45 protein-coding genes and 1 pseudogene are annotated in these 55,223 nt (G+C 46.1%); 22 read left to right on the top strand and 24 right to left on the bottom strand.

Annotation, left to right across the window (positions count from 1 at the left end; genetic code table 11):
- Positions 1-69 precede the first annotated feature (69 nt).
- From QUA04_RS11860 to groES, 3 genes are all read right to left on the bottom strand, one after another.
- Positions 70-471, bottom strand: coding sequence for a type II toxin-antitoxin system VapC family toxin (locus QUA04_RS11860; protein WP_333257090.1), 402 nt, complete (start codon positions 469-471; stop codon positions 70-72).
- A 552-nt stretch (positions 472-1,023) separates the two neighbouring features.
- The gene (groL, locus tag QUA04_RS11855; protein ID WP_333046934.1) at positions 1,024-2,664 is read right to left on the bottom strand and encodes a chaperonin GroEL; all 1,641 of its coding nucleotides are present in this window, start codon (positions 2,662-2,664) and stop codon (positions 1,024-1,026) included.
- A gap of 138 nt (positions 2,665-2,802) precedes the next feature.
- A complete protein-coding gene (groES, locus tag QUA04_RS11850) occupies positions 2,803-3,114 on the bottom strand; it encodes a co-chaperone GroES (RefSeq protein WP_006633072.1) in 312 nt (103 codons plus the stop codon).
- A 258-nt stretch (positions 3,115-3,372) separates the two neighbouring features.
- Here groES and QUA04_RS11845 point away from each other — a divergent pair, with 258 nt between their 5' ends.
- From QUA04_RS11845 to QUA04_RS11815, 7 genes are all read left to right on the top strand, one after another.
- Positions 3,373-3,798 (top strand): ferredoxin, encoded by a 426-nt coding sequence (locus QUA04_RS11845; protein WP_333061726.1) that lies wholly within the window; start codon positions 3,373-3,375, stop codon positions 3,796-3,798.
- A 649-nt stretch (positions 3,799-4,447) separates the two neighbouring features.
- Positions 4,448-5,098: a response regulator transcription factor gene (locus QUA04_RS11840; RefSeq protein ID WP_333038438.1), complete on the top strand. Its 651-nt coding sequence runs from the start codon at positions 4,448-4,450 to the stop codon at positions 5,096-5,098.
- A 336-nt stretch (positions 5,099-5,434) separates the two neighbouring features.
- The gene (locus QUA04_RS11835) at positions 5,435-5,956 is read left to right on the top strand and encodes a LabA-like NYN domain-containing protein (RefSeq protein WP_006633075.1); all 522 of its coding nucleotides are present in this window, start codon (positions 5,435-5,437) and stop codon (positions 5,954-5,956) included.
- Positions 5,957-6,137: 181 nt separating this feature from the next.
- Positions 6,138-7,778: a 2-isopropylmalate synthase gene (locus QUA04_RS11830; RefSeq protein WP_333257087.1), complete on the top strand. Its 1,641-nt coding sequence runs from the start codon at positions 6,138-6,140 to the stop codon at positions 7,776-7,778.
- A 143-nt stretch (positions 7,779-7,921) separates the two neighbouring features.
- Complete coding sequence (locus QUA04_RS11825; RefSeq protein WP_333257084.1) at positions 7,922-8,722, top strand: class I SAM-dependent methyltransferase; 801 nt, start codon at positions 7,922-7,924, stop codon at positions 8,720-8,722.
- Between the two features lie 46 nt (positions 8,723-8,768).
- Complete coding sequence (locus QUA04_RS11820) at positions 8,769-9,074, top strand: antitoxin family protein (protein ID WP_333257082.1); 306 nt, start codon at positions 8,769-8,771, stop codon at positions 9,072-9,074.
- On the top strand, positions 9,068-9,535 hold the full coding sequence (locus QUA04_RS11815) for a type II toxin-antitoxin system VapC family toxin (protein ID WP_333257080.1): 468 nt from the start codon (positions 9,068-9,070) through the stop codon (positions 9,533-9,535). Before QUA04_RS11820 ends, QUA04_RS11815 begins: the two co-directional genes overlap by 7 nt.
- 89 nt (positions 9,536-9,624) lie before the next feature.
- Here QUA04_RS11815 and hisC read toward each other — a convergent pair whose 3' ends face one another.
- The 4 genes from hisC to QUA04_RS11795 form a co-directional block, all read right to left on the bottom strand.
- Positions 9,625-10,671 (bottom strand): histidinol-phosphate transaminase, encoded by a 1,047-nt coding sequence (gene hisC, locus QUA04_RS11810; RefSeq protein WP_333257078.1) that lies wholly within the window; start codon positions 10,669-10,671, stop codon positions 9,625-9,627.
- Positions 10,672-10,744: 73 nt separating this feature from the next.
- Positions 10,745-11,458, bottom strand: coding sequence for a glycerophosphodiester phosphodiesterase family protein (locus QUA04_RS11805; protein WP_333257075.1), 714 nt, complete (start codon positions 11,456-11,458; stop codon positions 10,745-10,747).
- Positions 11,455-12,309 carry an alpha/beta hydrolase gene (locus QUA04_RS11800; protein WP_333257073.1) on the bottom strand — a complete coding sequence of 285 codons (855 nt, stop codon included), beginning with the start codon at positions 12,307-12,309 and terminating at the stop codon, positions 11,455-11,457. The genes QUA04_RS11805 and QUA04_RS11800 overlap by 4 nt, the downstream gene beginning before the upstream one ends.
- 188 nt (positions 12,310-12,497) lie before the next feature.
- Positions 12,498-13,781: an esterase-like activity of phytase family protein gene (locus QUA04_RS11795; protein WP_333257070.1), complete on the bottom strand. Its 1,284-nt coding sequence runs from the start codon at positions 13,779-13,781 to the stop codon at positions 12,498-12,500.
- A gap of 21 nt (positions 13,782-13,802) precedes the next feature.
- Between QUA04_RS11795 and QUA04_RS11790 the strand changes: the two genes are divergently transcribed.
- A complete protein-coding gene (locus QUA04_RS11790) occupies positions 13,803-15,137 on the top strand; it encodes a tetratricopeptide repeat protein (protein WP_333257066.1) in 1,335 nt (444 codons plus the stop codon).
- Between the two features lie 70 nt (positions 15,138-15,207).
- Here QUA04_RS11790 and QUA04_RS11785 read toward each other — a convergent pair whose 3' ends face one another.
- Positions 15,208-15,750: a GNAT family N-acetyltransferase gene (locus QUA04_RS11785; RefSeq protein WP_333257064.1), complete on the bottom strand. Its 543-nt coding sequence runs from the start codon at positions 15,748-15,750 to the stop codon at positions 15,208-15,210.
- A 46-nt stretch (positions 15,751-15,796) separates the two neighbouring features.
- Positions 15,797-16,329, bottom strand: a pseudogene (locus QUA04_RS11780) (GNAT family N-acetyltransferase).
- Between the two features lie 209 nt (positions 16,330-16,538).
- Here QUA04_RS11780 and QUA04_RS11775 point away from each other — a divergent pair.
- Complete coding sequence (locus QUA04_RS11775; RefSeq protein WP_333257061.1) at positions 16,539-18,590, top strand: ABC transporter ATP-binding protein; 2,052 nt, start codon at positions 16,539-16,541, stop codon at positions 18,588-18,590.
- Positions 18,591-18,765: 175 nt separating this feature from the next.
- Here the strand turns inward: QUA04_RS11775 and QUA04_RS11770 are convergent, their stop codons facing one another.
- The 5 genes from QUA04_RS11770 to QUA04_RS11750 form a co-directional block, all read right to left on the bottom strand.
- Positions 18,766-18,984, bottom strand: a complete 219-nt coding sequence (locus tag QUA04_RS11770; RefSeq protein ID WP_172184703.1) for a hypothetical protein — start codon at positions 18,982-18,984, stop codon at positions 18,766-18,768.
- 144 nt (positions 18,985-19,128) lie between these two features.
- On the bottom strand, positions 19,129-20,346 hold the full coding sequence (locus tag QUA04_RS11765) for a DNA double-strand break repair nuclease NurA (RefSeq protein WP_333257058.1): 1,218 nt from the start codon (positions 20,344-20,346) through the stop codon (positions 19,129-19,131).
- Positions 20,347-20,754: 408 nt separating this feature from the next.
- Complete coding sequence (locus QUA04_RS11760) at positions 20,755-21,549, bottom strand: HAD family hydrolase (RefSeq protein WP_333257055.1); 795 nt, start codon at positions 21,547-21,549, stop codon at positions 20,755-20,757.
- 210 nt (positions 21,550-21,759) lie between these two features.
- On the bottom strand, positions 21,760-22,494 hold the full coding sequence (locus tag QUA04_RS11755) for a DUF928 domain-containing protein (protein WP_333257053.1): 735 nt from the start codon (positions 22,492-22,494) through the stop codon (positions 21,760-21,762).
- A 141-nt stretch (positions 22,495-22,635) separates the two neighbouring features.
- The gene (locus tag QUA04_RS11750) at positions 22,636-23,376 is read right to left on the bottom strand and encodes a DUF928 domain-containing protein (RefSeq protein WP_333257049.1); all 741 of its coding nucleotides are present in this window, start codon (positions 23,374-23,376) and stop codon (positions 22,636-22,638) included.
- An 847-nt stretch (positions 23,377-24,223) separates the two neighbouring features.
- Here QUA04_RS11750 and QUA04_RS11745 point away from each other — a divergent pair.
- From QUA04_RS11745 to malQ, 4 genes are all read left to right on the top strand, one after another.
- The gene (locus QUA04_RS11745; RefSeq protein ID WP_333257046.1) at positions 24,224-26,011 is read left to right on the top strand and encodes a CHASE2 domain-containing protein; all 1,788 of its coding nucleotides are present in this window, start codon (positions 24,224-24,226) and stop codon (positions 26,009-26,011) included.
- Positions 26,012-26,085: 74 nt separating this feature from the next.
- On the top strand, positions 26,086-26,844 hold the full coding sequence (locus QUA04_RS11740) for a MinD/ParA family protein (protein WP_333257043.1): 759 nt from the start codon (positions 26,086-26,088) through the stop codon (positions 26,842-26,844).
- Between the two features lie 175 nt (positions 26,845-27,019).
- Entirely contained in the window at positions 27,020-27,145 is a 126-nt protein-coding gene (locus QUA04_RS11735) for a photosystem II protein Y (RefSeq protein ID WP_333179230.1), read from the top strand.
- Positions 27,146-27,608: 463 nt separating this feature from the next.
- Complete coding sequence (gene malQ, locus QUA04_RS11730; RefSeq protein ID WP_333257038.1) at positions 27,609-29,117, top strand: 4-alpha-glucanotransferase; 1,509 nt, start codon at positions 27,609-27,611, stop codon at positions 29,115-29,117.
- Positions 29,118-29,254: 137 nt separating this feature from the next.
- Here the strand turns inward: malQ and QUA04_RS11725 are convergent, their stop codons facing one another.
- Both QUA04_RS11725 and QUA04_RS11720 read right to left on the bottom strand, forming a co-directional pair.
- On the bottom strand, positions 29,255-30,136 hold the full coding sequence (locus QUA04_RS11725) for a RodZ domain-containing protein (RefSeq protein WP_333257036.1): 882 nt from the start codon (positions 30,134-30,136) through the stop codon (positions 29,255-29,257).
- Positions 30,133-30,927: a pseudouridine synthase gene (locus QUA04_RS11720; RefSeq protein WP_333257093.1), complete on the bottom strand. Its 795-nt coding sequence runs from the start codon at positions 30,925-30,927 to the stop codon at positions 30,133-30,135. The genes QUA04_RS11725 and QUA04_RS11720 overlap by 4 nt, the downstream gene beginning before the upstream one ends.
- Before the next feature lie 143 nt (positions 30,928-31,070).
- On the opposite strand from QUA04_RS11720, the gene QUA04_RS11715 reads away from it, so the two are divergent.
- Both QUA04_RS11715 and QUA04_RS11710 read left to right on the top strand, forming a co-directional pair.
- Entirely contained in the window at positions 31,071-31,196 is a 126-nt protein-coding gene (locus QUA04_RS11715; RefSeq protein WP_333257033.1) for a hypothetical protein, read from the top strand.
- A gap of 345 nt (positions 31,197-31,541) precedes the next feature.
- Entirely contained in the window at positions 31,542-32,333 is a 792-nt protein-coding gene (locus tag QUA04_RS11710; protein WP_333257030.1) for a DUF2993 domain-containing protein, read from the top strand.
- 206 nt (positions 32,334-32,539) lie between these two features.
- Here QUA04_RS11710 and QUA04_RS11705 read toward each other — a convergent pair whose 3' ends face one another.
- From QUA04_RS11705 to QUA04_RS11695, 3 genes are all read right to left on the bottom strand, one after another.
- The gene (locus tag QUA04_RS11705) at positions 32,540-33,457 is read right to left on the bottom strand and encodes a phosphatidate cytidylyltransferase (protein WP_333257027.1); all 918 of its coding nucleotides are present in this window, start codon (positions 33,455-33,457) and stop codon (positions 32,540-32,542) included.
- 466 nt (positions 33,458-33,923) lie between these two features.
- Positions 33,924-34,517, bottom strand: coding sequence for a precorrin-6Y C5,15-methyltransferase subunit CbiT (gene cbiT / locus QUA04_RS11700; RefSeq protein ID WP_333257024.1), 594 nt, complete (start codon positions 34,515-34,517; stop codon positions 33,924-33,926).
- Positions 34,518-34,619: 102 nt separating this feature from the next.
- Positions 34,620-36,182: an aminotransferase class I/II-fold pyridoxal phosphate-dependent enzyme gene (locus QUA04_RS11695; RefSeq protein ID WP_333257020.1), complete on the bottom strand. Its 1,563-nt coding sequence runs from the start codon at positions 36,180-36,182 to the stop codon at positions 34,620-34,622.
- 358 nt (positions 36,183-36,540) lie between these two features.
- Here QUA04_RS11695 and QUA04_RS11690 point away from each other — a divergent pair, with 358 nt between their 5' ends.
- The 3 genes from QUA04_RS11690 to QUA04_RS11680 all read left to right on the top strand — a co-directional run bounded on the left by QUA04_RS11690 (position 36,541) and on the right by QUA04_RS11680 (position 38,435).
- Positions 36,541-36,789: a gamma-aminobutyric acid A receptor, epsilon-like protein gene (locus QUA04_RS11690; protein ID WP_332960348.1), complete on the top strand. Its 249-nt coding sequence runs from the start codon at positions 36,541-36,543 to the stop codon at positions 36,787-36,789.
- A 167-nt stretch (positions 36,790-36,956) separates the two neighbouring features.
- A complete protein-coding gene (ychF, locus tag QUA04_RS11685; protein ID WP_333257017.1) occupies positions 36,957-38,048 on the top strand; it encodes a redox-regulated ATPase YchF in 1,092 nt (363 codons plus the stop codon).
- Positions 38,049-38,069: 21 nt separating this feature from the next.
- Positions 38,070-38,435: a phage holin family protein gene (locus tag QUA04_RS11680; RefSeq protein WP_333257014.1), complete on the top strand. Its 366-nt coding sequence runs from the start codon at positions 38,070-38,072 to the stop codon at positions 38,433-38,435.
- A 215-nt stretch (positions 38,436-38,650) separates the two neighbouring features.
- Here the strand turns inward: QUA04_RS11680 and QUA04_RS11675 are convergent, their stop codons facing one another.
- Both QUA04_RS11675 and QUA04_RS11670 read right to left on the bottom strand, forming a co-directional pair.
- Positions 38,651-39,103: a DUF3531 family protein gene (locus tag QUA04_RS11675; RefSeq protein ID WP_190737061.1), complete on the bottom strand. Its 453-nt coding sequence runs from the start codon at positions 39,101-39,103 to the stop codon at positions 38,651-38,653.
- A 127-nt stretch (positions 39,104-39,230) separates the two neighbouring features.
- Complete coding sequence (locus QUA04_RS11670) at positions 39,231-40,247, bottom strand: Sll0314/Alr1548 family TPR repeat-containing protein (protein WP_333257011.1); 1,017 nt, start codon at positions 40,245-40,247, stop codon at positions 39,231-39,233.
- Positions 40,248-40,618: 371 nt separating this feature from the next.
- On the opposite strand from QUA04_RS11670, the gene QUA04_RS11665 reads away from it, so the two are divergent.
- Entirely contained in the window at positions 40,619-41,284 is a 666-nt protein-coding gene (locus QUA04_RS11665) for an energy-coupling factor ABC transporter ATP-binding protein (RefSeq protein ID WP_333046972.1), read from the top strand.
- 101 nt (positions 41,285-41,385) lie between these two features.
- Positions 41,386-42,132 (top strand): 16S rRNA (guanine(527)-N(7))-methyltransferase RsmG, encoded by a 747-nt coding sequence (rsmG, locus tag QUA04_RS11660; protein ID WP_333257008.1) that lies wholly within the window; start codon positions 41,386-41,388, stop codon positions 42,130-42,132.
- A gap of 313 nt (positions 42,133-42,445) precedes the next feature.
- On the opposite strand, the gene QUA04_RS11655 is transcribed toward rsmG, so the two are convergent.
- From QUA04_RS11655 to rpiA, 3 genes are all read right to left on the bottom strand, one after another.
- Positions 42,446-43,201 (bottom strand): superoxide dismutase, encoded by a 756-nt coding sequence (locus tag QUA04_RS11655; RefSeq protein WP_333257005.1) that lies wholly within the window; start codon positions 43,199-43,201, stop codon positions 42,446-42,448.
- A 240-nt stretch (positions 43,202-43,441) separates the two neighbouring features.
- Positions 43,442-44,623, bottom strand: a complete 1,182-nt coding sequence (locus QUA04_RS11650; protein WP_333257003.1) for an aldo/keto reductase — start codon at positions 44,621-44,623, stop codon at positions 43,442-43,444.
- 269 nt (positions 44,624-44,892) lie between these two features.
- Positions 44,893-45,609, bottom strand: a complete 717-nt coding sequence (gene rpiA / locus QUA04_RS11645) for a ribose-5-phosphate isomerase RpiA (RefSeq protein WP_333257000.1) — start codon at positions 45,607-45,609, stop codon at positions 44,893-44,895.
- 39 nt (positions 45,610-45,648) lie between these two features.
- Between rpiA and QUA04_RS11640 the strand changes: the two genes are divergently transcribed.
- Positions 45,649-50,100, top strand: a complete 4,452-nt coding sequence (locus QUA04_RS11640) for a tetratricopeptide repeat protein (protein WP_333256996.1) — start codon at positions 45,649-45,651, stop codon at positions 50,098-50,100.
- Between the two features lie 449 nt (positions 50,101-50,549).
- The gene (locus tag QUA04_RS11635; protein WP_333256994.1) at positions 50,550-55,154 is read left to right on the top strand and encodes a choice-of-anchor Y domain-containing protein; all 4,605 of its coding nucleotides are present in this window, start codon (positions 50,550-50,552) and stop codon (positions 55,152-55,154) included.
- Positions 55,155-55,223 lie beyond the last annotated feature (69 nt).

The following is a 55,223-nucleotide window of genomic DNA, read 5'->3' as shown; positions in this document are numbered from 1 at the left end:
TTGTAAAAATATTGCTCTCTCATCTTTGGACCAAATAATCTGTATTTTAAAAGACCAAATTAGATGCGCTTACCCTGGGTTGCGAGTGACAACCGTAGCACCGATAGACAAGGCAATGGCAGCGATCCGCATATCTTTTTCCAGGCGATTTTTCCGCAGGGGCGGGTGATCCTTTAACAGTTTCTTGAGACAAGTATCAGCTTCCGGTGTAAAGTCCAGTACCTCAATAGTTTGGAGATATTTTACAGTTGTCCAAAGTTTAGAATAGAGTCCAGGTAAGTTATGCACCAGGGACGGATCGTTAATCCTGCCAACCCAGCCATTGAAGAGTTCTTGAACCGTGACAATAGTGACGGAAATCTCATGTTTTGCTGCGTTGGTGATAACTTGAGGACTATTCTGGAGAATGAGTGAAACGTGATCGGTATCCAGAATACATTTTTTAGAGAGGGAAACGGTTTTTTGTGACATTTTCAATCCTCTTTATTAATATAAATGCAGGGTTTAGCCATTGGGTTATGACCTGCGGTTTTAACGTGACCCATTCCACTAACAGTACCCAGAGCTTTATCTTGACGATTGTGACTTCCGACCGGAGCAGTTTGAAAATTGGGCGTTGCTGAATACAAGTATGAATTCAAGATTTGGGAATTGCTATAAGCCAAGTATGGTGAGTTTTGTAATTTCCAATAAAAATTGATTCATACCGTGAATCAGCAACGCAGAAAATTGTTTTCCCAGCGGGAAAGGCAAGCCAAACTTAGCGAAAAGATATCGCAATAAAGCCGTAAAAACCCAAAAAGCCGAGGCGGTGATCCGCCCCGGCAAGGGTTACAGTATTTTATTTAATTTTTGCTTTGGTTCGATCTTAAAACTTCTGTTTGAAGATGTCAAGAGTTTCCTGGGTTCTCAATATGTGGAATTATTGAGGAGCGGAATGATGAGAAACTATCACGTTCCGTTCTGTAACAATTATCAAAATAACAGGGCAGGCCCTAAAGCCCGCCCCATCAAACGATCGACTTAGTAATCGAAGTCGCCGCCCCCCATGCCGCCGCCAGCGCCAGCAGCAGCGCCATCCTTCGGTTCAGGCTTGTCAACGACGATGCACTCGGTTGTCAGCACCATACCAGCAATAGATGCGGCATTTTGCAGAGCAGAACGAGTCACCTTCGCGGGGTCAACGATACCAGCTTCAAACATATCGACAAACTCATTTGTCGCTGCGTTGAAACCAACGTTAAATGGCTTTTCTTTGACGCGCTCAGCAATCACAGCGCCATTCAAACCAGCGTTTTCAGCAATCCGCTTCAGAGGAGCAGCCAGAGCCCGTGCCACAATCAATGCACCGGTCAATTCTTCGCCCTTCAGGCTGCTGTTAGCCCACTCTTCCAATTGAGGAGTTAGGTGAGCCAAAGTTGTACCGCCACCGGGGACAATTCCTTCTTCTACTGCAGCTTTGGTAGCGTTGATCGCATCTTCCAAACGCAGTTTGCGATCCTTCATTTCTGTTTCGGTAGCCGCGCCGACTTTGATGACTGCGACGCCGCCAGCCAATTTGGCCAAACGTTCTTGCAGCTTCTCTTTGTCGTAGGAAGACTCGGTTTCGTCCATTTGACGGCGAATTTGTTCGCAGCGGGACTTAACGGCAGCTTCGTTACCTTCGGCAACAATTGTGGTGCTGTCTTTGGTGATGGTGATGCGGCGGGCTTTGCCGATCATGTCGAGCTTGGTATTTTCCAGTTTCAAACCGGCGTCTTCGGTGATTAGTTGACCGCCGGTCAATACGGCGATATCTTCTAACATGGCTTTGCGTCGATCGCCAAAACCGGGTGCTTTAACAGCAGTCACGTTCAACACACCGCGCAGTTTGTTGACAACGAGGGTAGCTAAAGCTTCTTTCTCAATGTCTTCTGCAATGATCAACAGCGGGCGGCCGGAACGAGCTACTTGTTCGAGCACAGGTACTAAATCTTGTACCAGAGCGATTTTCTTGTCTGTCAGCAAGATGAAGGGTTCTTCTAGAATCGCTTCCATCCGCTCAGTGTCAGTGACGAAGTAGGGAGAAATGTAGCCTTTGTCGAAGCGCATCCCTTCGGTGATTTCCAATTCGGTGGTCATAGACTTCCCTTCTTCCAGGGAAATCACGCCTTCCTTGCCCACCTTGTCCATTGCGTTAGCAATCATTTGACCGACTTCATCGTCGTTACCAGCAGAGATGGAGCCGACTTGAGCGATGGCTTTGGAATCTTCTACTTGTTTGGCGTGTTCGGCAATTTTTTCTACCAAAAACGTGGTTGCTTTGTCAACACCGCGCTTGAGGGCGATCGCATTTGCACCGGCTGCTACGTTACGCAGGCCTTCTTTGACCATTGCGTGAGCCAAAACGGTAGCAGTGGTGGTACCGTCGCCTGCTGCGTCGTTGGTTTTGGAAGCAGCTTGACGAATTAGAGCAACGCCTGTATTTTCTACATGGTCTTCTAGTTCGATTTCTTTGGCGATGGTAACGCCGTCATTGACGATCTGAGGAGCTCCGAATTTCTTTTCGAGAACCACGTTACGGCCTTTGGGGCCGAGGGTTACGGCCACTGCTTCGGCCAGAATGTCCATACCGCGTTCGAGGGCGCGACGTGCATTTTCGTTGTAGATGATACGCTTAGCCATAGTTTTTGGGGATGAGAGGGTTTGAGATTTTGGATTGGGGATGATGGATTTTAGTCATTTGTCCCGTGTCATTAGTTGTTTGGCGGCGTTCGCTTTAAACTAATGACTGATGACTAAGGACTGATGACTAATGATTAATTAGTTAACGATCGCCAGAATGTCTTTTTCTGCAAGCAAGACGTATTCGTCTGTGCCGAGTTTGATGTCGGTGCCGGCGTATTTCGAGTAGAGAACTTTGTCGCCGACTTTGACTTCCATTTCAGTGCGGCTGCCGTCGTCATTGCGCTTGCCAGGGCCCACGGCCGCGACTTCGCCTACTTGGGGCTTTTCTTTCGCTGTGTCGGGCAGAAGGATGCCGCCGGCGGTTTTTTCTTCGCTAGCGCTTACTTTTACGAACACGCGCTCGCCTAACGGTTTAACGGTAGAAACACTCAGTGATACTGCTGCCATAAATAAATCTCCAGATTACAGATTGTCGTGAGTCAGTCGTCAGGGGTCACGATGAAAGCAACAGCGGACTACTTACAACTGACATATTAGCACTCTCGACTCCTGAGTGCTAATTTAGCTTTAGTCAGGGTCGATCGCAACTTAGTTGTCAGTACGGGTTCCCGAACCGAGCATGAGTTGGAGGGAAGGAGAGGTGGGAGTGGGGGCTGGGGTGATGACTTTAGACCGCTAACCAATTACTTTTGATTGATGAAGACAATGACAGAAAATAACGAGGAATCTTGCAGCCAAGGCTTGAGCGCTTGCGTCCAAAGCCTGGGAATCGCTCAAATCGAGCGGCATATTTTTATTTGTGCCGACCAAACCGTGCCCAAGTGCTGCGATCGGCAAACCAGTCTGGAGGCGTGGAATTACTTAAAAAAACGCTTGCAAGAATTGGGGTTGGACAAGCCAAGTGCCACTCGACCAACCTGCGTCTTTCGCACGAAAGCCAATTGCCTGCGAGTATGCGCGTCTGGCCCGATTATGGTAGTCTATCCAGACGGAGTGTGGTATCGCGACGTTACTCCACCCGTCATTGAGAGAATTATTCAGGAACATCTCCTAAACTCAAAGGTAGTTCAAGAATACGCTTTCTTGACTCATCCTTTGCCTGCGCCTCGTGAGGCGGAGCCAAACATTTAAGTGTAGCGCTGTTTAAAGTACAGGGTTATAGGTAAAGTGTTAAATTTAAGGTTAAGGGTGAGAATTTGAGACAGTTTGGCGTCCGGGCGATCGCACCTGCTACAGTTCAATAAAACTGTAGTTAGGTTCTTGTCTTCCTTGTGCGGCTTCCCGTGTTCCTTGTGTTTCTCAAAAGGTACAGTAAAAAAAATCGATCCGAGGAACTGTGAAATTTTGTGCAAAAATTTCTCAGTGGCAGACACTAAGCAGGTTGCCAAACTACACTAGAAACAGTTAAATACGTAAGTAGGGAGTCTGCTTAAATTTCTCTATATCAGAAGTACCATTTAAAACCGGGGCATTAAGCTGAAATTGAACCGATCGAGATTAAATATTTAACTTGGGCTCTGTTAGGGAGTCTCCAATCAATCAAGGCTAATCTTGATAGGGCGATCGTGAATTACAGGTTTGGTCTGCATTCCAGGTCGTAAGACACTCACGAACAGCCCTCAATTATAGGTTGGAAAGCGGTAATACCCGCCCCGCTTTCCCTCACCGCCATCCCTTCAGTCGATCGTCGTCCTCCACCCCCAGCCGGGTGGCGGGGGACTGACGGAAAAAACAGAAGTGAAAACAAGGAAGCGTGCGGGATACTTTAGCGGGAATAAACATGACAAAGGACAATAATTCAGGAGAGCAAAAACGGCTGATGCTGGTTGACGACGACCCCAACTTGATCTTGCTCGTCAAGGACTACTTGGAGTTTCGGGGTTACAACGTCATTACAGCAGAAAACGGCAGAGACGCTCTGGAAAAACTAGAACAAGAAGTTCCCGACTTGATTATCTGCGATGTGATGATGCCGGAAATGGACGGCTACACTTTAGTCAAACACATCAGAGAAGACCCGCGCACGAGCTGGATTCCGGTTCTCTTCTTGTCCGCAAAAGGTCAAAGTTCAGACCGAGTAAAAGGCTTGAGCACTGGCGCTGACGTTTATATAGTCAAGCCTTTTGAACCAGAAGAACTGGTAGCCCAAGTGGAATCTTCTCTGAAAGCAGCATCCCGCTTGATTCGCCACTCAAATCCCGGTATGGAGAGTGGCCCAAAAATTAAGGCGCGCCGCAATGTCGAATTGACTCCCACCGAGTTAAAGGTGGTACAGTTGCTAGCGCAGGGTATGGCAAACCGCCAGATCGCAGACGTGATGAATGTCAGCCAGCGGACTATAGAGAGCCACGTCAGCAATATGCTGGGTAAAACAGGTCTGCACAACCGGACAGAGTTAGCTCGCTGGGCCCTTGAAAGCAAAAAGGCTTGAGCGGAGGTAGTCTGCGCTATGAAATCAGGGGAGCAACATCTACTGCTATGCGCTTCGGTATGCCTGCTTGGCGGTAGGGCGGTACGGCGGCAGTTTGAATGCGCCATTAACCTTGACACGGCAGCCGGTATTGAGTTACTAGGCGTATAGTTTGTGAGGGCCCCTCGCTCAAATGCAAGCAGGGTTAAAAGAGCCCTCTGGCGGTAGAGCCGAAAATATGAAATACTGGGGGGATGGAGTTTTCTGAAGTTTAATCTATTGCCTCAGTTAGCTCCATGTTGCTAAAATGTGATATTTAGATTAACTTCTTTCTACAATTATTAGGTCTAAGTTTCTATGACAAACTTAATGAACCGCCTTTCTATTTTTGTGGACGGGAACAATATGTTCTACGCTCAACAAAAGAACGGTTGGTTTTTTGATCCTCGCAGGGTGCTCGAATATTTCAAAACTTCGCAGCCGAATGTCATCTTGATCAATGCTTTCTGGTATACGGGTCTGAAAGACCCCCAAGATCAAAGGGGATTTCGAGATGCCTTGATCAGTCTGGGTTACACGGTTCGCACTAAGATTCTTAAGGAATATTACGACGATGCTTCGGGCAGATATTCTCAAAAGGCTAATTTAGACATAGAAATTGTGGTTGATATGTTTAATACTGTGGATCAATACGACCAAGTTGTGCTGTTTAGCGGGGATGGGGATTTTGAGCGGGCGATCGAGCTGCTCCGCTCGAAAAATACTCATATTACTGTGGTATCAACCGAAGGAATGATTGCTAGAGAGTTACGAAATGCTACAGATAGGTATATAGACCTAAATGAAATTAGGGAACATATCGAGAAGATGGATTATTAGTCAGTAGTTATTAGTCATTAGTCATTAGTCATTAGTCAGTAGTTATTAGTCATTAGTTAGTAGTTATGGGTTATGGGTTATTAATTATTAGTTATTGGCGCGAGACAGGGGACTGGTGACTGGAGGCTAAAAATCCAGACAAACGGACAAGTAAAAATCAGGAAAACACTTTTTTAGAGCTATGAAAACTCAACCAAGTCAAGACCGGATTATTATTTTCGATACGACTTTGCGGGACGGAGAACAATCTCCGGGTGCATCTCTGAATGTGGATGAAAAGTTGACGATCGCTCGCCAGTTAGCGAGATTGGGCGTGGATGTGATTGAAGCGGGTTTCCCTTTCACCAGCACGGGAGATTTCGAGGCAGTCCAAAAAATAGCCCGATCGGTTGGCACGGAAAATGGCCCGACAATTTGCGGCTTAGCACGGGCGAGAAAGCCGGATATTAAAACAGCAGCCGAGGCTCTGAAACCAGCAGCAAATGCGCGAATTCATACGTTTCTGGCTACGTCTGATATTCACTTGGAGTATAAGCTGAAAAAGACGCGGGCTGAGGTTCTGGAAATTGTGCCGGAAATGGTGGCTTACGCTAAGTCTTTTGTGGATGATGTGGAGTTTTCGCCGGAAGATGCTTGTCGCTCGGAACCGGAGTTTTTGTATCAGGTTCTGGAACGGGCGATCGCAGCCGGTGCGACTACTGTTAATATTCCCGATACTGTCGGCTACACGACTCCGAGCGAATTTGGGGCTTTGATTCGGGGAATTAAGGAAAATGTGCCGAATATCGATCGCGCAATTATTTCGGTTCACGGTCACAATGACTTAGGATTGGCTGTTGCTAACTTTTTGGAAGCTGTGAAAAATGGCGCCAGACAGTTAGAATGCACGATTAACGGGATTGGCGAACGGGCGGGAAATGCGGCTCTGGAAGAGTTGGTAATGGCGCTTTACGTGCGGCGCCAATATTATAATCCGTTCTTGGGCCGGGCTGCGGATTCTGAGGAACCGCTGACAAATATTGACTCGCGCCAAATTTACAAAACTTCCCGCTTGGTTTCCAATTTGACGGGGATGTTGGTGCAGCCAAATAAGGCGATTGTCGGGGCAAATGCTTTCGCTCACGAGTCGGGAATTCACCAAGACGGAGTGCTGAAAAATAAGCGGACATACGAGATTATGGACGCTGAGTCGATCGGCTTAACTGAAAATCAAATCGTCTTGGGCAAATTGTCGGGGCGCCACGCTTTCCACACTCGCTTGAAAGAGTTGGGTTTTGAAATGGCCGACGATGAGCTAAATAAGGCTTTTGTCAAGTTCAAAGATTTAGCTGACAAGAAAAAAGAGATTACTGACTGGGACTTAGAGGCGATCGCCAACAACGAAGTGCACCAAGCACCGGAACTGTTCCGGTTAGAATTGGTGCAAGTTTCCTGCGGTGACAAATCGCGACCGACAGCAACCGTCACAGTGCGGAATCCGGCGGGTGAAGAATTGACCGATGCTGCGATCGGCACTGGGCCTGTGGATGCGATTTACAGGGCAATTAACCGGGTGGTAAATGTACCGAACGAGTTGATCGAGTTTTCTGTACAATCGGTAACAGCGGGCATAGATGCGATCGGGGAAGTAACAATTCGCTTGCGCCACGAAGGCAAAGTATTTTCCGGTCACTCAGCAAATACCGACATTATCGTAGCGTCCGCCGAAGCATACATCAGCGCTTTAAATCGCCTGTATCAGGCATTGCAGCATAGTGCTGAAAAATCATCCGAACAGCCAACTCACATGAGAAATGAAGTTGTTGCAGAAGCACAGCGCTGATAAATTTCTTGTCAGCCATTTTTCTTGAAACAAACCGCAGACGAACCTAGATCCAAGCAGATAAATCTCAATTAATCTGCCTTGATCCGGGTTTATCTGCGGTTTAAAATTACTTTTTTTTACTAATAACTAACTCTTGAAAAATGCAAGACGAAACTTTAAAAAAAGAGCGACAATTCCACGATGCTTGGGCATCCACAATCGATATTGACGGCATTCGAGTCAATGATTACTTTGAAGCTTGTACCGCCCCAGAAAATAGATTTATCGTCCAGCAAATGGGCGATATTACAGGCAAACGCCTGTTAGATTTAGGCTGCGGTGCGGGAGAAAATAGCGTTTATTTTGCTAAAAAAGGGGCGAATTGTGTGGCTGCTGACTATTCTCAGGGTATGGTAGAAGTTGCCCTGAAATTGGCTGAGAAAAACGGCGTCAAAATAGACGGCTGCACGGTGAATGCAATGGCAATGGATTTCCCGGACAATAGTTTTGATATTGTTTATGCTTCTAATTTGTTGCACCATTTACCGGAACCAGAAAAGGCAATTCGCGAAATGCACCGCGTCCTGAAGCCGGGGGGTAAAGCTTGTTTTTGGGACCCTATGAAGCACAATCCGGTGATTAATGTTTACCGTAGAATGGCGACTGAGGTGCGGACGGAGGATGAAAGTCCTTTGGATATTAATATTGTAAATTTTGTCAAGTTTTTGTTTTCCGAGACGGCTTATGATACGTTTTGGCTGACATCGCTGTGGATTTTTTTGCGCTTTTATTTAATCGAAAAAGTGCATCCGAATGAGGAGCGTTATTGGAAAAAGATTATCATTGAACAAGAGAGATTGAAACCGGAATACTCTCGGTTAGAAGGGTTGGATGGTTTTTTGAAGAAGTTGCCTTTGATGAAGCGCTTGGCTTGGAATTTGGCTGTGGTGGCAACCAAGTAAATAAAAGAAGTACAATAAGTCAAAGCATTTAATTAAGAGGCTAATTATGCCAGAAACTATTACTGCTATCTACGAAAACGGGGTTTTTCGTCCCTTGAGTCCTTTGTCATTGAATGATGGGGAAACTGTGGAAATCACAATTGTAGCGGAAGTTTCGCAGGAAGCACTCAAGGGCGATCGCGAAAAAGCGATTAAGTTGATGGATTTACGAAAATTGATGGGTTTGCCAACAAAACAGTTTAAGCTAGATGCAGCCACAGAACAAAAGCGGCGCGAACTGTTTGAAAAACTCAAGGGAAGAGTGGGGAAACCTCTTTCTGAAATCGTTATTGAGGATCGCGGCCCGTGGTAAATGCCTATTTCTTAGACACCAGCGCTTTGGTTAAACGGTATGTGCCTGAATTGGGAAGTAATTGGATTCAATCGATTACTGTTCCTGCAGCAGGTAACTTTCTCGCGATTTCTCAGATTACTTGGGTGGAGGTATGCAGCGCTTTTTCACGCCGTCAACGAGAGGGTACTCTATCTGTCGATGAGGTTGACCAACTTATGGGAGATTTTCGCACGGATTTTGAAAACCAGTATGAAGTTGTTGAAGTCGATCGCACTTTGATAGAAACAGCGGGCGCACTGGTGATGCAAAACCCACTGCGGGCTTATGATGCTGTGCAATTAGCGGCTGCTTTGCGCGTTCAATCTACTCTCGTTTCCGTGCCAGATACTCAACTGGTTTTTGTTTCGGCGGACAACAGATTGCTGGATATTGCTCAGTCGGCAGGGTTGGCTATTGATAATCCTAATAATTATCCGTAATCTAGCTGTGTGTAGTCAGGAATGCAAGTCCTCATAAAAATCAGAGGACTAAAGTCATTACTAGAAACTAATTTTAGTGCGATCGTTATTTAGAGAATTTCTTTCAAAGTTTTAACTAAGATTTGATTCTGTTCCTCCGTACCTACACTAATCCGCAATTTGTCTTCTAATCGCGGCTGATTGAAATATCGAATCAATATTCCCCGTACTTTCAGTGTTTGATAAATTCTTTCTGCATCGCCGTTTGGTGGCCTAACTAACAAAAAGTTAGTTTGCGAGGGCCAAACGTCAAAGCCTAATTCCTTAAAGCTAACGGCTAGTTTTGCTCGCGAAGCCTTAATCTTTTCGGCATTGGCTGTTTTGTGGTCTCGATCGGCGATCGCCGCTGCCCCCACTGCATAAGCTAAAGCATCAACATTATAGCTGTCTTTGATTTTATTTAATTCTGCCAGCAGCGCCGGATTTGCTATGCCAAAACCCAGCCTCAATCCTGCCAGGGAATAACCTTTTGAAAGCGTCCTCAAAACTATAACATTACTGTACTTTTTTGTCAAGTTTAAAGCATTTTCTTCGGCGAAATCTACATAAGCTTCGTCGATCACAAGAATGCCCGATAACTCATTAGCCAGTGTCTCCAAATCTGCAACAGATATCGCTGTTCCCGATGGACTGTTTGGCGAAGCTATAAATGTCACTGCACCCTGGGCGGCTATTAGCAAATCGACGGGTAACTTGTAGTCATCGGGATAAGGAACTTCCACTAATTCTGCATCTTGAATTTCTGCCAAAGTGCGATACAATACATAGGTAGGCGCGGGACAAACAATCTGTTTCCCAGATTCGCCCACAGCGCGAACTATCAAGTTTAATAAATCGTCGCTGCCGTTACCTACAATAATCCAATCGTCAGCAACTCCAAAAACTTGACTAGCAGCAATGCGGAAAACTTTGCCAGTTGGATCTGGATAGCGCCGCAGCATTTCTCCGTCTATTTCCTGAAGCACTTTTAAAGCTTTGGGAGAAGGTGGATAGGGATTTTCATTAGAATTTAGTTTAATAATTTTTGTGCCTAGCGGTGGCTGTTCTCCCGGCACATAGCCAGACATTTCGTGGATGCTTTTGCGAAAGTAATTCATCTATTAATTGAGTTTTGTGGAACGGGCATCTTGCCCGTTCTTGATAATGGTGCAAGATATCAAGTTAAACAAATTATATCAAACAATTAGTGACTATCAGCGTTATACCCAAATCAATTAACTTTTGCATATCTGCTCGATCGTCCACCGTCCAGGCCACAATGTCAAGTCCCTGACTCCGGCTTTCTTGAATTAATGCGGGGTTTTCCAGCAACACGCGATACAGACTGCTAATCAAATTATCCCGATGCGCCACAGCTTGAGCTAATTGATTTTTGTATGCTTCTAAATTAGCAACAATGTGTCCGATCGCCAAATCGCCAGATAGCCGCCGCACTTGTTCCAGAAATCCATCGTTAAAGGAAGTAATAACGCATTTATGTTGGATCTCTGCGCCCTTCAAAGTATTGACAAAATCCGCGACATCTGCGTCAGACCACTCGCAGTGAGGTTTGACATCAAAGTAAAGAAATTTGTCAACATTTTTGAGGATAGCTAATGATTCTTTTAAGGTAGGAATTTTTTCTTGGGAAAATTCATCGCTAAACCATTGTCCCGCATTAAGTGTTTGCAATTGAGACAGAGTTTTTTCCCTAACTTTGCCAGAAACTCCAGTGATTCTATCTAATGTGGCGTCGTGAAAAATCACTGGTATGTTGTCGGCGGATAGCTGAATGTCAAATTCGATCGAATGAGCTCCACGGGCGATCGCCAGTTCAAAAGCTGCTAAAGTATTTTCGGGGGCGATCGCCGAAAATCCCCGATGTGCGATAATTTCTAAATTCACTGTCTTGTGCCCTCTAAAAACTCTGCCACAGTTTGATTAAAAGTTTCCGGTTCAGTCAAAAAAGACCAGTGATTCCCCGGTACTTTGGCAACGGTAAGATTTTTCAAGTATCTCTTGTATGGCTGCATTTGCCAAGCCATGCGATTTACGCCTTTTTCCGGCTGTACAAACAAAGTCTGGATATCAATATTTTCAGTTAAACCGGCAACTTTCATCACTTCTGCAAATATCTGATTTCTCGCTGCAATCGCAAATTTACTGCCCCAAGTTCCGTCGGATTTTTGTTCGATTTGGTGTTGGAATACCATTTGCTGAACCTCACTCCAATCTGCGTATTCTCCCGATTGTTTTGCTGCTGCTTCTGCTTGGGCTAAAGTCGCAAACGGGCCCACACATTTGAGACAGTCTAATTTTCGGTAAACAATTGGCAGGGTGAGTTTCATCGCGGCGGGCAGTTTGGTGATGAAAATCGGGTCTACTAAAATCATACTGCAAAAGCGATCGGGATTTTGCCTCGCCCAAATCGCTGCTAGTTTCCCCGTCCAAGAATGTCCTAAAATGTGGGCGTCTGGCCAGTTGAGATGTGCCATCAAAGCTTCTAAATCTGCGATCGCACTTTCAAAAGTATAGCCTATTTTCGGTTTGCTACTTTCTCCGTGACCGCGCATATCTGGCGCTACAATATGATAGCGGTTGGACAAGTAATTGCCCAAGTTACTCCAGACACACGCACTATCTGCTAAACCGTGCAGCAGCAGCAAACGCGGAACTTTTTCTTTCCCTGTTTCTGCCTGCCATTCTAGGTAGGAAAGTTCGATATCTGGTAATTGCAAAGTCTTACGAGTTGGCATGATTAGGGTGTTTTATAGTTGGATAAATTTTATTTCACCTCATTTATACTATTTTTATGAACTGGCAAGATGCCTGTTCCACAAAGAGTGAATCTTATTGTACTGTTTTGATCGACAGGCAAGATGCCTGTTTCACAAATAATAAATCTTATTGTGGGTGGGGTGGGCTTCTAGCCCGCCCTTATTACCTAACCTTTGCCCTTCAAGCTAAATAAAAGAAACTGAGTTTTCTGCGCTTCATCAAAATTGTCATCGCTGACCAAAACTAAACTCTGGCTGCCATCTGGCAAGCGCGGGCCGAGGGTCATCCCTTCTAAATTGTACAGCGGAATTCCGAGTTCGCTTAAGTCTAGGAGCAACTTTTTCTTAACAGGTTCGACCATTGTCACTGGCCCTTTAAAACTCTGGATTCTCGAAGTATCTGTAGCCGCCCCAACCGCTAATTGATAAATCCTAGCGCTGTATCCCGACAGCCCAAAAGAACGTTCTAAACTCAGAATCTGACCGCCACCGACAGTTACTAATTCTGTTAAACCGTTCAAAATAGTCATGGGAACTTGGTCGAGCTTGTAAAGATTTTCTGAGACTAATTGCGGCGTTTTATCGACTATGATATAATGTAAAACACGGAGTTTGCTTGCCTGTTCTGGGTCTAAATCTTGCTTTAACGGCGCTTCCGTAGCTGCAAACAAACGAAACGGATCGAGACCGCCCGGACTAAAGGTTTCTGGGTCGATGGTTAAAGATTCAAAACCTAAATTGTCCACCACTCCTTGCTGCTGTTTTTCATCGCTGGCATCGGGAATATAGCGCTTTGGTATCGGCAATTGTCCCCGCATTTGCCCTGTTTTGAGGTCAAATTCACCGAGAAAAGGAGGGATGCCAACATGAGTAACGCCTTCGCTGGCGACAAATATTGAATTGCGGGGAGAAAGGGCGATGCCTTCGGGATTGATGGAACCCCAAGAGAAGGTTTCACCGTCTGCTTTTTTGAGGGAGGTAACGCCGTCAACGGTAACTTTTTTCAGGCGAATATTTGCTGGATCGCTCGATGTGAGGTCGAGTCTGAGACTGTAAAATCTCGCTTCTCCGTTTTCGCTGGGGTCGTCGGAAAGAGCGTAAAAGCGATAAGCTTTGGAAGTGACTGCGCTAATACCTTTGGGATCGTAGGTAATTCCTGACAAACCGCCGACTGGTACTCCTTCAAAATTGGTTTTTGGCAATTGGTATTCGCCCAAAAATTCTAGGGACATTTCTGGAAAAGAGCGGTCTCTAGCAACGGCGGGAGGCGGGGCGCAAGCTGTGCAAACCGTTAAGAGAATTAGGGCTAGACTGAATAAGCGTAAAATACGTTGGCGAAGCCCTCGAAGAGGATCGCCCAGCGTCTTTAAATGCCCATAATTGCTCAGTACGGTGACATTTATTTTGTTGCTCTTGTTGAACAGTTTGCTTTTGTGCCATCTTTGTGACATAATTTATACCGTTTTGTAGATATGCAAAACTTGATGTTTCGAGAAGGAATGCCGAATCGCGGCAACCAAATTTTTAGAATGAGAAGTTCTGTACCAATTGGGTGCTTGCTTTTCCTGTGGCTGTGTGCTGGTTCTATTGCTAGCGCCCAAACTAATCCACCAGCCCTCGATCAATTTTCTCCTAATCCTCTAGAAATTACCACACCCGATCCCCTAACTCCCGCTAATGAATCTTTGAGCAGCACTCAGCGGGAGGAACTGACAGCGGCTTTGGAAGAGTTAAACTTAGAAGCATCGGCTAAACTGCAAGCTGGAGACGGCGCGGGTGCTTTTGAAATTTGGTTCCGAGAATTGCGGCTGCGGAGGTATCTGGGCCCGGCGGCGGAAATTGCTGCTTTGAGTCGGGTGGGAAGTGTTGCTTGGAGTAACAGTAAAAACCTCGAACTACAGCTTATTACCAAACGGTTGCAAGCAATTCAAAAAGAAGTCAAATCCCAAGTACCACTTAATACTGAGTTGCTCCCCGCCTTCGCTGCCGCTTTTCAGCAGGTGCGCGCTAAAGGCCCGACTGTAGAAGTTTACCAAGAAATTCTCGAAAAGGCGCGCCAAAACCAAGATATATTGGCTGAAGGTCAAATTTTGAAGGCGATCGGGCTTATTCATATCAATTGGTTGAGTTACGATAAAGCTGCTCCCGTGTATGAGGAATTGGCTACTTTAATTCAGGAAAACCGCGCTTTATTTGCTGCTAATTCTGCTGTGCAAAATTCTGCTGTTGTTGCGGGAAACGGCGCGCCGCCGCAGCCTGTAACTCCTCCAACTGAGGTAGATACTCTGAGACAGTTGGCCTATGTTTACCAACAGTCGAAACAACCCCTAAAGGCGATCGCAGCTAGGGAAAAACTAGCATCGGTGTATCTTAACTTACAAAACCCGAGTGCTATACCACCGATCAAAATTGCGATCGCCAGTGATTACCAAACCATAGGTCAAATCAATTTAGCCGCTCAATACTATCAGGAAGCCTACAATTTAGCCGTCCCCATTCAACAGTATGCCCAAGCTAGCGAAGCTTTAGATAAATTAGCTTTACTTTACCGAGCGCAAAAGCAGTGGGAGCAGACTTTGCGGATTTATCAAATGCAGTTGCTGTTAGAAGAGCGGGCTGACAATTTCTATGGATTGATGAATGCTTATGACAATATCGGTCAAGTTTATCAGGAGATGAAGGCTTACGATAAGGCTTTGGAATCCTATCAAAAAGGGTTGGACGTGGCTAAAAAGTTGGGACACAGACAAGAGTATTTTGCTAAGAAAATTCAAAAAGTTAACAAGCAATTGCAAAGAACTTCGTAGTTGTCAGCAGGCAATAATGCCAAATTGCAAGGTGAGTAATTTAAATGCAGTAAGGTGTGCAATGCACACCCTACAAAACTACTTTTGACTCGTAGGTTTCTCGCGAGATAGAATAATATACTACATCAGTTTCGTAATAATGAGCATTTTTTTCATATTTCATGCCAACTTTCTGTATCACCCGCTGGGAGGCGATATTTTCTGGGCGGGCGATCGCAACTATTCTCTCCAACTTTAATATTTGAAATCCATAGTTGAGACTAGCAAAAGATGCTTCAGTCGCCAATCCTTGATTCCAATAAACTTTGTCGAGGGTATAGCCTAGCTCAACTTCCGGTGTCTGATCCAGAAAACCAAGTCCGCAGCGACCAATCATTTTACGGTCTATTTTATGTACTACAGCCCACATTCCGAAGTTGTTTTCTTCCCAACGTTCGAGCATGGTATGAATGGCGATTTCTGTTGCTTCTCTAGTTCTAACTCCTGCGAGGTATTTCATGGTTTCAGGATCGCTGTAGATGCGATACAGATCGTCTAAGTCGTCTGGCGTAAATTGTCTCAGATACAATCGGGCTGTCTCTATTTCTTGCATGATAAATATAATTAATACCACTAGATTATGATACCATTCTTGATAAGTATTGCTACAAAAATTTTGGTTAGATTTCCTTCCTCAACTCAACTACTTTTGACTGGTAGATTTTTCGCGAGATTGAATAATATACTCGATCGGAATGGTCGAGGTTATACTGGTATCTCATCCCCACTTTTTCCATTACCCGTCGCGAGGCTCTGTTTTCGGTATGTGCAACAGCGACGATTTTTTCTAGTTTCAATACTTCAAATCCATACTTAAGGCTAGCCGCTGCAACTTCCGATGCTAAACCTTTCCCCAATAAACTTTTGCTAACACGTAACCGACTTCTACTTCAGGTGTTTTGCCTAAGAAGCGAAGCCCCCCGTCGCCGATCAATTGGTTATTTTCTTTATTGACAACAGCCCACAAACCGAAAGCGTGTTTTTCCCAATCTGCGATTATCCCAAATAAATCTGCTGCTGTTTCTTCTCTATTTCTGACGCCTTCGCTCAAATACTTCATCACTTCTGAATCGCTGTAGATGCGGTACAGATCATCTAAGTCGTCTGGTGTAAATTGTCTCAGATACAATCGGGCTGTCTCTATCTCTTGCATGATAAATATAAGTTCTACCAGTAGATTATAATACCAGTTTTGTCAGCCTACAAACATTTTGGTTGGGTTTCGTTCTTCAACCCAACCTGCTGTTACAAGAAAACACTCTTTGTGAAACAGGCAAGATGCCTGTTACTGATAGTAGTGCCAAATATTCATTTTATTTGTTACAATTATTAACTAGATATATTGTACAGTTTTTGCCATCAATGACTATTTCCTCACCAGTAGCAGACACCAAAAACAGATCCGGCCAGGAAACAGACTGGCGGTTATTCATGAGGTTGGCATCTTACGCAACCCGCAGCAAACGCTTGCTGATTATTTCGATCGCACTATTAGTACCGCTAGCAGTCTCAGGAGCAATTCAACCCATTCTCATCGGACAGGCAATTTCGGTAATTCGCTCGGAACCTACCTACGAATTCTTGCGGGGATTGCCTCTATCTGCTGCATTGAATATTTTGGCTATTTTGCTCATGCTAACTATAACACTTAGATTAGCACTGCAATCAGTTCAAGGCTATTTAGTCACGAAGGTAGGGCAAATAATTACTACAGATATTAGAAATGATTTGTTCGCGCACGTCACATCGCTAGCAGTGAGATTTTTCGATCGCACTCCTGTAGGTAAATTGATGACTCGCCTCACCAGCGATGTGGAAGCTTTGGGAGAGGTGTTCTCTTCTGGGGCGATCGGCATTGTCAGCGATTTATTTTCAATTTTAGTAATTGCCATTTTCATGTTTACCATGCAGTGGCAACTAGCTTTAATGTTGGTGCTGATGATGATACCAATTACCGCAGTCATAGTTTATTTCCAGTACCAATATCGCATAGCAAATTACACTACCAGAGAAGAACTGTCCGATCTCAACGCCCAACTGCAAGAAAACCTGACTGGTATTGGCGTAGTGCAGCTATTCCGCCGCGAAAGATTCAACTCAGAATTGTTTCGCGTCACGAATAAACGCTACATTAAAGCAGTTGACAAAACTATATTTTACGACTCAGCCGTATCTGCGACATTAGAATGGATTGCTTTAGTAGCGATTGCAGCCGTTTTGTGGATGGGGGGTCAAAGGGTTTTAGCCGGTAATCTTAACTTCGGTACTCTATCGGCATTCATTTTATTTGCTCAGCGTCTCTTCGATCCGCTTCGGCAATTTGCTGAGAAATTCACTGCAATTCAAGCAGGATTTACCGCCGTAGAACGGATTAGCGATATTCTTAACGAACCGATCGAAATTAAAGATCCAACTAGCGGGAAGAAGGAAGAAGGAAGAGGGAAGAAGGAAGAAGGAAGAGGGAAGAGGGAAGAAGGAAGAAGGGCAGGTTATTCACCGTTGTTGATAACTGGACATCCAGAGGCAACGGCTTACAACTTGTCTCCGTTCGATCGAGAATTGGCAGATAATCATCAAAATCCAGCAAGTTCAGAATATCGTTTAGTGCCTAACAATCCCCAATCACCCCCCGCCAACCCCACATTGCTAAGGGGGGGAGAAAATGCCAAATCGCAGAATTCAGAATCGGGAGAAATCCAATTTGACAACGTGTGGTTTGCTTACAAACAAGACGAATATGTCCTGCAAAACCTCAATTTCACCATCAAATCCGGCGAAAAAGTAGCATTAGTTGGCCCCACTGGTGCGGGCAAAAGTTCGATTATCCGTCTCCTGTGCCGCCTTTACGAACCTAGCCGAGGACGGATTCTGGTTAATCATGTCGATATTCGGGATTTGCCTCAAGCAGAGTTACGCAGGCACATAGGCGTGATTATCCAAGATGGCTTTCTATTTGCTGGTGACGTGAAGAGCAATATCAGCCTGGGAGAAAGTTACTCGATTGAGGAAATTCAAGCAGCAGCAGAAAAGACAAATGTTGCCCGTTTAATCGAACAGTTGCCTCAAGGTTATGATACACAATTGCGGGAACGGGGAACCAATCTTTCGGGGGGACAAAAGCAATTATTAGCGTTTGCTCGCGCCGCTATTCGCAATCCCAGTATTTTAGTTCTAGACGAGGCAACTGCTAGTTTGGATGTGGGGACGGAAGCTTTAATTCAAGAAGCTCTAGAGCGTTTGATGGTGGACAGAACGGCGATTATTATTGCCCACAGGCTCTCGACTATCCGAAATGTCGATCGTATTTTAGTGCTCAAACGTGGGCAGTTAGTAGAATCTGGTAGCCACGAAGAGTTGTTGCAGCTAGAAGGGTTGTATGCCAGTTTGTACAAGTTGCAAATGCTGGGAAGTTAATATCTGAAGGAAGAAGGAAGTTCGGCAACGGATTCGCTCGACGGATGTAACGGATGTAACGGATGTCAGTCCGATGTCCGTCGGAAGAGGGAAAATTCTCGGAATCCTCAGATACCTGGCTTCTGGAAGAAGTCGGGTATCTAAAAGAATCTCAAATCTCAAATCTTAAATCGGATCACTTGCCCGAAATCATTTTCCCCAGGGTTTCCGGCAAGTGAATTATATGTTGGAAAAGCTGATTTGGACCGATGCCAAACAATAACTGCATCGCCAGCACAATTGCTGCTAAAGCAATCGCTGTCCCGATGCTGGCTTTCAACACTTTAAAAGCCCAATTAAACACCAGCCAAGATACAAGTAACGAGGCAATTAAGATAATTAGTTCTATTGGCATATAACATTTTTAACTCTATTTAAAGTCTACATAACTTACGCAGCAATACCAAAGCTACCGGGTTTTTTATCTGTGTTAAAGGCTTAAATGCAATATTTCCGTAAAAACCCGGTTTCTGCGTCCAAGATTACTCTACTTATTACTTTAAGCAATACTGCCGCGCTTCCGTGTTTCCTTATAAGAAATTCCGACATTTTTTAAGCCGGCTTTAATCATTTGCTGCTCTAACAAAGCGAAAAAGCGACTTCGATCGCCCCCCGTGACTACCGCTTGATTGTGAGCTTCTGCTAGCGTCACCGGATACCCGCCGCCTTTGTGTACTTGAGCCAGCATCATTCCTAATGCTAAATCTAGCTGTGCTGTATCTTGTGCTACCCATTCCGGCACTTCTATTCTAGCAATTTCTGTGCCGACGTGAACGTAACAGAAATAGACGGAATTAACGCCGTACAAATCTAAAATGCGAGCTTGGGATTTCCACAAAGGGCTTCTTTGTCCCGGTGACAGGATTGTTGCCCACAAGATGGCATCCCGCAAAGGTTCAAATTCTTGACAAGGTGCTTTTTCGGCGAAAGAAATTGTGGCTGCAAATCCAACGTTCGGGCAATTTGTCATGCAGTCTGGTACTTCGTGGGTGCAAGCTTCAAACCGCAAAAAAGATAAGCTTTCGCTGCTGCGAGAAGCGCTTAAGTATCCTAACAGCGGAATTCCTGCTAAACGCAACTTGTCCCAAGCTTCTAAAATTGGCAGCAAAATTTGATCGCGCGCATCGGTGGGTAACTGTTCCAAAAACCAATAAATCAGGGAACCGTCTACCATTGCTAAAGCTGGCGCGGGCAATTTATTGTCGTTAACTTTTGCCCAATTACAGCCCATTTCTGCTAAGGCAATTGCTTCGGAAACTGCGCGCCGGTATCCCATCCATTCTTCGGTTCTAATTCCCCACTGTCGCGAACCGTACAAGTCTTCGGGTTTGTAGAAAACCTCCGGCACGCTGTCTAAAACTGGGTGGCGACTTTGCCCGTAGTGCAGCATGACGGTGCCGACGTTTAGCAGGTAGCAGTAGGCTATTTCGTGATGGTTGGGGGAAATTTGCGAGCCGTCTGTGGCAAAGACTGTGTGAGCTGCGGGGGGTGCGGTAATGTAGGTGCGATCGGACAATGGCTCGATCGGCGTGGCAGCATTGAATAATGTGCGATCGCGCCAATTCTCTTGCAATTCCACCAATTTTTCCTGTTCCGCTGCAGCCTTTACCAGCAAATTCTGAGCCACTTCCAAACGTTGGCGAGCCGCGTGAGCTTCCACATTCAAATGTTGGCTCATTCCCTGCATTGCCTTGGCTGCTTTAGTTAAATCGAGCATGGGTTTTAAGTCTCAATATTAGAAAACTTTCAAGCTGAGAAATTATCAAAACACTTTTCAATTTTTTGGTTCCGAAGCTTGTTTTTTTGTCAGACAGGCGGTTTGATCGACTAAAACACTTCGTGCGCGCCCCCATAAATAGTAAAATAACCTGGTTTTTGAGGTCAAGATTACCTGCAATAGTCTATGAAAAAAAACATTTTTTTTGTCGATAGCCTTGCTTTTTTGAGGAGTATCTGTTATATTTATCTTATAATGGGATGGTAGCAAAAATATTATTTTTGCCACCATCCCATTATATTAAAATACCATGTCTGCGCCGCAAAAGTCAACAAAAAAGATGTAAAATTTTGTGATTTTTTTGACTCTGAAAAGCGAAAAAAATCACAAGTGTAAACAAATCTAACATCAACATTCGAGCGGCAGCCAATCGGCAAAATCTCCGGCAAACTGCGACAGAGAAAGCAATTGAACTGGTGGATTTTGAGCCACAGATTCCCGTTCTGGCAAAGTATTGTAACCCCAATCAGCCAAAAATAACCTCACCTGAGATAAATCCGGCTGCTGCTTTACCGACAGCAAAGTTTTTAACCGATCTTCGACAAACCAAATAGTCGAATCTTTGCCAGACGCTGCCAAAAATTCCCGCAAAATTTGGTGTTTCGGCTTGTTGTATTCCTTGCCAAAAATCAACTCCGACGGCATTTCTACGCCTGCTAGCTGCAAAAGCTCCCGCACAAAACGGCCTTCCTTTGTAGTGACGATCGCCACTTTCACCGCACTCTCCTGCAACGAGTGCAAGCGATCTGCAACCCCTGGATAAAAGCGGTGCAAAGACAGCCACCCAGCTAAATCCTCAGCAATCCAATTATCGCGCAATCCGTCTAACATAGCACCGACCGACTGCGCTTTTAAATTATTTTCGGTCAACAAATACGGTACTATATTGGGCCACTCTAGCAAAATTTGCTCTGGGGAAATTCCTGTCAGTAGTGCGCGGATCAGCAGCGGCATTTCCCAACCGGTTTCGATGGCGGGCCGCACTCGGTAAAAATTCACAGCTAAATCTGGATCTGGCACTGTTTCGACTGGTTTCCAGATTTGACAGTAGGTACGCCAAGCGGTTTGGAAATATTCGATTAGTCCGTCACAAATCACACCGTCAAAATCAAGAGCTAGAATTGTCGGAAAATTATTAGCCATCAGTGAATCGATTTTAGATTTTAGATTTGGGATTTTGGATTGAAGAAAGCGACCTCACGGATAAATCCTGGGACTGGTTATCGGATACTATTTTTTGGTTGTGCCAGGATAGAGACAGGGGCTTGTACCCTGGCTGCTTTCGGTCACTGGATTGAAGAATTGAAGAATTGACTATGCAAACAGTCAGCAATGATTGGTGAACAGTCGTTATTAAAAAGACTGAACTAGCGGTTGAGCGGCAATCGATTCTAGTCCTTGGGACTGCAACAATTGCGTCCACTCGGTCGTCAGCCGCGAATCATCGGGTGCGAGGCGCCGCATTTGGGCTAGAGTAGCAAGAGTTTCATACCAAATCCCATTTTTAGCATAAGCAATCACCTTAGCCATAGGGTCGGGATTTGCCAAATCGCTCTTGAGAGTTGCCTGCGGTTCAATTCGCTGCATCCATCCTTTAACAATATAATCTCCGGAACGCTCCAGAGGATCGCAAGCTAGTGCAAACGACCACACATATCGCTTACCAACCTCAATATTTTTTGTCTTGCCTTTCTCAGAAAGGCTAACTCCCACAATTCCGGGTTTGTCATTTTTGATAGTAGTTTCGTAGACTACTTCGGATTCATCTTCATTTAGCAAAACAAACTCTACTTGAGCTGCGGGTTGAGAAACATATACAAAAAATGTTGGCGATTCGGTTAGTGTTAAACCAATATTGCTTTCAGGTATTAAGGGAGTAATGGATAAACCTTCCCGCAACTGACAGCCTCGATGCGTCCCCCCTTGCCGGTTGTCGGGGGCTGTGACATCTGGGGGTTTGAAATTAACATTCTGACTCAGCAGAATGGGTGAAGGCACAGCCTGCATCGGTGTAAGCAAACTCGGGAGAGTAACGGCGATCGCCAATACAGTCATCACCAGTGCAGTAAAATGTATAAAACGTTTCATTTTTCCACCAACTTGTAGAAATATTTATAGAGCGCATCTCTACTGTTAAGCCGGAGTTTTAACCCCGGCCGCGATCGAGTAAATCGGTCAATTTTTACATCGCCATCGGCAGACCGACCAAATTTCCAGAAATAGCGAGATTTAAAGAGGCCCAACCAGCGGTTGAGCTGCAACAGATTCCAGTCCTTGGGACTGCAACAATTGCGTCCACTTGGCTGTCAGCCTCGCATCCCCCGGTGTCTGGCGTCGCATTTGGGCTAAAGTAGCGATAGTTTCGTACCAAATCCCATTTGTAGCGTAAACGTTGAGCCTAGTCATCGGGTCGGGATTTGCCAAATCGCTCTTGAGTGTTGCCTGCGGTTCAATTCGCTGCACGAACCCTTTAACAACTAAATCCGCCGATCGGTCTTCGGGGTCGCAAACCATCGAAAATGACCATACATATCGCTTGCCAACTTCAAGGGATTTTTTGTTATCCACGGTAGCAGGAATACTAACTCCAACAATCCCGGATTTGTCAAGTTTAAAGGTTTTTTCGTAGACCACTTTATCCTCCTTTTCCGTGAGCAAAGTAAACTCTATTTCGGACGAGGTGTTAGGAATATAGACAAAAATTGTGGGAGAATCTGTTAGGGTTAAACCGATATTAGTTGGAGGGACTAAAGGAGTAATAGATAAACCCGCTGGACATAGCTTGCTGCCGCGATGTGTCCCTCCTTGTCGGTTGCCGGGGGCTGTTACGTCGGGAGGCTTGAAATTAACATTTTGACTCAGCAGAAGCGGCTGGGATTGTGCGCGCATCGGTGCAAGTGAACTGGGGACGGTAGCTGCGATCGCAGATACGGCGACGGCAAGTGTAGCCCGCTGTAGAAAACGTTTCATTTTGTTGTACCTTTCACTATAATTGCAAACACAGGCATTCGCTGATGGTGACAAATATTTTTGAGCTGCTAGTCGAGGGCGCAGATACACAATTTAAACCTTGACATATCATCAATAACATTAATTAATTCGAGCGGCAAGTGGATTCTCCGTCCGAAAAATCTGGTTGCCTAGGTCGCAAGTATCATTGAATACAGTTGCTCGCTACGTAATGTAAATTTTTGTAACAAAGTGGTCGGAGTTTCCGAGTGTTCTAAGATGGAGGAAGTCTCCTGCAGGCGGGAAATCTGAAACAACTGCTGTTCCAGAAACGAGTCAAACTTTTATGCTGGGATATTGACACTCTCGGTCCTGGAAGGACGAAGATTCTTTAGAAGAAGAAAAGACTCCGTAGTCAATTCTTGAACCATACTCACTCAATAAAGTTTTCACCATTTAAATGGTCAAGTATTTATGCGATACAATGTCACCAGTTCAATAGCTAGACAAGAGTTTTCTGCATCACGGCGGTGTCAATTGCCTCGCTTACTCTCCGGATTGCTCCCTTGAGCTTACCTAAATTCACACTCACTCTAGAAGTTTAACCCAGTCTAGGATTCAAGACTGGAACCTCATACTTCTATTTCGTTGTATCGGTTCAGTAGCTAACTTTTTTGTTTTTTTGATTCGCTCCCCAAACTTTCGCGGTCTGCTTGAACCTCTAGAAGTGCAATGCACGAATCAGGGGCTTCCCGATTTTCACGGTCAGGCTTCGATCTTTGCGTCTTTTTAACTATAAGAATTGTACCATTTGTAGGTGCGAAAATAAAGCCGTCCTAGAAGGACGGGGTTTCTACCCAATTTTCTGATGAGTAACCTATCTAACAAAATTCGATCAGCAGCGACTCAATTGAGTCAAAGGTATAAACCATCACTAACATTTGCTAAGTCTGTATTAATTGCCAGCGCGGCAGTAACATTATCCTTGATGGGGGCCAGACAGCTAGGAATACTCGAACCAATAGAATTAAGCGCTTACGACCAAATGGTGAGGTGGCGTCCCGATGAACAGCCAGACTCGCGCTTGCTAGTTGTGGGGATTACCGAAGCAGACATTCAGAAACTGAAACAGTGGCCGATATCCGATCGCAAAATAGCTGAAATCTTACAAAAACTCGAAAAAATGCAGCCAGCAGTAATCGGTTTAGATGTACTGCGAGACGTACCTTTAGGAGACGGGCGCGAGGAATTAACTAAATTTTTACAAAAAAGCGATCGAATTATTGGGGTATGTTTAGTCACCGACGGAAGCCCGGACAATCCCGGTTCTCCGCCTGCGCCGGGGCTGCCAGCAAACCGGGTGGGATTTGCAGATTTCGGAGTCGATCCAGGTGGCATACTCCGCAGGGCTTTATTATTTATGAAACCGCCGACAATTGAGGGCAACTCCTCGGCCCAAAAACATCTTTGCAATGACAATTCTCAAGTTTTAGCTTCCTTCAACTTGCAGCTAGCACTCCGCTACCTGCAAGGGCAAAAAATCTCTCCCCAACTTGCACCCGATAAATCTTTATGGCTGGGAAAAACCCAAATAAAACAACTAGCAAGCAATGACGGAGGATACACAAATGCCGATGTCAGGGGATATCAAATATTAATTAACTATCGTTCCAGGCGGCAAGTGGCCAACCAAGTCAGAATTACGGATGTTTTAGAAGGGAAAGTTGATCCGAATTTAGTTAAAGATAAAATAGTTCTCATCGGTTACACCACAGAAACAGTTAAAGATTTATTTTATACTCCTTACAGTGGGCGACAGCAAAGTAAGCAATTCATGCCGGGTATCGTGGCACACGCACAAGTAGTCAGCCAAATTTTGAGTGCAGTTTTAGACAAAAGACCGATGTTGTGGTTTTGGCCGGAATGGGCAGAAATCATGTGGATTTCGGCATGGTCAATTGTCGGAGGAACCTTGGCATCGCGGATGGCTCACCCAGCGAAGTTGACAGTGACATTCGCAGCACTGCTGTCCGGGTGCTGCGCGATAGGCTTTGGGATTTTTCTGTTAGGAGGGTGGGTGCCTCTGGCAGCGCCAGCCTTAGCATTAATCTTAACTGGCGGTAGCATTGTATCAGCCGAGAGATTTAATAAAGCTGGATACGGGAAAGCAATTAGCGATCGAGTAAAACAAGTCTTCAAAATCGAAATAGACCAAGCCAAAAAAGAACAGCAAGTCGCAGAAATCACAGAATCGGATTTCTTTAAAGAATTACAGCAAAAGAAAGATAAACTGAGGATTAGCAAACAAGAAACCTCTGAAAAAGCACCTTCCGAACCCCAAGAAATAACTGCCAGTACCCCAGAGCTTCCCAAGGCCGAAAGTCACACAGACGACTACCTAGCTCAGTTGCAGGAAAAAGCCAAACAGCATAAGCAGCGCGCCGCCGTGACTGAATCGGAAAGCAGCTCACAAACGGGTGCGATCGAGGCCGGCGGCGGTGCTAGTTCAGCCGAAACCAAAGCGGATGACGAGTTCAGCGATTTGCAAGCCAAAGCCAAACAGATGCGGCAGCGCAGGGGCGCACAAAAGAGCATAAAAGATGAAAAAATGGATAGTCTAACTGACAAGGAGGATTTGGGGGGCAAGGAAGAATGACCGACTACTCGACTGCATCGAGAATTGCATCATAATTATTGATTCTCGCCGTTTCTTACCCTCATACGCAGATCATGTCCAAAATCATCTCTGTCCACTCTTACCGGGGCGGAACAGGCAAATCGAACACGACAGCAAACCTCGCATCTATTATCGCTCGTGGCGGAAATCGAGTCGCCATTGTGGACACAGACATTCAATCACCGGGGATTCACGTGCTGTTCGGTTTCAGCGAGAGCAACATGGATCACTGCCTGAACGATTACCTGTGGGGCCGGTGTCCGATCGCGGATACGGCCTACAATGTGAGTTCGCTGCTGCCACCATTAGCCAGTAACGGCAACCTCTACCTGATTCCTTCGAGCATTAAAGCAGGGGAGATAGCGCGAGTTTTGCGCGAAGGCTACGACGTGGGACTGCTTACCGACGGCTTTCAAGAACTGATCGAGGTTTTGAACTTAGACTACCTGTTTATAGACACGCACCCGGGGCTCAACGAAGAAACCCTCCTCAGCATCACCATTTCCGATATCCTGCTGCTGATTCTGCGTCCAGATCAGCAAGATTTTCAGGGAACGGCTGTCACAGTAGATGTGGCCCGCAAATTAGAAGTTCCCAAGATTTTGATGACGATCAATAAAGCCCCAGAATCCTTGGATTTCGAGGATTTGAAGCAGCAAGTAGAGAGTATTTACAACATCCCAGTGGCAGGGGTACTGCCCCACAGCGACCAGATGATGCTGCTCGCCAGCAAGGGGGTGTTTGTGCTGCACTTCCCTAACGACCCTCTAACTAAAGTTGTCGAAGGGATTGCGAAACAGATTGTGGGATAATTGCTGCAGCGAATGCCGATCGCCCGCCCAGGAGTTTCGCTTTCGCTCTCAATTCTTGCGGAGCGATGTCCTCCTGCGTATCCCGAATATTTGGTTAAAGAGTCAAGAGAATGGCGACAAAATGAGATACAAATAGATTATGAGAATTTGTTAAAAAACTTTAGGAGGAGAACTCATGGATTTTGACTTCCGCATACTAATAGTATTGATGCCCGTATTGTTGGCGGGCGGCTGGGCTGCTTACAACATCGGCAGTATAGCTCTCAAACAAGTGCAGAAAATGTTGAACAAGCAAGCTTAAACTCAGCCTCTTTTCAGGTAACTCCACAGCCGACTGTTTTTTGAGATACAAAAACAGTCGGCTGATTTGTGCATTGGCTCTGCTTAAGTGATGGGTGATTTTTGGCGGGCAATTTACGACTGCAGAGAGATGGGGCGAAAACAAAAGAAAAGTTAGATTTAAAAATTAAGCAGAAACCGGGTACGCTCAAGCAAAATACTTTGTTGCAGCAAACGCGCCTGGGTAAAAAAACCTAGTTGCTAAAGCGAGGCGATCGCGTAACTCTGGATTTTGATCTTTTGGGTTCTACTCAGGAGTTTTGAGTAGAGTGCCATAAAATATTTGGTAAGCACCTTCTTGCAGAAAATATGAGACAATCACAAAAGTATTTGCCCTGACAATCGCCCTCAAAACTGCGAAGTTTAACTTGTAGGGAATATCGGTCAAATTGTCAATGTTTAATTCCTATATCTTTAGATAGATTATGCTTTTTCCCCGATCGAGCGGCATTTTACTCCACCCCACATCCTTTCCCAGTCGATTTGGCATGGGAGACATGGGAATAGAAGCATATCGCTTTATTGACTTTTTAGTAGAGAGCGACCAGCAATACTGGCAGGTATTGCCGCTGGGGCCGACAGGATACGGCAATTCTCCTTATTCGTGCTATTCAGCAATGGCGGGAAATCCGCTGCTGATCAACCCAGAACTGCTGCGGGACGACCAATTGCTCGCCGATGAAGACTTCGCTAATTTACCAGAATTTCCGCTCGATTATGTAGACTTCGAGCGGGCAATCGCCCTGAAAGTGCCTTTGCTCAAAAAAGCTTGCGAAAACTTCAAAGCCAAAGCATCGCCTGTGCAGCAAAAAGAATTCTCAGCTTTTTGCGAAAGCAAAGAGAATTGGCTGGAAGATTACGCCTTATTTATGGCACTAAAAGACAACTTTGGCGGTGTTAGCTGGAACAATTGGGAACCAGAAATTGCCCGTCGAGAACCAGAGTCTCTAGAGAAGTGGCGCCAGCAGCTAAATGCTGAGATTTATTACTACAAATACGTCCAGTTTGAGTTTTTTCGCCAGTGGACGGAGTTGAAACGCTATGCCAATCTGCGGGACATTAAAATTATTGGCGACATTCCGATTTATGTAGCTCACGACAGCGCGGATGTGTGGTCTCATCCAGAAATATTCTGCTTGGATGAAGCCACCGGAGAAGCAGCTTTAATGGCCGGAGTTCCCCCTGATTACTTCAGCAATACAGGTCAATTGTGGGGCAACCCAGTCTACAATTGGGAGAAGTTGCAAGCCAATAATTTCGAGTGGTGGGTGCAGCGTTTTGAAGCGATTTTCGCTTATGTAGACGTGACTCGGATCGACCACTTTCGAGGATTTGAGGCTTACTGGGCGGTGAAGCGCGGGCAAGAAACTGCTATGTACGGAGAGTGGATTAAAGCGCCGGGAACAGCTTTGTTGGATGTAATTAACGAAAAGTTTGGCAACTTGCCGATTATCGCTGAGGATTTAGGGGTAATTACTCCAGAAGTGGAAGCTTTGCGCGATCGGTTCGAGTTTCCGGGAATGAAGATTTTGCAGTTTGCTTTTAACTCCGGCCCGGGCGAGCCTTTTTTGCCTTTCAATTACGATCGCAACTGCGTAGTTTACACAGGCACTCACGACAACGACACGACTGTCGGATGGTTCAATCAACTGCAACACTACGAAAGAGATGACGTTTATCGTTATTTGGGCTGCATCGATCCCCAAGGAATTCACTGGTCTTTAATCCGCATGGGTTGGATGTCTGTTGCTAATTTGGCAATTGTGCCGTATCAAGACTTGTTGGGTTTGGGTACAGACGCGCGGATGAATTTTCCGGGGAAAGCAGAGGGAAATTGGGGATGGCGGTATCGACCTGAAGCTTTGAATTGGGAAGTGCGCGATCGGCTCAAAACTATGACTTACATCTCCGGGCGCGCTCCTAATAAACATTGATAGTGGAGGAGGGGTAGTTGGTAATGGGTAAGGGGTAATGGGTAAGAAGTCCATAAAGACGGACATTCTAATTAAAACCTGTGGACGGCCAGCTATTACCCATTACCCCTTACCCATTAACAATTACCAATTAACACTCAACCTTCATTTTTGGGCGGTGCTGAAGGCTTGAGTTCGTTTGCTTTAAAAACAACTTCTTTGGCGACTCCCGGATCTCCGAGTGGTTCGGCTTGTCCGTTATTAACAGCAACCATTACCCCGCCGGCGTTACCTGCTACTACTACCAATTGCTTTTGAGCCCCCCAGGTGCGAACAGTCCCGGTCGGCAAAGTTCCCTCAAACTCTGTTTTACCATCGACTTCAACCTGCATCCACGATTCTGCTTTAAAAGTGACGCTAACCATCACTGGTTTATTGCCAGATTTATTTAAATTTTGACCGGTTCTTACTGCTTCGACAGCCTCGTAACTATCCGGTTTCTGATTTTTTGAGGAGTTCGATGCCTCAGCAGCTAAACGGGCTTGTTCTTGCTGCCCAAGCCCTAGTTCTTCGGCTCCCGCACCGTTTTTTGCGGTAATAGAACCGCTCATCAACTGAGATAAGACATTGACCGAACAGATAATTAGAAATGTGTAAAAGAGGTAGAGGTGCATGGGCCGCAACTGAGGCCCATCTTGCCAGGATAGCTTGGTTCTCGATCGGGGCGGCGGTTCGATCGGGAAAAAGTCGGCAAACTGAGTTCCGTCCAAACCCATTGCTTCAGCGTAGCGCTTGATCAAACCCTGAGTGTAGACGGGCTCGGGAAGTTGGTCTAGTTGACCGTCCTCGATTGCTTGTAGCAGATTTCGCCGAATCATTGTTACCACGGCTACTTTGTCCAAACAAATCGACTGCTGTTCGCGGTACTGGCGGAGTTGAGTTCCAATTTCCGCTAGCTTCTTCTGAGCTGTTTCTGGCTCTTGGGAGTGCAGTTTCTGCTTAGTGGTTTTGAAGAATAAAAACAATAAATTCTTTGTCATATGCTGTGCTCCTGGGAATTTACTGGCACGCTTATTGATGTTAGGTTGACTAGATTCCATAAATAAATAATTTCCGCATCTTCTAGGGGTCGGCAGCAGCCTGGTGGCAATATTGGCGAACCGGGCCGCTGCAATTGAATCGGGCCGATGGCTGTGCGGTGCAGGCGCACCACGGGATATCCCAAGTGTTCGGCAGTTCGCCGAATCTGTCGGTTTCTGCCTTCTGATAGAATGACTTCTAACAGAGTTTGGTCTCGCGCGCGATCGATAACTTTAACTTTCGCGGGCAAAGTTTTTCTGCCGGACAAGATGATGCCCTGACGCCACGTTTGTAGTATGGGTTCCGGGGGATCGCCGCTCACCCAAACCTGATAAGTTTTGGCGATCAAGTGACGCGGATGGGTCAAACAAAATGTCAGCTTACCATCATTGGTGAGCAAGAGGGCGCCGGTGGAATCTGCATCTAAGCGTCCTACGGGGTGGATGCCTTGACCGGATCGCAGTTGTGGTGGCAGCAAGTCAAGAACTTTCGATCGGGCCCTTGGATCGCTGCAAGTAGAAACTACACCTGCCGGTTTGTTGAGCAACAGATAGACTTTTGCGGGTCGATCCGTTGGTTTCACCGGGACTCCATCGACTTGGATGAGATCGCGATCGGGATTCGCTTTTTCTCCTAAGCGAACAATATTGCCATTAACTCGGACTCGTCCAGCTACAATCATCTGTTCTGCAAGACGGCGAGAGGCAATGCCCCACTGGGCGAGGATTTTTTGCAGCCTTTCATCAGACATGACGGGAGTGTGGAAATCCCCAACGAGCCAGCGGTGGGGAGGAAACACGACACGGTTAATTGATTAACCGTACTAGCAATGCTGAATTCCTGGTGGGGAATAAATTATAATGCTGACCAATTATTACAGGACGGCCGGCAAGAGTGCAGATTGTCCTTGTGCCCGGTGCAGATTGTCCTGATGGCATGACCCTGAATGCTGTGCAAAAACTACGAGGAAAAGACTCGCGGCAGGCACAGGTTTGCACCGTTGGTTTGCGGCTGGTTTGAAAGGTGTGGGTCTGACCCGACCATAAACCAACACTACCATAAATCCCGTACTGCTGGTTAAATTTATACGCTCGATCGCGAATTTTTCATCGGGATCGCACAACTCGTGAACTACCCAAAGATCCCAAGGGGAGAGGTGAGAATTTTTCTGCTTCTGGCGTTGCTGATGCCAGATTTCTGCTTGATTTGCGAGTTAATCGGATTTGTATTGATACCCGGTTTCTCAGGAAAATCCGAGGTTGACAGCCGTATATCTGTGCAAAAACCAGGTTTTTGAGGCCGGATGTGCAAGTTCTAGTGAAATTTCTGTGCTTGAATATTAAGGTTTATATTCTGAAATTGTTTATGACTGTCGATCGAAACTCTCTTCAATTTGACAATAGAGATACCGCTGGTGGCTCTGGTGGGACTGTTAATCTCGGCGAGGAACCAGGGAGACCTTCGGCGAGTCCAGGCAGCCGGATCGCGAGCGCAGTGCTGTCTCCGGCTGTGCAGTTGTGGCTGCGATCGCAAGTTCAGCAGGTGGACGAGTTGAAGGTGAAAATTGAGGGGAGCGATCGACAAATCTTCAGCGGTGCGATCCCCAAAGTCACGGCTGCTGCTCGCGGTGCTGTGTATAAAGGACTACACCTAACTGAAGTTGCCATAGAGGGCTGCGGCATTCGCATCAACCTCGGTCAAGCTCTCAAAGGCCAACCCCTGCGCCTCCTGGAATCAGTTCCCGTGACAGGCGTTTTGAGGCTCAGCCAAGCGGATTTGAATGCGTCGCTGAAAGCGCCATTGCTTGCTGATGCTTTGAGCGAATTTTTGCTGCCAATGCTGCCGCTGACAGATAGGGAACAGTCGTTGAAGTTGCAAAATTCGCAGATTGCTATTGAGGCGGGTTTGTTAACGCTTTCGGCGACAATTTTGCGCGCTGGCGGTAGGCAAATTCCTTTGGTATTGCGGACTGGTTTGCGGATGGCTAGCGGTCGCGAATTGATGTTTGAAGCACCAGAAATCGAAATGGATGGAGAATTAAAGAGCAGTGATTTCAATGGTTTTAAAATTGATTTTGGGCCGGAAGTTGAGATAGAAGAGTTGATTTTGAGTCCGGGGGAGATTGTTTGTCGGGGAGGAATTAGAGTGTTGCCTTAGTTAGTTGACAGTTGACAGTTAACAGTTGACAGTTGACAGTTGACAGTTGACTTTAACCTGGTTCTTCGGTAGAGCCTGGGAATACATACCTAATGCCCTGTTTGGCCAATTCCCTGTTTGGCCAATTCCCAATGCCCTGTTTAGCCAGTGCCCCATGCCCTGTTTGGCCAATTCCCAATTCCCAATTCCCCATTCCCAATTACCGATTACCGATTAATTAAAAAAGAGTCGATCGCGGGCAAAAATAAAGTCACAAAATAGTAGACTAAGGGCGCGGTAAAAACATAACTGTCGGTGCGATCGAGAATGCCGCCGTGACCGGGGATCAACTGTCCCGAATCCTTAACACCGGCGTCTCGCTTCATCATCGACTCAGTTAAATCTCCCAACAAGCTAGCAACGCCAATCAATAGACCAAAAGCAGCCCCAGTATACGGCCACCCCGGCCAGTGTAAATACCAAGACCCAGCGACGGCCACGGCGATGCTGCCGCAAACTCCAAATACGGCACCTTCAACGGTTTTTTTGGGGCTGATGTGAGACAGGCTAGTGCGGCCGAAGAATTTGCCGACAAAATAAGCCCCAATGTCAGCGGCCCAGATGCAGAGGAAAGCCAGCAGCAGCGAAGTCAATCCTAAAGATATGTGGCTGGAAGTTGTCCAAGACGCCGGCGAGTAAATGTTAACGGGCAAATTGCTTGCTACTGCTTGCCCCAGTCCAGTTGTAGCAAGATTGGCTGGGTCGAGGCCGACTCGCAGCCGTATCCAATAGCTGGGCAAATAACCGCCGTAGAACAATCCTAAAATTGAGGAGGCAATATCGGCGATCGTCGATAATTTAGGTTGGAATAACAGGTAGAAACAAATTAAGGTTCCCGCTAAGGGGAACATGGCATCTACGAGTTCCGGTGCTAGGGCGGCAGTAATTAATAGCCCTTGACTGACGGCTAAGGTAGTTTTGGCAGCGGGTGCAATGCCTTTAGCCCTGGCTAATTGAAAATATTCCAATTGGCCTAGGTAGACGATGACTCCAAAGCCGACGGTGAAGTACCATCCGCCCATAATAATCATTCCCAAAGCAAGGGCGATCGCAACTATTCCACTCAGGATACGAGACCAAGGCATAAAATGAATTTCTCTTGCAGACGGCTGTGGATCATTCGGTTTTAGATTTTAGATTTTAGATTCTAGATTGACTCCATAGATGAATCTGGGAGATGGAACTAGGGTCTAAAACTTTGGGTAGCCCACGACGATTGTCGGCGGCTTGTATCCGTTTTTGGGCGTGTCATTCGACGCAAGGATGCAAGGATGTAAGGATGTAAGGATTGTTAAGGTACGGTTTCCTCCCTTGCACAGCCAAGCCCAATACCCAACTGGCGATGATCCAAAATCTCAACTCAGGGGGTCAATCCAGCTATGGTCGCCCTTATTCTAAGTATGAAGGTTAAGTGAACTTAAAAAAGATTAAGAATTACATTTAGGAAGGGGCATGGGGCCTAAAAGCATGAGGCATGGGGCATTGCAGGCACAGCCTGGAAGGTGACTGGTAACAAATAACCAATAACAACAGTCAACAGTCAACTAACTTCTAATCAAGCTTTTCGCCGCTGAGAATAAATATGGGATTGACGGCGGCAAAGGTTTGACTCAGGCCGCGAGTCTCCAAGCGGTTGACGGCGGACTGGACTACTTCAATGTTGCGGACTTGCAACTCGGCGAACCCTTCGGAAAGGGCGTAAAGATTTTCTAAATTCGAGGCTGTGGCGACCACTCTACCGTGAGGTTGCAAGTACCGCCAGACTTCTTGGAGAATGGCTTTGATGGGGCGACCTCCTTCGATGCAGACTCGGTGGGGGGGTTGGGGCAGGTTTTCCAGGCATTGCGGGGCACTGCCTTCTATGACTTCTACGTTGTGGAGATCGAATCGATCGCAATTTCTGCGAATCAAGCTTGCTACTTCTTCATCCCTTTCGACGGCGATAATCCGACCTTTAGGACACAGCAAACCTGTTTCTACGGCGATCGTACCAGTACCTGCACCGATGTCCCACACCACTGAATCTGCTTGCAGGCGCAGGTGGGAGATTAACAGCAGTCGGACTTCTCGCTTACTCATGGGAATTCCCGGTAAACGTTCAAATAAGTCATCCGGGATGCCTGGAGTGACGTAGGGCCAAAGCATAGTTATATTTTTGATTTTTGATTTTTGATTGAAGCAAGACGGCAGTTGGAACTCGTGGAAGAATTAGTAGAAATTCTGCCAATTTCCCCCAAGCCTTAATATTTACTGTCGCACAACCTTGAGAGTTTGGAGGTTTCTATCGCTACAACCTGTGATTTTGCCGCCGGCGGTAAGGACTTGTTGCAGGTAGTCAACGGCTTCTGGGGTAATGATTTCACCGGGCATCAAGACTGGTATTCCAGGGGGGTAGGGACATATGAGTTCGGCGCTGAGTCGATCGACTGCTTTGTCTGCGGGTACTGTTTCGGCTGGGAAAAAGAAGGCCTCACGGGGGGAGAGGAGAGGGGGAGAAGGGGAGAGGGGGAGAGGGGGAGATTGGGCAAATCTTCTATCGGACATCGGACTTCTTCTCTCGGACTTCTTCTTTCGGACTTCTTCCTTCTTCCTGACATCCGTTACATCCGTTACAGAATCCGTTGCCGAACTTTCTTCTTCCTTCTTCCTTCTTGCTTCTAAAAAAGTACAAGCTTTAACTAAATTGTCAATATCTAATTCTGTATTTCCCAAGCTGATAATAAATGTTAAATGTTGCGGCATGGGAAGTTCTGCGGTGACGGCGAGTTGAGAGTGCAGAATTTCATCTGCTGCAAATCCTGTGATTCCTAAATCTGATACTTTTACTGTTAGCCTGGTGCGGTCTAATGCTGCAAAACCAGGTGTATTTAACGGTTCTAAAACAGATAAGCCGGGAATTTGACTGATGCGCGATCGCGCTTTTCGTGCTAGCTGTAAAGTTTGCCCCATTAACTGTTCGCCGTGGAGTGCGATTTGTTGGCGGGCGGCGTCTAATGATGCTAATAATAAGTAGCTGGGACTGGTGGATTGTACTAACTGCAATGCTCTATTTAATTTTTGGATATCTATGCGATCGCCCTTGACGTGCAACATCGATGCTTGTGTCATTGCACCCAGGGTTTTGTGGATTGATTGTACTGTTAAATCGGCACCGGCTGAGAGTGCTGGTTCTGGCAAGTTTGGATGAAAGTTAAAGTGCGCGCCGTGAGCTTCGTCTACTAATAACGGTATGTTGTATTGATGGGTAATTTGGGCGATCGCCCGCAAATCCCCGCAGACGCCGTGATAGGTTGGGTAAACTATCATTACTGCTTTCGCGTCGGGATGTTTTTCTAATGCTGCGGCTGTGGCTTCTGGGGTGATGCTGTTGGCAATATCCCAATCCGGGTTGTACTCTGGATTGACAAAAATTGGAATTGCGCCGGATAAAATTAAACCAGAAATCGCAGAGGTGTGGATATTTCGAGGTAGGATAATTTTATCGCCGGGGCCACAAGTTGCTAAGATGGCGGCGATAATTCCGCAAGTCGAACCGTTAGCCAAAAACCGAGTTGATTGGGCTCCAAATGCTGCGGCGGCTAAGTCTTGAGCTTCGGCAATTGCACCTTCTGGGTTAAAGAGATTGTCTAATTCCGGCAATTCCGGCAAATCCGATCGAAATACTGTCGCACCGAATAAGTCAATTAGGGGTTGAGAGATTCCTTGTCCGCCTTTGTGTCCGGGGGCATAAAATGGAGCGTGTGGCTGATTTGTGCGATCGCGCAAAGCATCTAATAGAGGCGTTTTTGTTTGAGAGTTTGCTGGTGACACGATTAATCTTGATTGCTGTATTTGATATCTAAGTAGAGCGATAGGAAAAAACCATAATATCTTGGAGGGGCGGACCCGGCCAGTATCTTTACTCTCAGGCAGTTTATTGCTTTCCTCACGCGCCCTCCCCAGGTAATGTTTATTTGTAACCACCTACTTAGTTTAATGCCAAAGGCATAATTTGATGCGGACGTAATAGTTAATTATAGCTATTTAGATAGATGTATTCGCTGCAATCTTGAGTTTAAAATTATGAGATAAAACAATACCACAACTCAGTTATTTTTGTTGAGAAATATAGCTAGAAGTGGCGACTAAATGTTTTTGGAACCTCTCTATTAGCGAGCAAAACACTAACATGATTTTTCCCAACCCTAGTCCGTTGCCAGGCCCGCAGATTCCCAGTACCGAACCGGGGCTGCCGACTATACCCGCATCGCCACCAGTGCCGGGCCCGGTACCCGAACCGATTCCCGGCCCGGTACCCGAACCCGTACCTGCGCCAATTCCGCAGCCAATTCCCGAACCAGTGCCGGAAACCGTCCCCTCTCCGATTCCTCAAACAGTGCCGGAACCTATTCCTCAGACAATTCCTGAACCTGTGTAAATTATGTAGGACTTACGCACATATTCCCGGTTTTTGCGAAAAATCTGGGGTTTGGCTAGGAGATATTCCCAAAGAAACTGGGTTTCTCACCGCGTGTCCGTAAGTCCTGTCCGATATATTGCGGATACTTATGATATTTTGAAACAGTGATATGTTTCTAAATAGCTATGCTTACTGCCGGAATTGTCGGACTGCCTAATGTTGGCAAATCTACTTTGTTTAATGCTCTGGTTGCTAATGCCAAGGCGACTGCTGCTAATTTTCCTTTCTGTACGATCGAGCCAAATACGGGTATCGTGGCAGTGCCAGACGAACGGTTGAAGGTGCTGAGCAATATTTCCAATTCCGCCCAAACTGTGCCGACGCGGATTGAGTTTGTGGATATTGCGGGTTTGGTGAAGGGGGCGAGTCAGGGAGAAGGACTGGGAAATCAATTTTTGTCTCACATTCGGGCTGTAGATGCGATCGTCCACGTTGTCCGCTGTTTTGACAATGATGATATTATTCACGTTGCGGGTTCTGTCGATCCGATCCGAGATATTGACATTATCAATCTCGAATTAATTTTAGCAGATTTAGCTCAAATTGAACGCAGGCTTGATCGCACTCGCAAGCTGGCCCGCAACAATAAGGAAGCTCAGGCCGAAGTGGATGTACTCGAAAAATTAGTCGCTGTTTTGAATGCGGGGAAACCGGCGCGGCAGTACAATTTCACAGATGAAGAAGCTGAATTAGTTAAAGGTTTGGAATTACTGACCAACAAACCAATTATCTATGCTGCTAACGTATCTGATGACGATTTAGCAACGGGAAATAGCTATGTCGAACAAGTGCGGGAAGTAGCAGCTAAAGAAAATGCTAAGGTTGTCATAGTTTCGGCGCAAGTTGAGTCAGAATTGGTGGAGTTATCAGAGGAAGAACGAACGGATTTCCTAGAATCTCTGGGGGTAAAAGAAGGTGGCTTGAAATCTCTGATTCGAGCTACTTACGAATTATTGGGTTTGCGGACTTATTTTACTAGCGGGCCGAAGGAAACTCGCGCTTGGACGATTACCGCGGGAATGCTAGCACCGCAAGCTGCGGGGGTTATTCACTCTGATTTTGAACGGGGTTTCATCCGGGCCGAAACTGTAGCTTATGAAGATTTGGTTGCTACGGGCGCGATGAATGCGGCTAAGGAAAAAGGCTTAGTTCGCAGTGAAGGAAAAGAGTATGTTGTACAAGAGGGGGATGTGCTGTTGTTCCGATTTAATGTTTAGCTTTTTTAAGGAGATTGGCACATGGATATCATTTCGCTGGTAATTGCTTGGCTCGTTACTTCTGTGAGCTTTTTTATCATTTCCAAGTTGCCCATCGGGGTGGACATTGACACTTTTGAAAGAGCGATGATTTCGGCGGCGGTTTTTGGATTGCTGAATGCTTTGGTGCGGCCGCTGTTTGTGGTTTTGGGTTTTCCATTGCTGTTGGTAACTTTTGGTTTGTGGATAATTGTTATCAACGCTGTTATCTTTGGATTGGCGGCTTGGCTAGTGGATGGATTTCGCTTGCGGTGGGGAATTTGGAGTGCTTTGCTGGGGGCGATCGCCCTCGGTTTTATTAACTCTCTTCTCTATGAGGTGTTGAGTACGCTGCCTCGTGTAAGGTAGATCCGGGTAATGCGGTAGAGGCGGGTTTATCTCTGTTGTTAGCTATAGCAAATATCTCTAGTTAACTGGTTCCTAGGCTCTGCCTAGGAATCAATGTCCAGAGGCTCTGCCTAGCTTTCCGAGCAGCAAAATAGGAGGCAGAGCCTCCGGATATCTGTTACCAGGCAGAGCCTAGTAACGAGTAGAATCTGCCCCTAATGAGTAATCACTAATCACTAATTATCAGCAGCAAAAGCCTCTCGACGGCGAGTGTTGTCAACGGGCCAGTCTGTATTTTCCCCGCCAATAATGAGTTTTTCAATCGTTACGAATTCTTTACTCAGTTGCTGGAAAACATTAATCAAAACATCGAGGCCGATCGCGTCGCTAGTGCCCAAATCAAACCAGCAGCGAGCCCAAGAACCTTGATACTCCATTTCTCCCATATTGTGCATCAAAGCCATCATACTTTGGTCGGCTAGATTAACATCGTAATTCATCTGACTGATATCTAAGCCTTCATCTTGAACTTGCAAATTTTCCGCATTAAATCCTCCGAGTTTTCCCAAGAAAAACCAAGAGTCAAACACTTCTTCAACATACTGTTTTTCACCGTTTGAAGGCACGTTGCTGAACTTCAGCCAAATCCAGAGGTCAAAGGGGTTAAACTCGCGAAACTCTACTTGCATTAATTTTATCAAAGAAAGGGACTGGAATTGCAGGAATTGGATTGTAGGAGAGAGGAAAATTGGGAGAGAGGGAGACAGGGAAAATTTTCCTCCTGACTCCTGACTTCTGACTTTCCTCTGACTCTTTTTATAGTGGTGGTAAGTCTGCCGGCCCCCAGACTCCATCTGCATCTCTAATTTTATCGCGCATCGGGTCGCAGGCCCGAGATTTGCTGTCGAGACGGTTACGGGTTCTGCACTGCTCAAAGAAGATTTCTGCTACTAAACTGCGGGGCAGTTGGTCGGGTTTTGCTAAGGCGGCGTCGTAGTTTTTCCGGGCTTCCTCAAGTAAGGCTTTGTTGCTGTCTTTCCCCTGGGATTGGGAAAACAAGATTTGTGCTTTTAGATAGAGAAGTTCTGGATTGTTGGGCGTTTCTGCTAGGGATTTGTTGGCAAACTCTAAAGCGCGATCGTACTTTTTCAAGTCTCGATAGCCTACTGCCATGCCGCGATAAGCTAAATAGCGGGGAGAGGCTTTTTGTTCGAGTCTTTGAATTGCTTCGTTGGGGTTGGAAAAGGGCAGGTTTGTGGCTAGCATTAAGTCCATGTAGCCTTTGATCAGGTTTAGTTCGGGGTCGTTGGGCGCTATTTTCTCGGCCGCCTCTAGGTATTGAAATACTACTCGCAGTTTGTTGAGTGCTTGGGGCGCGCCTTTGGCTGTTCCTTGTTTGGCTATAATGTTCGCCCCTTCTAGAAAGTGGCCTGCTGCTGTGTAAATGTTACCGCGCAATGGATTAGTTTTAGTCAAGTTTTCGCCGACTTCGCGGGTTTTTTGCGCGTAGGAATTCATCGAGTTGAAATCTTTTTCGATGTAGGATAGAGAGGCTGCCATTGCATAGGCTAGCGGCTCGTTTGGTTCGATTGATAGTGCTTGTTGAACTTGAGTTTTTGCTTGTTTGTAGTTTCCTTGCTGAAACATTGTTTTGAAAGCGGTTTCGGTGTTGGGCCCGATCGCCTGCGGGTTGCTGTTGCGAAAGGGATCGCCCGCTAATGCTGAGTTGATGCAGATGCTGAGGGTGATCGCTGCTGCACAGGCGATCGCCCGCACGGTCTGTTTAGAACTTAACATTTGCTTGCCCAGCGATGCTAAAGGGGTTTTCGTCATCGTCAATTCTCTCAATGTAATATACTGTAAACTAGAAACAAGAGAGTTAAATTTTCAGACTTTCGGGCCGCGACCAAAAAAAGAGTGAAATGTGCTTGATTTTTTGTGGTTGTTGAGGTATATTTTAATAATGGAAGTGTGACTTGTAATATCTTAAAGGACAGATTACCATTATTAAAATATACCATGAAAAAACAGAAAAATCAAACGCCAACCATGAAAAAAAGGAAATTTTTGTAAAGATTTATGTAAAATAATTGTGTGCGATCGGCCACAGCTAAAAACAAATCGCTGAGGCTGGATAATTAATCCGTGTATCCTTGTCAAAATTCGTGTAGTGCCTTCCTTCTCCCCAATTACCAATTGCGTTAATGCTTTATCTTAAAAACTTAGTATATCATCCTACCGCCTGTCCGAATGCTATTCTGAAAAATATTAACTTAGAACTTCCCTCGCAGCAAATGGGGCTGATTGTGGGTCGCAGCGGTTCAGGCAAAAGTACGCTATTAGAAATATTAGCAGGTTTAGCGGAAAAAACTAGCGGCGACATCCGCTGGCGGGAACAAGAATTAACACCGGAACACTTGCAACAGTTAGGAGGGTTAGTCTTTCAGTTTCCAGAAAGGCATTTTTGTGGCGGCACAATTTTAGAAGAATTGCGGTTGGGTCATCCTGAATTGGGACAAGAACAAATTAACTCAGCAATGGCAGAAGTGGGACTAGGACATTTGCCGCTGCGCGCTTCCCCCCACGCTTTGAGCGGCGGACAACAGCGCCGGGTAGCCCTGGCGGTGCAGCTAATTCGGCAGCCGCATTTGCTACTTTTGGACGAACCGACCGCGGGTTTGGATTGGTCGATGCGGCGGCAGTTGGTAAGCTTGTTGAGTAAGTTGAAAAGTCACTGGACTTTGTTGATTGTTACTCACGATGCTAGCGATTTGTTGAGCGTTGCCGATCGCTTTTGGACTTTAGACCACGGCGATTTGCAAGAGGTCGATCGGGCTAAATTAGAAGCTAAGGAAACGAGTTGCGTTTGACTTTTTGGGGGCTTCCAATGGTTTCCGGCGAAGAGAATTCGCGTCGATACAAACGAAGCCCGCCTACGCGGACAGAAAGAAAAAAGTGAGAATAGAACTAGATGATAAATGAGATTAAAATGTCTGTGTTGCCCCAGATGAACGAGTTGTGGCAAAAAACGCTGAATTGGCAGCCGGATGAGTCGCAGCAAAAACTATTTCAGCGACTTTATGAGTTAATTGTCGAGGGAAATCGCTCCTTGAATTTAACTCGAATTACTGAGCCGATGGAGTTTTGGGAAAAACATTTGTGGGATTCTCTGCGGGGAATTGCGAGACTGTTGCCAGCTAATCACAATTCGGCGGAAAATCCAGAAGTGGCCGCCGAGTCGCTGCAGAAAGCGATCGATATCGGGACTGGTGGAGGTTTTCCGGGGTTGCCGATTGCGATCGCCCTCCCGCATTTATCAGTTACTTTGCTCGATTCTACGCGCAAAAAAATTACTTTTTTGGAAACAGTTTTGCCGTCTTTAGGAATAGAAAATGCTGGCACTTTGCTGGGTAGATCCGATGAAATTGCCCGAGGGCCGCAGCACAAACAAGCTTATGATATAGCAGTTCTCCGAGCAGTTGGAGCCGCCCCTCTCTGCGCTAAATGCGCGCTGCCTCTGCTAAAAAATGGCGGTTTGGCGGTACTTTACCGTGGGAATTGGACGGTGGAGGAAGAAACGGAGTTGCAAAGGGCGATCGAGCATTGGGGCGGCACAGTTGAGTCAGTCGAAGCATTCACAACACCGACGAGTCAGGGCGTGCGCCACTGCGTTTACTTGCGGAAAGTTGTACAGCAATTCGAGCGTCCCGTGCGCTAGCTATAGCCGTTTTTCAAGGGTTTATAACACGAAAAAGGGTTTAATTATTTCTCTCTTATCTTAGTCCGCGAAGGCGGACTTTTTTTGTATAGGAGCGAATTCTATTCGCCGATTATCCACGCCGATTATCCTTAATATTTTCAATCTACATATATATCAAGCGTAAATCAATTGGCAACACATTGGGGTTCACGAATCCTGATTAAGGTGCTATTAATTAAGAGCCATTTTTATGATGATTTATTTAGAATTGCTATAACATTGTTTGTAGTTGCGGTAAAGTGAATACAGCGCAACTACAAACAATGTTATACTAACCGTTCGCCTTTTCGTAGCGCTTGTTAATTTCCGCCCAATTAACAACATTCCACCAAGCTTTTAAGTAGTCGGCGCGCAGGTTTTGGTACTTAAGATAATAAGCGTGTTCCCAAACATCGTTGCCCATAATTGGATAATTTCCCTCCATGAAAGGAGTGTCTTGATTGGCAGTAGTTACAATCTCAAGTTTGCCGCCTTTATTGCGGACTAGCCAAACCCAACCGCTGCCAAAACGCTTAGTGCCGGCGTCGTTAAATTTTGCTTTAAAATCGTCAACACTGCCGAAATTTTGCTTAATTGCTGTTGCAATTGCCCCTGTCGGTTCGCCACCACCTTTGGGACTCATGATTTCCCAAAACATACTGTGATTTAGGTGTCCGCCGCCATTGTTACGCACGGTTGTGCGAATATCTTCCGGCACTTTGCTCAAATCTCGCAGCATATTTTCCGCACTCATATTTTTGAGTTGCGGGTATTTGCTGACAGCATCGTTGAGGTTTTTAACGTAGGCGGCATGGTGTTTATCGTGGTGAAATTGCATTGTCCGCGCATCGATGTGCGGTTCTAAAGCATTGTATTCGTAAGGCAGAGGTGGCAGTGTAAAAAGCCCCGGCGTTTGGGCTATTTTTGGGCTTTCTGCAATTGGACTTGCTTGGGATACATTATTTCCTGACGCTTGGCAAGCACCTGCGGTAATAGCTCCGACGCTGGCACTTAGCAAATACAAGAAATTTCGGCGTTTAAGAGTCATAAAAAATACCTAAGTGAATTATTAACTGTTTTATCTCAGATTAAAGCAAAATGGGAGCGAGTTTAGAAAAAAAGTTCTTGAAGCGCGGCTATCGCGTAGGTAATCGCCCGAATGGATGAGACGGATGGGCGATGGTTGTGAGAGTTTCTCAAGTATAGGCTAATTATATGCGCGTAACTAAATCTCACGTGTTCCGGTCAACCAACCCGGTTTCTGTCTCGAAACCGGGTTTTTTTTAGATTATTCTTGGGACAAGCGCTGGATGGCTTCGCCTCCAAAAAGCCGATCTGCTGCTTGAAGAATACCGGGAATTTTAGCAGCGTGGGGACTGTGGGCCAGACAGCGGCGCAAGTCTAATTCATGGAGGCGATCGGCTTTTTTGCCCGGGAACCAGTGGCCCCCATTACCTAAGAGGTTGTAGCGCATCTTGCAATAGTCGATCGTATCGTAAGCCTGCGCCAAATTCCACAGCCACAGAATCACATAAATATTAATACCTCCGGGAGTATTTTCGATAGTTGGTAAACCGAAGTGCCAAGTGTTAAACCAATCTTCTCCTAATTTATCAATTGCTGCTTTTTCTAATTTTTCTAATATCGGTGGCAAAATTTCATCAGCTCTATCTAACAATTCTACAGCTTTCAGATGCTCGTTAAAATCTTCAGGTTTTGCTGCGCCCAAACTCAAAGTGTGTACTTGCGGATGCGACAAACAAAACAAATCATTAAACACCATCGGACTCAACGGATAGCACAAGTCTACCAATTTTTGCGGCGGGCTGTAAAGTTGACCGCCTTTGTCGGAAGGACTGATAATAAAAATGCCCATATCGTGACGTTTAGCAGCTTCAATAGCTGGCCAATTACTTTGATTGATATAGTACCAGTGCAAGTTAAGATAATCAAATTGATTAGTTTCAATTGTTTTGACAATCACATCCGTCGGGCCGTGAGTGGAAAAACCAATAAACTTAACTTTGCCTTCTGCTTGCAACTTTCTCGCCACATCCATGCAGCCGCCCGGACGCATAGACTCCTCTAACAATTCCCACGTATTAATACCGTGTAGCGACAGTAAATCGACGTATTCCAGTTGCAAATAAGCTAACGATTTATCAAACTCTTCGCGGAACTCTTGGGAGTTTGGTTTGGGGCTAACTTTCGTTTGCACTATCAAGTTTTCGCGGGGAAAATTCGGGAAAATCAACCCCAGTTGCATCTCTGAAGTGCCGTAACCGCGAGCAGTTTCTATGTGATTGATGCCGCATTCAACCGAGTAGCGAATCGTCGCTTCTAGATTTTGTTGATTGTCTGGTGGAATTTCATTGGCTGGCACGTCTTGCCATTTGTACTGATATCTCATGCCGCCGCAGGAAAAGACAGGCATGGATAATTCTGTGCGACCGAATCTGCGATATTTCATCTTCATAATCAAAGTCAAAGCTATAGAAGAAGGAAGTTCGGCAACAGATTATGTAACGGATGTAACGGATGTCAGGAAGAAGGAAGATGTAACCATCGCAAGGGTTTCACTGATTAAGAACTTCTTAATAGTCTTGGCGGTTGCTATAGGATAAGAAACCTTGCTTTTGGTATTTTTGCGGGTTGTAACTCGCCTATTGTCGCATTCTCCTGAACAGGCAAGATGCCTGTTCTACAAAGAGTTTTTGACCACCACTGGGGCAGTTTTGACTATTTAGAAATCTCCCGTACTACTGGTTTTCCGTCTTGGATTTCGCCGACTAAAACCAAATCAGTACAGTTTACAAACAAACCATTTTCTAACACACCGGGAATGTTATTCAAGCTTTTTTCCATTTCTCCGGGGTTGGCAATATCATCAAATTTGACATCGATTACCATATTACCTTGATCGGTAATTACCGGGCCTGCTTTTTTCACGCCCATGCGGAGTTCGGGTTTGCCGCCCAATTTTTCAATGGCGCGCATCACTGGTGTTAATGCCATCGGTATAACTTCGATGGGCACGCGAAAAGTCGAACCCAATTTATCTACGATTTTGGAACTGTCAACTACTACAATAAATTGAGTGGCGAGGTAATCGACTACTTTTTCGCGGGTGTGGGCTGCGCCGCCACCTTTAATTAAGTTGAGGTGGGGATCTACTTCATCAGCGCCGTCAATAGCAACATCAATTCTGTCAATTTCATCTAGTGTTGTCAGCGGTACTCCGTACTGTTTGGCTAACACTTCTGATTGAAAAGATGTCGGCACTCCCTTGATATCTTTGAGTTCACCTGATTTTATGCGATCGCCCAATGCTTGAATAGTATAAGCTGTAGTTGACCCGGTGCCGAGTCCGACAATCATACCAGATTTTACGCGATCGGCTGCTGCAAAGCCGACTTGCTGTTTCATCAATTTTACGGGGTCTTGTTCTGTGGTCATGTTCGGTACTCCTTAATAGTTTTAAGATTATACCATTGAATGAAAATCGGATTTCTCGATACCTACACTTGGGATTACAATATTGAAACTCCTTACCGCGAACCTTTGGGCGGCACTCAGTCGGCTATTTGTTACTTAGCTGAGGCGTTGGCTGCACAGGGAAACGAGGTATTTTTGCTCAACAATACTTCGGAGTCGGGGATGTCGCGCGGCGTTGATTGCAGGCGCAGGGTGGGGGACCAATCTAATTTAGAATTGCTGCGATCGCTCGATTTTTTAGTTATAGTTAATATAGTCGGCAAAGCGCTGGAAGTTAAGCCGCTTTTGGGGCATCGAACTAAGTTAATTTTGTGGATTCATAACGAACCGGGCTTTGTATTCCTCGAAAATTTTAAAAATGATCAAGAAATCAATGCTTGCGATGCCTTTGTATTTGTCAGCGACTGGCAGCGCGAGCAATTTCACCGGCGCTTTGGGATTGACTTTAATCGCAGTTGTGTTTTAAGAAATGCGATCGCACCTTGTTTTGCTAACATTTTCTCCGATAATATTTCTATCCTCTCTCATAAATCTCGACCGCCCATTCTAGCTTACACCAGCACTCCATTTCGCGGACTCGATATTTTGTTAAAAGTCTTTCCCGAAATTCGTCAAGCTGTCCCCGGAACCAGATTAAAAGTATTTTCAAGCATGAAAGTACACCAAATAGACGACAATGATAACAAGCTTTTTTTCGGTCAACTTTACCGCCAGTGTCAGGAAACAGAAGGCGTCGAGTACGTCGGTTCCGTACCGCAACCCGAACTCGTCCGGCAACTGCGTTCAGTCGCGGTTTTAGCTTACCCGAATACCTATTTAGAAACCTCATCTATTGCCGTGATGGAGGCGATGGCCAGCGGTTGCCGGATTGTGACGAGTGAATTGGCAGCTTTGCCGGAAACAACTGCTGGATTTGCCCGTCTAGTTTCCATGTCAGGGGTGAAAAATTTTGCATCGATAACTAATTGGAAGCGGGCGGGCAACGCAGATTGGGAGGGATATACAAGGCGGTTTTTAGAGGCGATAGTCGGAGTTTTAAATGAGGGCGCGGGTGCGGGCGCCGCCACTGCTGAAAATCATTTAAGACAGCAGGTAGAATATATAAATCAAGGGTGTACTTGGTCTGTGCGTTCCCGAAAGTGGGTAGAATGGCTGAACAGTATTAGTGTAAAACCTGTAAGAGTGGCAGAGCAAATGAGCGGGAATTATTTAGTAGGTTTAGAGGCAGTGAGAGATTATTTTCAAAAGGGAAATTGGCTGAAAGATCGAGGTGATCTCGGTGGCGCACTCGAGAACTATCAGAAAGCTTTAGAGTTTAATCCAGGAGATGCAGAAGTTCATAAAAAGTTGGCGGAAGTTTATGTTTTGCAAGGAGAATTTGAAAAGGCGATCGCCTCTTGCAATCTCGCGATTAAATTCAAACCGGATTTTGCTGCTGCTTACTTGACAATGGGCAATGCCCAGCACGCTCAAGACAAATTGGAAATGGCAATTAAAGCTTACTTGCAAGCTTTAGAAATTCAGCCGAAATTTGCCGAAGCTAGCGCGAATCTCGGCAGTATGTATTACAAGTTAGGGCAATTGGAAGAGGCGGCCAGTTATTACCAAAAAGCTCTGGTAATTAATCCTCAATTGTCTTCGGTCAATATGATGCTGGGCAGCGTTTTGCAGCAGCAAGGAAACTTAGATACAGCAATTACTTGCTATCAAAAAGTGCTGCAACTGCAACCGGGAGATGCGAGCGCTGCTGAGAAATTAGCGAGTTTAATCGCACAAAAAGAGCGGGCCACTACTGACAGCAACTTTATCGAATTAGAAACAGAATCAGGCGAAGCGCAACCAGTATCTGTCAACAAAGATGAAGGCTACGGCTTGCAGCCTTCGAGTATCAATTTGCCGCCAGCGCCCACCACTGAGACTTTAAATACTCCGTTTACAAACCCCGCCGAACTTTCCGAACAAGTTACCTCGATCAATGTTCCAGATAGCGGACAAGTTGCCAATTTTCAAGAAGTAGAACCGTACAATAAACTCGCAGAAAACTTTTTAGTTGAAGGTAAAATTAAAGAGGCGATCGCAGCTTGTCAGCAAGCGCTAAAAATTCGACCGGATTTCATCTACGCTTACGTAACTTTAGGGAATGCTTTGCAAGCAGTAGGCAAAACTGAAGCTGCGATTCGATCGTATTCTCAAGCCCTAGAATTGCAGCCAAATTTTGCGGAAGTGCGCGCCAATATCGGCAGTATGTATTTCAAAATGGGGCGTTTGGAAGAAGCGATCGCCCATTACCAGCAAGCCATTGCCCTGAGTCCAGATTTAGCGGGAGCTCACTGGAACTTAGGGAAAGTATATCACCAACACGGCAACATCGAAGCTGCGATCGCCTGTTTTAAAAGAACATCCGAACTCAACCCGCAGCTAGTCGGTGCAGACTTCCACTTTAACTTAGGTAATCGACTTTTCAGCCAAGGAAAGCGCGACGAAGCCATCGAATGCTACGAAAAAGCGATCGCCATTAAACCGGATTGGGCAGAAGCCTACGGTAACATCGGCAGCGCGCGATCGCAACAAGGCAATCTCGACGCCGCCATCGCTTACTATCAGAAAGCTGTAGCTTTAAAGCCACATTTAGAAGTTTTACACTTCAATATAGCCAACTCTTTTTTACAGCAAAACAAGTACGATGAAGCGATTACTAATTATCAAAACACTCTGAAAATTAAGCCCGACTGGCCGGAAGTTCACGCTAACCTCGGCAATTGTTTTTCCATGCAGGGGCGGCTGGAAGAAGCTCTAGCCAGCTATCAGCAAGCTTTGACATTGAAACCGAATTGGGCAGAGGTTTACTGCCGAATGGGACACATTCAAAAACAAGATAAGCCGTTGGAGGCGATCGCCAATTTTGAAAAGGCGATCGAATGCAACCCCAATTTTAGCGAAGCCTACCAACAACTGTGCGACTTGCTAAGTCATTCCACCAACCTCGCCGGCGCCCGTAGCATAGCCGACAAATACTGCGAAAACTGCGGCGAAAATGCCCCAATCATGTCAGCTACAGCCTATGTTTTTTCCTACCTGCAATCAGGTGTCAGCCAACAGGCAATTCAGAAACTAGAAGAAATCGAAAGACTCTGCTACGAAAAGGTCGAAACCTTTAGCGTAATCGAACTAAAATTGCTCTACGAAATCTTCTTGTTTGCAGTTTCTCACCTGCGAGACAACCGCGAAAAAAATGCCAGTTTCTACAGACTAATTGCCAAAGAATACTACCAAAAAGCAGTCCCCCTGCGGCAGCAAGTCAACAGAAGCAACCTAGCCAATTACCAAACAAAAGAACAACGTCATTTAAAAATCGGCTTCCTTTCCAAACACTTCCGCCGCCACTCAGTAGGCTGGTGCAGCGAAGCTTTAATTCGCGAATTAAGCCACATCACCCCCCACGTTCACCTTTACGTCACCGGGAAACTCCACCGAGATGAGGTTACGCAGCGGTTTGAAGACATGGCGGGCAAGTTTTACTGGCCTAAAAAATATCCAAACGGCTTTGCTGACGGCGGTGAAATCTTCGCCGAAGTAGCGCAAGACAACTTGGATGTTTTGATCGATTTAGACTCGATGACAGTGCCCACAAATGTCGAAGTGCTGTATCAATATCCTGCGGGGATTTGCGTTTCTTGGCTAGGATTTGACGCACCCTACATTTCAGATAATCACTACTTTCTGTGCGACGAACACACTCACCCCCCTGGTGTTGACAAAAATTACTTAGAAAAGTTAGTAAGATTGCCTGCAGGTTCGGTAGCAATTGGCGCACTGCAAAGCATTCCTGTGAATCGGGAGGCCATTAGAAACACTCTCGGAATTGGCTTAGATCAAATGACTTATCTGTGCGTTGCGCCAGGGAGAAAAACGAATCCAGAAATGGTACGAGCTCAAGTTAAAATCCTTAAGGAAGTACCAGATAGTTTGTTAATCCGCAAAGGTCAAGGCGACCCCGATGTTATTCACAGCACTTACCGCCAAGAATGCGAAATTCAGGGAGTAGATTTTGGTCGGATTAAGTTTATAGGTCAAACCCGAAGTGAGGAAGAACACCGGGCTATTTATTATGTAGCCGACGTGCTTTTAGATTCCTATCCTTACAATGGGGGGACTCACAATTTAGAGGCTTTGTGGGCTAATTTGCCAGTAGTAACTCGATCGGGCGACCAATATCTTTCGCGGATGGGTTACGCTTTCCTCAAAAGTGCAAATCTTGATGTTGGTGCGGCGTGGAGTTGGGAGGAATACACGCAGCGGGGAGTTGAGTTTGGCCGCGATGCTGGTTTGAGAAATGCGGTGAAAGAGCATTTAGTAAAATCTAAGCAGCCAGAACATCTCGCACCTTTGTGGAATCCTAAAAAGTTGGCTGAGGATATGTATGGGGTGTTTGAAAAACTGTTAGCTAAATAGGTGGGGCATTGGGCATTGGGCATTGGGCATTGGGCATTGGGCATTGGCATAGCAATCCCTCATCATTTGTGAACTCCTTTCTTACTCTCTTCTCTTCCTCTGTGCCCTCTGCGCCCTCTGCGGTTCAATAAAAAAAGAGATATCAGGTAGAGAAAAGCGATTTCTGGATATTTTTATCCAACGCCCAGTAAAGTTTTGTAAAAAAATCCGTGGAAATGCGTAAAAATTCCGCGCCGAGTCTGATAGATAAATAGCTGATTTATAGTACCGCGATCGCACTAACTTTATGCCAGTTAGGGCGATCGTTTTTTTGTGGTGCTAGAATTACGCACACGTTAAAGTTGCGTAAATTTTTTGACAGCAGGTAGAAAAACGATGACACTCATCAGTAAATTTGCTAGGCTTTCACATTATAAAACTCAGCAAAATCATCTACCTTTAGGTACATCATGCCCAATCTTACCCTCTACGACGCGATTACCAACCTTCCAGGCGGAACGCCCCCCGGCATAGGCACGCCCAACGGCACCGCCCTTGCTTACGGACAGATACCCTTACCTTCCCTAAATCCATTTGTTCCTCTGGCTACGGGTGCGTTTACGCCAAACACAACGGGCCTCAATACTGCCACTATCTCTCCCAATAACCCTTCTGGCGGCTACGCGGGTTACACCAATTACAATCCCACATCGCTGCTTCCGGGTCAGACTCCAGCGATACTGCCCCCTTTCACCACCGCCACTCTAGACCGCACGGCTGGTTATACGATATCTTTTAATGCAGCAATTCCCACAGAAACTAGCAACCCCAACCGCGCGGGTTTTAGCGTCACAGCTATTAGCAGCGACGGCTTGAATGGTTTAGAATTGGGTTTTAAAAATGGCAGAATCTTTGCTCAGTCAGATACTGGTACTGAGCCGACAACTATTGGTCCTGAAAATGCCAACTTTAATACTTCTGCAAATAACAATTATGTCTTAAAAGTACAAGGACTCAATTACGAACTTTTTGCGAATAATTCCCCAAATGCAATCCTCACAGGACCACTGCGTCAAATCCAGTTTGACCCAGCACTAAGCCAGCCTCCTTTAAGTTTCAATCCTTACAGATTGCCGAGTTTCCTATCTTTTGGCGACAATACTGACCAGGGAAGCGCTACATTTCGCTTGGGCAGGATAGCTGTTAATGACTTGGCTGTTGCTAGTCCAGACAATGCGATCGCAACTGTCGGCACTCCTAATATTAAAATTAACGTGCTGACAAACGATACAGGCGGCACAAAGGCACTGAGAGTGCAGAGTGTTACTCAACCAACAGGCGGTACTGTTACTGTTGACGACTGGATTTATGTAGGAGGATATTTTACAAATATTGGCGGGCAGCCACGCAATAATATTGCCCGGTTGTATGGCAGCGACGGTACGGCAGATCCTACTTTTAATCCCAACGCGGATCGTCAAATCAGGGCGATCGCGATCGATGCTAAAGGCAACCCAGTTGTAGGCGGCTTCTTCTTCAATATCGGGGGGCTGCCACGGAACACAATTGCCCGGTTGAACAGCAGCAACGGCACGGCAGATATTACTTTTAACCCCAATGCGGATGGTGCTGTTCTTGCGATCGCGATCGATGCTAATAACAACCCAGTTGTAGGGGGCACTTTATACAATATCGGCGGACAACCCCGCAATAATATTGCCCGGTTGAACAGCAGCAACGGCACGGCAGATCCTACTTTTGATCCCAATGCGAATAATGCTGTCTATGGGATCGCGATCGATGCTAATAACAACCCAGTTGTAGGGGGCGAATTCACCACTATCGGCGGGCAGCCGCGCAACGATATTGCCCGGTTGAACAGCAGCAACGGCACGGCAGATCCTACTTTTAACCCCAATGCGAATAACCTCAATACCAATAACTTCGGTTATGCGGCGGTTATTAATCCGATCGCGATCGATGCTAACAACAACCCAGTTGTAGGAGGCTTCTTCACGAATATTGGCGGGCTCCCACGCAACGATATTGCCCGGTTGAACAGCAACAACGGCACGGCAGATCCTACTTTTAACCCCAATGCGAATCACTTCTATTGGAGGCGAGAAGGTGTGATTGCGATCGCGATCGATGCTAACAACAACCCAGTTGTAGGGGGCAATTTCACCAATATCGGCGGGCAGCCACGTAATTATATTGCTCGGTTGAACAGCAGCGACGGCACGGCAGATCCTACTTTTAACCCTAATCCTAATGCGAATGGTATTGTCTATGGGATCGCGATCGATGCTAACAACAACCCAGTAGTAGGTGGCGTTTTCAACAATATCGGCGGACAGCCCCGCAATTATATTGCCCGTTTGAACAGCAGCGACGGTACAGCCGATCCCACTTTCAACCCCAATGCGGATGGTATTGTCTATGCGATCGCGATCGACCCCAAACGCAGCATTGTCTACACTCCTAACCCCACTTTCAACGGCCTCGACACCTTCTCATACACAGCAAGCGACGGTTACAGTACCAGCACATCAACTGTTAACATCCTCGTCAACGATTCCCCAGTCTTAGACAACTCGATCACGCCTAATTTAACAGCAATTAATGTCAACGAAATCAACAATACTGGCACATTAATTTCTGCTATTATCGGCAGCAGCATCACCGACCCCAACGACGCTATTTCCCCGCGCCCGAGAGGCATCGCTCTCACAAATTTAGATACCACAAACGGCAGTTGGCAGTATACGACAGACGGCACAACTTGGAACAATATTACTACTGTTCCTACGGCTACAACTGCACTGTTGTTAGCAGCAGACGCGACAACTCGCCTCCGTTTTGTTCCCAATAGCAACTACACCGGAACAGTTACTAACGGCATTACTTTCAATGCTTGGGATAGAATCACTGGCACTAACGGCGACACGGCAGATGTGACAGGGGACTTAGAAACTAATGGGGTTTCTAGTCCTTTTAGTACAGCCAGCGAAACAGCCAGCATTACAGTTAGTCCATTACCTGTTATTACTAATATCACATCAACTCAGGCAGATGGAACCTACGCGATCGGTGCAACAATTCCCATTATTCTCACATTCAGTCAACCAGTTACTGTTGCAGGTACGCCACAGCTTACCTTAGCCACAGGCGGTACAGGTACTGTCATTAATTATGCCAGCGGCAGCGGCAGCAATACTCTGACATTTAATTACACAGTAACAGCCGGCAATAGCAGTCTCGACTTAGACTATACCTCGACAACTGCCTTATCTCTCAACGGCGGTACTATTAAGAATTTGACTAATGCTGATGCTGTCTTGACTTTGCCGAATCCGGGTGCAACTAATTCCTTGGACCAAAATAAGGCAATAGTAATTGATGGCATTGCGCCCACTGTCAACCCGACGACTATTGCTAATATTACGGTCGCGGGGGGAACCAGTCAAGGTTTTACTGTTACCTTTAACGATAATAGTGCGATCGATGTTACAACTCTAGACAGTTCTGACTTTTTAATCAATTGGTCGGGCGGTGGTATTCCTGTTAACTTTGTCAGTGTTGATACTAATACTAATGGCTTGACGCGGACAGCTACTTATTCATTTACTCCGCCTGGGGAAAGTTGGGATATTGCAGATAATAATCCAACTTACAGTATTAATCTGCAAGGTAATCAAGTTAAAGATACTGCTGGGAATCCTGTAGCTGCTACGAGTTTAGGAACTTTCAGCGTTAATATTACCGCGCCAACTCCAACGCTAACTCCAACGCCAACTCCAACGCCAACTCCAACGCCAACTCCAACACCAACTCCAACTCCTACCCCGACGCCAACTCCAACGCCAACTCCAACGCCAACTCCGACTCCGACTCCAACGGGAACCCCGACGCCCACTCCGACGGGAACCCCGACTCCGACTCCAACGGGAACTCCGACGCCCACTCCGACGGGAACCCCGACTCCGACTCCAACGGGAACTCCGACTCCGACTCCAACGGGAACTCCGACTCCGACTCCAACTCCGACGGGAACCCCGACTCCGACTCCAACGGGAACCCCGACTCCGACTCCAACTCCGACGGGAACTCCGACTCCGACTCCAACGGGAACTCCGACTCCGACTCCAACGGAAACGCCGACTCCGACTCCAACGGGAACACCAACTCCGACTCCGACTCCAACGGGAACACCAACTCCGACTCCGACTCCGACGGAAACTCCGACTCCGACTCCAACGGGAACACCAACTCCGACTCCAACAGAAACGCCGACTCCGACTCCGACGGAAACTCCGACTCCGACTCCAACGGGAACACCAACTCCGACGGAAACGCCGACTCCAACTGGAACCCCGACTCCAACGGAAACTCCGACGCCCACTCCAACGGAAACTCCGACTCCAACGGAAACGGAAACCCCGACTCCAACGGAAACTCCGACTCCAACTCCAACTGAAACCCCGACTCCCACGCCATCGGGAACACCGACTCCCACGCCATCGGGAACACCGACTCCCACGCCATCGGGAACACCGACTCCCACGCCAATGGAAAGCGATTGCATTTGCGATACTATTCCGCAGCCCAATTTCAACCAACCCAATCCAGTTGACAATACTATCAACAGCAATGGTAGCGGTGAAATTCAGTTAGGCAGCGGGAGAAATGATGCTTTTTACGGCAGTCCAAATCAGAACCTTTTCGATGGGGATTTAGGGGACGATAACCTCTATGGCGGTGAAGGAAACGATATCCTTTACGGGAACCGAGGCAATGATTTTATTGACGGCAACAAAGGGAATGATATCCTTTTGGGAGGCAAGAATAATGACATCATTGTTGGTGGGGAAGGTGAAGATATCATTTTTGGCAATCGTGGTAACGATTCCCTAAATGGCAAAGAAGAAAACGACTTAATTTTTGGCAATGAAGGTGCTGATTTTATCCAGGGCGATAAAGGTAATGATTCTGCATTGGGCGGCAAAGGTAATGATATTGTGCTCGGTGGCAAAGGCAATGATTTTCTGTACGGCAATTTGGGCAGTGATAAGTAGTTAAGCAAAATTAATTACATAATTATCTCCAAATTCTTTAAGAATTCTTTCGACAGATGAAACAAGAGA

It is taken from the genome of Microcoleus sp. S13_C5 (genome assembly GCF_036700845.1).
Classification (GTDB): domain Bacteria; phylum Cyanobacteriota; class Cyanobacteriia; order Cyanobacteriales; family Microcoleaceae; genus Microcoleus.
Note: the sequence above shows the minus strand (reverse complement) of the source record. Positions and strands in the feature narration are given on the sequence as shown.

Bases quoted from the DNA above. Each gene is read 5' to 3' on its own strand.
- QUA04_RS11800 (WP_333257073.1), bottom strand. From the start codon at position 12,309: ATGCCAACTCGTAAGACTTTGCAATTACCAGATATCGAACTTTCCTAC.
- rsmG (WP_333257008.1), top strand. From the start codon at position 41,386: ATGATAAATGAGATTAAAATGTCTGTGTTGCCCCAGATGAACGAGTTG.
- QUA04_RS11845 (WP_333061726.1), top strand. From the start codon at position 3,373: ATGACAGAAAATAACGAGGAATCTTGCAGCCAAGGCTTGAGCGCTTGC.
- QUA04_RS11860 (WP_333257090.1), bottom strand. From the start codon at position 471: ATGTCACAAAAAACCGTTTCCCTCTCTAAAAAATGTATTCTGGATACC.
- QUA04_RS11840 (WP_333038438.1), top strand. From the start codon at position 4,448: ATGACAAAGGACAATAATTCAGGAGAGCAAAAACGGCTGATGCTGGTT.
- QUA04_RS11650 (WP_333257003.1), bottom strand. From the start codon at position 44,623: ATGAAATATCGCAGATTCGGTCGCACAGAATTATCCATGCCTGTCTTT.
- QUA04_RS11825 (WP_333257084.1), top strand. From the start codon at position 7,922: ATGCAAGACGAAACTTTAAAAAAAGAGCGACAATTCCACGATGCTTGG.
- QUA04_RS11725 (WP_333257036.1), bottom strand. From the start codon at position 30,136: ATGACAAAGAATTTATTGTTTTTATTCTTCAAAACCACTAAGCAGAAA.
- QUA04_RS11765 (WP_333257058.1), bottom strand. From the start codon at position 20,346: ATGCTCGATTTAACTAAAGCAGCCAAGGCAATGCAGGGAATGAGCCAA.
- groES (WP_006633072.1), bottom strand. From the start codon at position 3,114: ATGGCAGCAGTATCACTGAGTGTTTCTACCGTTAAACCGTTAGGCGAG.
- QUA04_RS11640 (WP_333256996.1), top strand. From the start codon at position 45,649: ATGAAAATCGGATTTCTCGATACCTACACTTGGGATTACAATATTGAA.
- QUA04_RS11705 (WP_333257027.1), bottom strand. From the start codon at position 33,457: ATGCCTTGGTCTCGTATCCTGAGTGGAATAGTTGCGATCGCCCTTGCT.
- QUA04_RS11740 (WP_333257043.1), top strand. From the start codon at position 26,086: ATGTCCAAAATCATCTCTGTCCACTCTTACCGGGGCGGAACAGGCAAA.
- QUA04_RS11790 (WP_333257066.1), top strand. From the start codon at position 13,803: ATGCAAAACTTGATGTTTCGAGAAGGAATGCCGAATCGCGGCAACCAA.
- QUA04_RS11655 (WP_333257005.1), bottom strand. From the start codon at position 43,201: ATGACTCTTAAACGCCGAAATTTCTTGTATTTGCTAAGTGCCAGCGTC.
- QUA04_RS11770 (WP_172184703.1), bottom strand. From the start codon at position 18,984: ATGCCAATAGAACTAATTATCTTAATTGCCTCGTTACTTGTATCTTGG.
- QUA04_RS11720 (WP_333257093.1), bottom strand. From the start codon at position 30,927: ATGTCTGATGAAAGGCTGCAAAAAATCCTCGCCCAGTGGGGCATTGCC.
- QUA04_RS11745 (WP_333257046.1), top strand. From the start codon at position 24,224: ATGAGTAACCTATCTAACAAAATTCGATCAGCAGCGACTCAATTGAGT.
- cbiT (WP_333257024.1), bottom strand. From the start codon at position 34,517: ATGCTTTGGCCCTACGTCACTCCAGGCATCCCGGATGACTTATTTGAA.
- QUA04_RS11680 (WP_333257014.1), top strand. From the start codon at position 38,070: ATGGATATCATTTCGCTGGTAATTGCTTGGCTCGTTACTTCTGTGAGC.
- QUA04_RS11635 (WP_333256994.1), top strand. From the start codon at position 50,550: ATGCCCAATCTTACCCTCTACGACGCGATTACCAACCTTCCAGGCGGA.
- QUA04_RS11760 (WP_333257055.1), bottom strand. From the start codon at position 21,549: ATGGCTAATAATTTTCCGACAATTCTAGCTCTTGATTTTGACGGTGTG.
- groL (WP_333046934.1), bottom strand. From the start codon at position 2,664: ATGGCTAAGCGTATCATCTACAACGAAAATGCACGTCGCGCCCTCGAA.
- QUA04_RS11755 (WP_333257053.1), bottom strand. From the start codon at position 22,494: ATGAAACGTTTTATACATTTTACTGCACTGGTGATGACTGTATTGGCG.
- QUA04_RS11665 (WP_333046972.1), top strand. From the start codon at position 40,619: ATGCTTTATCTTAAAAACTTAGTATATCATCCTACCGCCTGTCCGAAT.
- QUA04_RS11830 (WP_333257087.1), top strand. From the start codon at position 6,138: ATGAAAACTCAACCAAGTCAAGACCGGATTATTATTTTCGATACGACT.
- QUA04_RS11775 (WP_333257061.1), top strand. From the start codon at position 16,539: ATGACTATTTCCTCACCAGTAGCAGACACCAAAAACAGATCCGGCCAG.
- QUA04_RS11670 (WP_333257011.1), bottom strand. From the start codon at position 40,247: ATGACGAAAACCCCTTTAGCATCGCTGGGCAAGCAAATGTTAAGTTCT.
- ychF (WP_333257017.1), top strand. From the start codon at position 36,957: ATGCTTACTGCCGGAATTGTCGGACTGCCTAATGTTGGCAAATCTACT.
- QUA04_RS11820 (WP_333257082.1), top strand. From the start codon at position 8,769: ATGCCAGAAACTATTACTGCTATCTACGAAAACGGGGTTTTTCGTCCC.
- QUA04_RS11675 (WP_190737061.1), bottom strand. From the start codon at position 39,103: ATGCAAGTAGAGTTTCGCGAGTTTAACCCCTTTGACCTCTGGATTTGG.
- QUA04_RS11735 (WP_333179230.1), top strand. From the start codon at position 27,020: ATGGATTTTGACTTCCGCATACTAATAGTATTGATGCCCGTATTGTTG.
- QUA04_RS11835 (WP_006633075.1), top strand. From the start codon at position 5,435: ATGACAAACTTAATGAACCGCCTTTCTATTTTTGTGGACGGGAACAAT.
- malQ (WP_333257038.1), top strand. From the start codon at position 27,609: ATGCTTTTTCCCCGATCGAGCGGCATTTTACTCCACCCCACATCCTTT.
- QUA04_RS11690 (WP_332960348.1), top strand. From the start codon at position 36,541: ATGATTTTTCCCAACCCTAGTCCGTTGCCAGGCCCGCAGATTCCCAGT.
- QUA04_RS11710 (WP_333257030.1), top strand. From the start codon at position 31,542: ATGACTGTCGATCGAAACTCTCTTCAATTTGACAATAGAGATACCGCT.
- QUA04_RS11795 (WP_333257070.1), bottom strand. From the start codon at position 13,781: ATGTCACAAAGATGGCACAAAAGCAAACTGTTCAACAAGAGCAACAAA.
- rpiA (WP_333257000.1), bottom strand. From the start codon at position 45,609: ATGACCACAGAACAAGACCCCGTAAAATTGATGAAACAGCAAGTCGGC.
- hisC (WP_333257078.1), bottom strand. From the start codon at position 10,671: ATGAATTACTTTCGCAAAAGCATCCACGAAATGTCTGGCTATGTGCCG.
- QUA04_RS11750 (WP_333257049.1), bottom strand. From the start codon at position 23,376: ATGAAACGTTTTCTACAGCGGGCTACACTTGCCGTCGCCGTATCTGCG.